This is a genomic window from Undibacterium sp. GW821-FHT11B02 (assembly GCF_058808955.1).
On the sequence record NZ_JBXASD010000005.1, the window covers coordinates 57,672 to 115,342 of the forward strand.

Annotated in this window: 54 protein-coding genes (2 of these 54 cut by a window edge); 20 read left to right on the forward strand and 34 right to left on the reverse strand. The window is 50.1% G+C overall.

Translation table 11 applies throughout. The features are described 5' to 3' along the window. From AC1RVX_RS11440 to AC1RVX_RS11450, 3 genes are all read right to left on the reverse strand, one after another. A protein-coding gene (locus tag AC1RVX_RS11440; RefSeq protein ID WP_493216724.1) for an MFS transporter crosses the window boundary here: on the reverse strand, positions 1 to 1,068 show its 5' portion. It extends 78 nt beyond the left edge of the window; only the first 1,068 of its 1,146 coding nucleotides appear in the window; it begins with the start codon at positions 1,066 to 1,068; the stop codon falls past the left edge of the window. 150 nt (positions 1,069 to 1,218) lie between these two features. Then, positions 1,219 to 2,034, reverse strand: coding sequence for a DUF1868 domain-containing protein (locus tag AC1RVX_RS11445; RefSeq protein WP_493216725.1), 816 nt, complete (start codon positions 2,032 to 2,034; stop codon positions 1,219 to 1,221). Between the two features lie 41 nt (positions 2,035 to 2,075). Then, positions 2,076 to 4,763, reverse strand: a complete 2,688-nt coding sequence (locus tag AC1RVX_RS11450; RefSeq protein WP_493216726.1) for a TonB-dependent receptor — start codon at positions 4,761 to 4,763, stop codon at positions 2,076 to 2,078. 327 nt (positions 4,764 to 5,090) lie between these two features. Between AC1RVX_RS11450 and AC1RVX_RS11455 the strand changes: the two genes are divergently transcribed. The 3 genes from AC1RVX_RS11455 to AC1RVX_RS11465 all read left to right on the forward strand — a co-directional run bounded on the left by AC1RVX_RS11455 (position 5,091) and on the right by AC1RVX_RS11465 (position 7,559). After that, positions 5,091 to 6,158, forward strand: a complete 1,068-nt coding sequence (locus AC1RVX_RS11455; protein ID WP_493216727.1) for a LacI family DNA-binding transcriptional regulator — start codon at positions 5,091 to 5,093, stop codon at positions 6,156 to 6,158. Between the two features lie 227 nt (positions 6,159 to 6,385). Next, a complete protein-coding gene (locus AC1RVX_RS11460; protein ID WP_493216728.1) occupies positions 6,386 to 6,553 on the forward strand; it encodes a hypothetical protein in 168 nt (55 codons plus the stop codon). 349 nt (positions 6,554 to 6,902) lie between these two features. Continuing rightward, positions 6,903 to 7,559, forward strand: a complete 657-nt coding sequence (locus tag AC1RVX_RS11465; protein ID WP_493216729.1) for a hypothetical protein — start codon at positions 6,903 to 6,905, stop codon at positions 7,557 to 7,559. A gap of 28 nt (positions 7,560 to 7,587) precedes the next feature. On the opposite strand, the gene AC1RVX_RS11470 is transcribed toward AC1RVX_RS11465, so the two are convergent. Next, positions 7,588 to 8,181, reverse strand: coding sequence for an SMI1/KNR4 family protein (locus AC1RVX_RS11470; protein ID WP_493216730.1), 594 nt, complete (start codon positions 8,179 to 8,181; stop codon positions 7,588 to 7,590). Between the two features lie 114 nt (positions 8,182 to 8,295). Beyond that, positions 8,296 to 8,847 (reverse strand): cob(I)yrinic acid a,c-diamide adenosyltransferase, encoded by a 552-nt coding sequence (locus AC1RVX_RS11475; protein ID WP_493216731.1) that lies wholly within the window; start codon positions 8,845 to 8,847, stop codon positions 8,296 to 8,298. Positions 8,848 to 8,942: 95 nt separating this feature from the next. On the opposite strand from AC1RVX_RS11475, the gene AC1RVX_RS11480 reads away from it, so the two are divergent. Next, the gene (locus AC1RVX_RS11480) at positions 8,943 to 10,358 is read left to right on the forward strand and encodes an FAD-binding oxidoreductase (protein ID WP_493216732.1); all 1,416 of its coding nucleotides are present in this window, start codon (positions 8,943 to 8,945) and stop codon (positions 10,356 to 10,358) included. Between the two features lie 235 nt (positions 10,359 to 10,593). Continuing rightward, complete coding sequence (locus tag AC1RVX_RS11485; protein WP_493216733.1) at positions 10,594 to 11,481, forward strand: LysR substrate-binding domain-containing protein; 888 nt, start codon at positions 10,594 to 10,596, stop codon at positions 11,479 to 11,481. On the opposite strand, the gene AC1RVX_RS11490 is transcribed toward AC1RVX_RS11485, so the two are convergent. The 3 genes from AC1RVX_RS11490 to AC1RVX_RS11500 all read right to left on the reverse strand — a co-directional run bounded on the left by AC1RVX_RS11490 (position 11,444) and on the right by AC1RVX_RS11500 (position 15,752). Continuing rightward, on the reverse strand, positions 11,444 to 13,867 hold the full coding sequence (locus tag AC1RVX_RS11490) for a putative bifunctional diguanylate cyclase/phosphodiesterase (protein WP_493216734.1): 2,424 nt from the start codon (positions 13,865 to 13,867) through the stop codon (positions 11,444 to 11,446). The genes AC1RVX_RS11485 and AC1RVX_RS11490 overlap by 38 nt on opposite strands. A 269-nt stretch (positions 13,868 to 14,136) precedes the next feature. Continuing rightward, positions 14,137 to 15,069, reverse strand: a complete 933-nt coding sequence (locus AC1RVX_RS11495; protein WP_493216735.1) for an aldo/keto reductase — start codon at positions 15,067 to 15,069, stop codon at positions 14,137 to 14,139. 32 nt (positions 15,070 to 15,101) lie between these two features. Continuing rightward, positions 15,102 to 15,752 (reverse strand): DsbA family protein, encoded by a 651-nt coding sequence (locus tag AC1RVX_RS11500; RefSeq protein WP_493216736.1) that lies wholly within the window; start codon positions 15,750 to 15,752, stop codon positions 15,102 to 15,104. Positions 15,753 to 16,088: 336 nt separating this feature from the next. On the opposite strand from AC1RVX_RS11500, the gene AC1RVX_RS11505 reads away from it, so the two are divergent. Genes AC1RVX_RS11505 through AC1RVX_RS11515 form a run of 3 tightly spaced genes read left to right on the forward strand, consistent with a single transcriptional unit; the run spans position 16,089 to position 19,073 of the window. Continuing rightward, a complete protein-coding gene (locus tag AC1RVX_RS11505) occupies positions 16,089 to 17,189 on the forward strand; it encodes an aromatic ring-hydroxylating oxygenase subunit alpha (protein WP_493216737.1) in 1,101 nt (366 codons plus the stop codon). 53 nt (positions 17,190 to 17,242) lie between these two features. Next, positions 17,243 to 18,172: a DMT family transporter gene (locus AC1RVX_RS11510; protein WP_493216738.1), complete on the forward strand. Its 930-nt coding sequence runs from the start codon at positions 17,243 to 17,245 to the stop codon at positions 18,170 to 18,172. Between the two features lie 55 nt (positions 18,173 to 18,227). Continuing rightward, on the forward strand, positions 18,228 to 19,073 hold the full coding sequence (locus tag AC1RVX_RS11515; RefSeq protein WP_493216739.1) for a sulfurtransferase: 846 nt from the start codon (positions 18,228 to 18,230) through the stop codon (positions 19,071 to 19,073). A 175-nt stretch (positions 19,074 to 19,248) separates the two neighbouring features. Here the strand turns inward: AC1RVX_RS11515 and AC1RVX_RS11520 are convergent, their stop codons facing one another. From AC1RVX_RS11520 to AC1RVX_RS11540, 5 genes are all read right to left on the reverse strand, one after another. Continuing rightward, positions 19,249 to 19,998 (reverse strand): ZIP family metal transporter, encoded by a 750-nt coding sequence (locus AC1RVX_RS11520; RefSeq protein WP_493217106.1) that lies wholly within the window; start codon positions 19,996 to 19,998, stop codon positions 19,249 to 19,251. 108 nt (positions 19,999 to 20,106) lie between these two features. Next, positions 20,107 to 21,459, reverse strand: a complete 1,353-nt coding sequence (gene gorA / locus AC1RVX_RS11525; protein ID WP_493216740.1) for a glutathione-disulfide reductase — start codon at positions 21,457 to 21,459, stop codon at positions 20,107 to 20,109. A gap of 94 nt (positions 21,460 to 21,553) precedes the next feature. Continuing rightward, on the reverse strand, positions 21,554 to 22,435 hold the full coding sequence (locus AC1RVX_RS11530; RefSeq protein WP_493216741.1) for a dienelactone hydrolase family protein: 882 nt from the start codon (positions 22,433 to 22,435) through the stop codon (positions 21,554 to 21,556). Between the two features lie 141 nt (positions 22,436 to 22,576). Continuing rightward, a complete protein-coding gene (locus AC1RVX_RS11535) occupies positions 22,577 to 22,984 on the reverse strand; it encodes a lysozyme inhibitor LprI family protein (RefSeq protein WP_493216742.1) in 408 nt (135 codons plus the stop codon). A 106-nt stretch (positions 22,985 to 23,090) separates the two neighbouring features. After that, positions 23,091 to 23,984: a DMT family transporter gene (locus AC1RVX_RS11540; protein ID WP_493216743.1), complete on the reverse strand. Its 894-nt coding sequence runs from the start codon at positions 23,982 to 23,984 to the stop codon at positions 23,091 to 23,093. 171 nt (positions 23,985 to 24,155) lie between these two features. On the opposite strand from AC1RVX_RS11540, the gene gcvA reads away from it, so the two are divergent. Next, the gene (gcvA, locus tag AC1RVX_RS11545) at positions 24,156 to 25,040 is read left to right on the forward strand and encodes a transcriptional regulator GcvA (RefSeq protein ID WP_493216744.1); all 885 of its coding nucleotides are present in this window, start codon (positions 24,156 to 24,158) and stop codon (positions 25,038 to 25,040) included. Between the two features lie 15 nt (positions 25,041 to 25,055). Here the strand turns inward: gcvA and AC1RVX_RS11550 are convergent, their stop codons facing one another. After that, on the reverse strand, positions 25,056 to 25,220 hold the full coding sequence (locus AC1RVX_RS11550; RefSeq protein ID WP_493216745.1) for a hypothetical protein: 165 nt from the start codon (positions 25,218 to 25,220) through the stop codon (positions 25,056 to 25,058). 84 nt (positions 25,221 to 25,304) lie between these two features. On the opposite strand from AC1RVX_RS11550, the gene AC1RVX_RS11555 reads away from it, so the two are divergent. From AC1RVX_RS11555 to AC1RVX_RS11575, 5 genes are all read left to right on the forward strand, one after another. Then, positions 25,305 to 26,555, forward strand: coding sequence for a putative Na+/H+ antiporter (locus AC1RVX_RS11555; protein WP_493216746.1), 1,251 nt, complete (start codon positions 25,305 to 25,307; stop codon positions 26,553 to 26,555). An 803-nt stretch (positions 26,556 to 27,358) separates the two neighbouring features. Then, positions 27,359 to 28,426 carry a gamma-glutamyl-gamma-aminobutyrate hydrolase family protein gene (locus tag AC1RVX_RS11560; protein WP_493216747.1) on the forward strand — a complete coding sequence of 356 codons (1,068 nt, stop codon included), beginning with the start codon at positions 27,359 to 27,361 and terminating at the stop codon, positions 28,424 to 28,426. A 108-nt stretch (positions 28,427 to 28,534) separates the two neighbouring features. Continuing rightward, entirely contained in the window at positions 28,535 to 29,731 is a 1,197-nt protein-coding gene (locus AC1RVX_RS11565; protein ID WP_493216748.1) for a cation:proton antiporter, read from the forward strand. Between the two features lies 1 nt (position 29,732). After that, complete coding sequence (locus AC1RVX_RS11570; RefSeq protein WP_493216749.1) at positions 29,733 to 30,878, forward strand: YbdK family carboxylate-amine ligase; 1,146 nt, start codon at positions 29,733 to 29,735, stop codon at positions 30,876 to 30,878. A 49-nt stretch (positions 30,879 to 30,927) separates the two neighbouring features. After that, on the forward strand, positions 30,928 to 31,527 hold the full coding sequence (locus tag AC1RVX_RS11575; protein WP_493216750.1) for an HD domain-containing protein: 600 nt from the start codon (positions 30,928 to 30,930) through the stop codon (positions 31,525 to 31,527). A gap of 63 nt (positions 31,528 to 31,590) precedes the next feature. On the opposite strand, the gene creD is transcribed toward AC1RVX_RS11575, so the two are convergent. From creD to AC1RVX_RS11595, 4 genes are all read right to left on the reverse strand, one after another. After that, positions 31,591 to 33,021, reverse strand: a complete 1,431-nt coding sequence (gene creD / locus AC1RVX_RS11580) for a cell envelope integrity protein CreD (protein ID WP_493216751.1) — start codon at positions 33,019 to 33,021, stop codon at positions 31,591 to 31,593. 91 nt (positions 33,022 to 33,112) lie between these two features. Then, positions 33,113 to 34,543 (reverse strand): two-component system sensor histidine kinase CreC, encoded by a 1,431-nt coding sequence (gene creC, locus AC1RVX_RS11585; RefSeq protein ID WP_493216752.1) that lies wholly within the window; start codon positions 34,541 to 34,543, stop codon positions 33,113 to 33,115. Then, entirely contained in the window at positions 34,540 to 35,277 is a 738-nt protein-coding gene (gene creB, locus AC1RVX_RS11590) for a two-component system response regulator CreB (RefSeq protein ID WP_493216753.1), read from the reverse strand. The genes creC and creB overlap by 4 nt, the downstream gene beginning before the upstream one ends. A gap of 87 nt (positions 35,278 to 35,364) precedes the next feature. Continuing rightward, entirely contained in the window at positions 35,365 to 35,766 is a 402-nt protein-coding gene (locus AC1RVX_RS11595; protein ID WP_493216754.1) for a cytidine deaminase, read from the reverse strand. A gap of 216 nt (positions 35,767 to 35,982) precedes the next feature. Between AC1RVX_RS11595 and AC1RVX_RS11600 the strand changes: the two genes are divergently transcribed. Continuing rightward, positions 35,983 to 36,648 (forward strand): hypothetical protein, encoded by a 666-nt coding sequence (locus AC1RVX_RS11600; protein WP_493216755.1) that lies wholly within the window; start codon positions 35,983 to 35,985, stop codon positions 36,646 to 36,648. Between the two features lie 490 nt (positions 36,649 to 37,138). Here the strand turns inward: AC1RVX_RS11600 and AC1RVX_RS11605 are convergent, their stop codons facing one another. From AC1RVX_RS11605 to rbsK, 7 genes are all read right to left on the reverse strand, one after another. Continuing rightward, on the reverse strand, positions 37,139 to 37,981 hold the full coding sequence (locus AC1RVX_RS11605; protein ID WP_493216756.1) for an isopenicillin N synthase family dioxygenase: 843 nt from the start codon (positions 37,979 to 37,981) through the stop codon (positions 37,139 to 37,141). Positions 37,982 to 37,993: 12 nt separating this feature from the next. Further along, complete coding sequence (locus AC1RVX_RS11610; protein ID WP_493216757.1) at positions 37,994 to 38,986, reverse strand: nucleoside hydrolase; 993 nt, start codon at positions 38,984 to 38,986, stop codon at positions 37,994 to 37,996. Between the two features lie 362 nt (positions 38,987 to 39,348). Next, on the reverse strand, positions 39,349 to 40,320 hold the full coding sequence (locus AC1RVX_RS11615; protein ID WP_493216758.1) for an ABC transporter permease: 972 nt from the start codon (positions 40,318 to 40,320) through the stop codon (positions 39,349 to 39,351). Continuing rightward, on the reverse strand, positions 40,317 to 41,399 hold the full coding sequence (locus tag AC1RVX_RS11620) for an ABC transporter permease (RefSeq protein ID WP_493216759.1): 1,083 nt from the start codon (positions 41,397 to 41,399) through the stop codon (positions 40,317 to 40,319). Before AC1RVX_RS11620 ends, AC1RVX_RS11615 begins: the two co-directional genes overlap by 4 nt. A 113-nt stretch (positions 41,400 to 41,512) precedes the next feature. Continuing rightward, on the reverse strand, positions 41,513 to 43,042 hold the full coding sequence (locus tag AC1RVX_RS11625; RefSeq protein ID WP_493216760.1) for an ABC transporter ATP-binding protein: 1,530 nt from the start codon (positions 43,040 to 43,042) through the stop codon (positions 41,513 to 41,515). A 121-nt stretch (positions 43,043 to 43,163) separates the two neighbouring features. Then, positions 43,164 to 44,168 carry a BMP family lipoprotein gene (locus tag AC1RVX_RS11630; RefSeq protein WP_493216761.1) on the reverse strand — a complete coding sequence of 335 codons (1,005 nt, stop codon included), beginning with the start codon at positions 44,166 to 44,168 and terminating at the stop codon, positions 43,164 to 43,166. A 337-nt stretch (positions 44,169 to 44,505) separates the two neighbouring features. Then, a complete protein-coding gene (gene rbsK / locus AC1RVX_RS11635) occupies positions 44,506 to 45,435 on the reverse strand; it encodes a ribokinase (RefSeq protein ID WP_493216762.1) in 930 nt (309 codons plus the stop codon). Between the two features lie 477 nt (positions 45,436 to 45,912). On the opposite strand from rbsK, the gene AC1RVX_RS11640 reads away from it, so the two are divergent. After that, entirely contained in the window at positions 45,913 to 46,128 is a 216-nt protein-coding gene (locus tag AC1RVX_RS11640; RefSeq protein ID WP_493217124.1) for an SRPBCC family protein, read from the forward strand. Then, positions 46,074 to 46,346: an SRPBCC domain-containing protein gene (locus AC1RVX_RS11645; protein WP_493216763.1), complete on the forward strand. Its 273-nt coding sequence runs from the start codon at positions 46,074 to 46,076 to the stop codon at positions 46,344 to 46,346. Before AC1RVX_RS11640 ends, AC1RVX_RS11645 begins: the two co-directional genes overlap by 55 nt. 118 nt (positions 46,347 to 46,464) lie before the next feature. Here the strand turns inward: AC1RVX_RS11645 and AC1RVX_RS11650 are convergent, their stop codons facing one another. Next, positions 46,465 to 46,656 carry a Thivi_2564 family membrane protein gene (locus AC1RVX_RS11650; protein ID WP_493216764.1) on the reverse strand — a complete coding sequence of 64 codons (192 nt, stop codon included), beginning with the start codon at positions 46,654 to 46,656 and terminating at the stop codon, positions 46,465 to 46,467. Between the two features lie 68 nt (positions 46,657 to 46,724). Beyond that, entirely contained in the window at positions 46,725 to 47,051 is a 327-nt protein-coding gene (locus AC1RVX_RS11655) for a collagen-like protein (RefSeq protein WP_493216765.1), read from the reverse strand. Positions 47,052 to 47,463: 412 nt separating this feature from the next. Between AC1RVX_RS11655 and AC1RVX_RS11660 the strand changes: the two genes are divergently transcribed. Beyond that, positions 47,464 to 48,567, forward strand: coding sequence for a carbohydrate kinase (locus AC1RVX_RS11660; protein WP_493216766.1), 1,104 nt, complete (start codon positions 47,464 to 47,466; stop codon positions 48,565 to 48,567). After that, on the forward strand, positions 48,564 to 49,496 hold the full coding sequence (locus AC1RVX_RS11665; RefSeq protein ID WP_493216767.1) for a pseudouridine-5'-phosphate glycosidase: 933 nt from the start codon (positions 48,564 to 48,566) through the stop codon (positions 49,494 to 49,496). The genes AC1RVX_RS11660 and AC1RVX_RS11665 overlap by 4 nt, the downstream gene beginning before the upstream one ends. A gap of 55 nt (positions 49,497 to 49,551) precedes the next feature. On the opposite strand, the gene AC1RVX_RS11670 is transcribed toward AC1RVX_RS11665, so the two are convergent. The 7 genes from AC1RVX_RS11670 to AC1RVX_RS11700 all read right to left on the reverse strand — a co-directional run bounded on the left by AC1RVX_RS11670 (position 49,552) and on the right by AC1RVX_RS11700 (position 56,205). Beyond that, complete coding sequence (locus tag AC1RVX_RS11670; protein ID WP_493216768.1) at positions 49,552 to 51,240, reverse strand: DUF3426 domain-containing protein; 1,689 nt, start codon at positions 51,238 to 51,240, stop codon at positions 49,552 to 49,554. Positions 51,241 to 51,245: 5 nt separating this feature from the next. Then, complete coding sequence (prmA, locus tag AC1RVX_RS11675; RefSeq protein ID WP_493216769.1) at positions 51,246 to 52,157, reverse strand: 50S ribosomal protein L11 methyltransferase; 912 nt, start codon at positions 52,155 to 52,157, stop codon at positions 51,246 to 51,248. A gap of 220 nt (positions 52,158 to 52,377) precedes the next feature. After that, complete coding sequence (gene accC, locus AC1RVX_RS11680) at positions 52,378 to 53,745, reverse strand: acetyl-CoA carboxylase biotin carboxylase subunit (RefSeq protein WP_493216770.1); 1,368 nt, start codon at positions 53,743 to 53,745, stop codon at positions 52,378 to 52,380. Between the two features lie 110 nt (positions 53,746 to 53,855). Further along, positions 53,856 to 54,311, reverse strand: a complete 456-nt coding sequence (gene accB / locus AC1RVX_RS11685; protein WP_186946906.1) for an acetyl-CoA carboxylase biotin carboxyl carrier protein — start codon at positions 54,309 to 54,311, stop codon at positions 53,856 to 53,858. Between the two features lie 145 nt (positions 54,312 to 54,456). Continuing rightward, positions 54,457 to 54,894, reverse strand: coding sequence for a type II 3-dehydroquinate dehydratase (gene aroQ, locus AC1RVX_RS11690; protein ID WP_493216771.1), 438 nt, complete (start codon positions 54,892 to 54,894; stop codon positions 54,457 to 54,459). Positions 54,895 to 54,972: 78 nt separating this feature from the next. Then, on the reverse strand, positions 54,973 to 55,509 hold the full coding sequence (locus AC1RVX_RS11695; protein ID WP_493216772.1) for a TlpA family protein disulfide reductase: 537 nt from the start codon (positions 55,507 to 55,509) through the stop codon (positions 54,973 to 54,975). An 84-nt stretch (positions 55,510 to 55,593) separates the two neighbouring features. Next, positions 55,594 to 56,205 (reverse strand): hypothetical protein, encoded by a 612-nt coding sequence (locus tag AC1RVX_RS11700; RefSeq protein WP_493216773.1) that lies wholly within the window; start codon positions 56,203 to 56,205, stop codon positions 55,594 to 55,596. Between the two features lie 309 nt (positions 56,206 to 56,514). Between AC1RVX_RS11700 and mpl the strand changes: the two genes are divergently transcribed. Continuing rightward, a protein-coding gene (mpl, locus tag AC1RVX_RS11705; RefSeq protein ID WP_493216774.1) for a UDP-N-acetylmuramate:L-alanyl-gamma-D-glutamyl-meso-diaminopimelate ligase crosses the window boundary here: on the forward strand, positions 56,515 to 57,671 show its 5' portion. It continues 247 nt past the right edge of the window; only the first 1,157 of its 1,404 coding nucleotides appear in the window; its start codon is at positions 56,515 to 56,517; its stop codon lies beyond the right edge, outside the window.

Below are 57,671 nucleotides of genomic sequence, written 5' to 3' on the forward strand. Positions count from 1 at the left end.
TCCTCCCTGTAGTTGCCACACATACCCTGCCAAGGCACTACCAAAAACACCTCCCAATCCAAATGATACGACGGTATAAATGGCTTGCCCTTTTGCGGTAGCATTCTTTGGAAACAACTTGGAAATAAGATGGACAGCGCTTGCATGATACATCCCGAAAGTAGCCCCATGCATTAATTGCGCACAGATCAGGACCAACAGAGATGATGCGCAGTATCCGATAAGCATATACCTCAATATCGCGACACCAAAGCTAAATAGTAGCATCTGCTTCAAGGTGAAATACTTTATCAACCTCGACATGTAGAAAAGAACTGCAATTTCAGTAATAACCGCTGTCGCAAATAAAAAACCTATCATTTGACTTCGGTAACCGAAATCATGAAGATACAGTGAATAGTATGCCCCGTAAGTACTGTGTGCCGCTGCCATCAGAAAAGTAGCGCCAAGAACCAGAATAATATCTGGCTTTCTCCAAAGTTCTTTCCACAGGAAGATTTTTTGAGAGTCAGGGTGAAGTTGCGCAAGCGAATAACCTGGAGCATTTTCAATGCGATAGAAGCTAACCAGTCCAATCACCTGCGTCACTATCCAGACATACACCAGGTTGCCGGCGTTATATGTTTCCAGCAAAGTACCTGCGATTGTCACTGCAAACAAGTAACCGATCGATCCCCACAATCTGACACGCCCATAAAATGATGTTTGGTTTTCCAGTTGCTGGATGGTCAAGGCATCCAAAAGCGGGGTTACGCCACTCCAGAAAAAACTCATCAAAAATAAGATCAGACTAACACCCGCCAGGTCAAATTGACCACCAATAAAAATCAGGCAACCCAAGCTCCCGAGGTAGGTGAAAAAAATGAGCCTGGCCGTGCATCGGTATTTGTCAGCCAGCCAGCCCCAAAAAAGAGGTGCAATCACTCTCGGGCCAACAAATGAAGAGATCGCCACACCGATCTGCCACGGTGTAAAGCCCCTGGCTTGCAAAAATAGAGCAAGAAACGGTAAAAAAACACCTATGAATAAGGAGGAAAAAAAGTATGGCAAGGCAAGCCTGGTATTCACATCTATTTTTCCTCACATTGTTTACCGGCACAAAACCTGGATACTGCACTTACCTTGATGCTCCTGGTTCGATTATATTTCCATCATCGACAAGTGCATATGCAATCTCATTGTAAAAAAGCACAGTTTTTGCCAGCCCGTTCACTTACTTTACAGCCTGTGCAACACTTCAAACGCGTACATATCATTGAATCGGCAAAATTCTACCGTGGGTATTTGAATCTTACGTTTCAACCCGGCTATTTTTTGCATGCACTCTTTGGTCAGCTGCTGTAACTGCTCTGCTTCGGTGGCCGATAAATAATGATGAATATAGCCTAAGGTCATATGGTATTGATAACGATCGTGGTCCTTGTCACGAATACCAGTTATTTCTGATAGCTCATCCCTTATCGTTCGCAAACGCAGCTCAGTTGCTTTGTCCGCCGGCTTGAATGGAATGTGTAATGTCCCTTCTTTTTTTAGTGAAGGAACTTCATCAACGACAAATTCGAATGGAGCATACTGCTTCTTCGTCAATCCTTGCAACACCTTTGTCATTTCGTCTGTGATTTTATCAATGGGGGTGGCTCTATCCAGGTCATGATGCCATCTGGCCGTGGTCCGGTCTTCATCATTGACACCGACAAATACGGTGATGTGATAGCTGGAAGGCGGTAATAAAGCTATTTTGTCTTTGAAAGAGTATTTGGGAAAATTCCGGTATGCAGTCAACAAGGTATCGAATCCCTCGAATCCTTTTCCCTGTTGTTCAATATGTCCAATAAAAGTATTACCCGCGAAGTGCTCGACCGTGCCGTCTTCGTGAAATTTTCTATTTACATCTTTTGGCATCTGGCCAGATGAATCCCTTGCAGCATTATCTGCGTTGTATGCAAGACTGGATGTAGCCTGCAAAGCAAGTGCGATAGATCCGGTAGCACCAAGAAACTGCCTGCGTGTCACTATATTCATATTTTCTTTCATTATTCTTTTCCAGGAATTAGCTGTTGGAGTGGATGTCGGTGCTACATTTTGTAGTTCAATCCAAACAGAACAGTTGGTGAATATTTGATGGCGGATTGCACATATTCCTGCGAATTCCCGTAATTATCCTGGATACCATTACCTGTGATATTGAGTACATTCAGTGATATAGACAGCTTCTTGCTAATGTCATAGCTGGTTTGTAAATCTACGTTATTTGTTGATTGCTGATAGCGATTGGCGTAAAAACCGGCTGGCGTGAAATTGGAAAATCTGTCGTCCCAGAGTTTGCCGAGGTGATTCCAGGCCAGTTTTGCATGCACGGAACCTTTTTCATAAAAAATAGCAATATTCCAAATCTCTTTTGGTTGCTCAGGTAAAACACCTAGTGTTCGTGTAGAGCCATCACTCAAGGTCACAGGAAAGCTTGCACGGCTGAATGTCGCATTGGCGCTAATGCCAAAACCACTGAGTAAGGGGGAGATAAAGTCGAGATCCTTGGATAAACCTATTTCCACACCAGCCAAATTCGCCATGCCTGATGCATTTCGTGCTTTCGTCACCAGTACAGAAGTTGGCACGCCATTGATAGATACCGTTTCAGTTTGGCCATAGGTAAATATTTCGTCGCGAATTTGTTTATAAAAAGCAGCTACGGAAAAAATGCCCCGCTCGCCATCCAGATACCATTCATGCCCAATATCAAAATTATTCGACTGTCGCGGTTTCAAATCAGGATTGCCCTGAGATAAAGTAAAGCTGGAACCATTGCTGACCAACGCACCGCCATGGGTAGCCATTTGGTCGAAGCGCGGGCGACCTATAGTTTGAGAAAGCCCCAATCTGAACTTGCTCGTGGCAGATGTTTCATAAGTGGCAGCAAGTGAAGGCAACACGTTGCGATAAGACTGCTCTGAACTGGTAGGGGAAAATACACCACCTGCCGATTGATATCCGGTTGAACTAAAGTTAGTTTGCTCTATGCGGACACCGCCTGCCACCATCAATTGATCGGTTTTATATTGACTTTGCATATATGCCGCTTTGACATCTTCACGGATGCCGTAAGTGCCACCATACTGTCCAGTCGTATCTACCGTCGCAGTCGCTACCCCACGGTTTTGATTGAAGGTATCTCCTGCTTTGTTTTGATCAATCATGATCAGTGGGGAATTACAATTCAACCCACAATTATTTGCGCTGCTGACTACATTGGATAAGTTGTAAGGCATCCCTGCATAAGTGGTGCGCGTGAGTACGGTATCCGAATCAGTAGAAACCAATCGTACCCCAGCAGAGAACCCCCAGCCCCGGCTGGACTCCCCCATGTTGAAGCGCAGATTGGATTGCACATCGCGTACATTTTCTGCATAGTCAGACATGTTCTCGTCGCGATGATAGACAAGCGCGTATTTCGAGATGTTACTGGCGTTAGCGGAATTGACCGGAGTGAAAGTGACCAGAGGAGAACTCCAATCATAGTTATATCCAAGATTTGTTTGTTGAAAACGATCCCAGGTTTGTGGATTATTCACTGTTGAGCGAGAAGCACTACCCCGCACATCTGCGATCATTTGCGGGGATATGTCGTACTTGAGTTCACCATTTATGCCAAACAATGCTCTATCGAAGCGCAATTGACCGAGCTCTACGATCTGATTGACAGAGTTGAGCGTACCACTGGTTGATGTTTGATTTGAGTCCGTCGAACTACTGTTCACGGACGCAAGTTGCATGTTGCGATTGGAGATTTCACGCTGCTTAAAATAATAAGTACTCGCGTGTCCACTCAAAGGCCCTTCAGGTTCCCAGTCTATGCGTGCTGTCAAACCTGCGCGATTGCGGCTGTTATCGTAGTTGTACCAACGCCGCTCAGTAGGAACTGCAATTCCGGTCCCTGAGTATGGGGTAGAGACAAGTGTACCTGCACTGTTGTACCAGTTTAAGGCACCGCCGTGTTCAATCTGGGGAACATTCATATCCCGACTCCAGTAACTTCCCGTCAAGATAAAACCCAGATCATTTGATGACCCTATTCGTTTGGCCCATACAGCCTGTGCTTCACCTACAGGCGTCTTACCTCCATGTGCTGAATCCATCAGATTGGCACCCAGCTTCCCGGAAACATTAAATGTGTTATCCGGCAAATTTAAGCCACTCGCTGTCACCATATTCACAACACCACCAACGGCTGCACCGTCGACTTGCGGAATGAAGCTTTTGATTACGTCAATTCTGTTAACAAAGTTGGAAGGAAAAAGTTCCATCAGCATTTGGCGGCCGCCGACATCTGCACTGGCCAGACTGTAGCCATCTATTTGCGTCGCGTTATAGTTCGCATTGAGGCCACGGACAATAACAAAGCGTGGCTCCCCCTGGTACAGCAAAGTATTAACACCCGTGACCCGTTTTAAGGCGTCACCTACATTGAAATCTGGTAGTTTGCCTATGTCGTCGGATGCGGTTGTGTCCATTGTCAGCGTAGAGTCACGTTTCGCCGCGATATTTCTTTTGATTGAGGAACGTATTCCGGTAAGACTCACAGTACTGATAGCGGGCGCTGAGGCGACTTCAGTGCGGCTGTCAGAATTATTGCCCTGACCCGTATCTACCTTGTCTTCCGCACGTGCCGCCATGTTGGCCAGCAGCAGTATTGCCAGCGCAATTGGTTTGAGTCGATAGTTTATTGCGAAAGCCTGTTGTGCTGGAGAAGGAAAACCCATCATCATGGTCCTTAGATAGAAAGAAATAAAAAATACTTTTAGCGAGCGGCGCTGAAGAGGCCAGTAAAATTTTTCGAAAAATAGGGAAATCTGAGTAATTAGAATATATTTTTATGAAAAACCAATATAAATTAGAACGTTCTAATTTAGTGAACTCTATAATTAGAACGTTCTAATTTCAAGCACTTTACAGTCGAATTGTGACTAAAATATGACAGCAAGTGAATTTCCGGGGTGGTTTAAGAAGCTTTGAAAGTTTGAATTCATCAAGTATCTATAGACAACATGCCCCTTTATAAAACAAAATCCACCAACTAATTATATTCAACGGATATGGTAAAAAGAACCGATCGCCTGACCATCAAAGATGTTGCGCAACTGGCAGGTGTCAGCTTTCAAACAGTTTCGCTCGTTATCAACCATCCGGAAAAAGTTGCTGAAAAAACATTGAAACGGGTGCAGGCCGTCATCCAGTCCGTCAATTTTTCCCCAAGCATGGCTGCCCGTTCGATGCGGCAAATCCGGACTAAAACCTTGGGCTGTATGTTTTTTGGCGAGCGAGCCTCTTACGATGACCGGATTTTTCAGGTTCAGGATACGTATTGGAATAGTGTGGTCCAAATGCTTGGCAGAGTTGCCGATTCAAAGGGCTATACTTTGCTGCAACGCCATCAATCAGGTGATGACGCATCCATGCTGGCTGAAATTCGGGAGATGTTCAATTCAGGGCGAATAGACGCAATGATCGCGATTGTGGAAAACACTTCACATCCTGTCTTACTGCAACTGCAGCAAGATGGGATGCCGTTTGTTGTTTTTGGGACCCGCGATCCATCTTTTCCCAATGTGACCCAGTCGAATTACGATGTCACAGGAAAAATTGTGGATCATCTGTATGCAGGTGGGTGCCGACGGATTGCCTTTATTTCTGGTGCACGCAATGGCAAAACGAATCAAGACGTCAATGAACGTATTGCAGGGTACAGCGATGCGATGAAAAAAAATGGCTTACGGCTTGAACGCAAATGGATGCAGACTGGTGACTGGTCATTTGCCAGTGGGTATAGCATTGCTCAGCAATTGTGTTCAAAGAAAAGTCGGCCCGACGCATTAATTTTTGCCAGTGATCGCATGGCCTTGGGCGCACTGAAAGGACTTCATGATCTGGGTATCAACATTCCTGACGAAGTGAGCGTGGTTGGCTTTGACAATATGCAGTACGACGACTATTGCATTCCCCCACTAACCAGTGTGCACTCTCCGGTGTTAGATATGTCGTTGTCTGCCATGGACATTTTGCTTAGCCATGTAGAGGATTCTGCTCCGCTGAAAACAGAGCAGTTTGTTTTTGAGGCAGACATTGTCGTCCGTGAAAGCACTCGCCCGATTAAATCAAAATAGGCGACAGTGACACCTCAGGTCGGGCAATGCGTGCAATCACAAATGGCACAAGGCAAATTGCGACATCGGAGTAAAAAATTTCCTTCAATCAAAGTGAAAAGTCCGCTATTTTGATAGACTGGCAATCCAGTTCAATCAACAACTAATTTAGTGAGACAGGCATGCGGCTTATCCTTATCATTATTGTCGTCATCGTTGTCTTGGGGAAGTTGCTTGCTTAGTCAGTGATGAAAACGGTCAAAGACGAAAAGAAAGAACGTAGTATTGCTGCTGCAGTGGAAAAGACCAAAGGCGAACTACCTATAATAGTTGGTGGTCGCGTCCAGTTCGACAAGATCGAATATGCAAACAATGTAGTAAAAGTGTATGGCAAACAGTGGCCAGGAAAGAGCTGACAGATGAAGAAAAAGAATTGTTGAAAAACATGACCAGACAAAGCTATTGCCACGGCAAAATGCAAGGCTGCTCAGATTCGAAGGTCACCGTAGAATACAACCTTGTGACGCAACCTCACACGTTGGAATATTTGCACACTGAAACCTGGACAATGGCCTTCAAACCTGAAAACTGCGTTTAACGCGACGAAATGAAGTGCCAGTCTTCGCGTGCTGTAGAAATGTCCGCATTGACTGCCTGACACTCAATAGGGTGACACCTGAACGATACAATATGATTGTCATGATCTTGCAGAAAGAGGCAATATCTTTTGAACTGCTGCCATGATTTCAAAGAAATAATTTGTGAATGGCTTATGCAGAAATGGATCGAACGATCTGGAAAGGAAGCTGCTTCATGCAAGAAATATCTTTTACCGGTGGCGCTCGTATTGGCTGGGTCAATGCTTCGTGGCCGTTTGCCAAGCTGAGTATTTCGCGACAAAAAATTGTGCTGACGACTATCGGGAAATATGAATTCAGCCCCGATCAAGTCGTTTCATTTGAACCCTATGGTGTAATCCCTGTCATCTACAGTGGCATACGCATCAACCATAATCGCCTTGATTATCCCGGTACGATCATTTTCTGGTATCCCGGGCGGCGCGGTAACGTACTGAATAGCTTTGCAGAATGTGGTTTTCAAGCCAGTGGTAAAGCTTGTGCAAGACCGCGTGGTTTGCCCGTGCGCTGGAGCGTGCTTATCGCCATCATACTCATATGGAATGTGCTGTTCTTTCTTGATGCACCATCTCTTAATCATCGCGCTGAACTTGGTATTTTCCAGTTAATCGCACTGGTATCTGCATTTGTATTTACTACAGCTGCAAAATTATCAACCCGGCTTCAAAATATAATCATGCGGGAAGGTCGATACTTTAGTGAAGTCATACAATTTTTCGGGATGGTGCAATTGCTGACGGGTATGCTGACGTTGGTGTTTGGATTGAAGTATTTTCTGAGATAAAGCACGAAGTTCGGATTCAACAACAAAACTATGATTTGTCGCTGAATATATCTGGATTATACCGTTTCCAGATTTCCATCTCCTCTTTAATTGGTAACCCACTCAAGGGTTGCCAGTTTGGCGAAGAAACCCATTCTATGCATGTTTCAAGCATCGATGTTATCGAATGAAAATACATATCGATGCCTTGAAATACGCGGATGACGGGATGTTCCATCGATGCGCCGAAAAGATGCGCGCCGCAAGCGACGACATCCCATGATCCTTGGAACGCAGAAATGGGCAAACAAGCCTTGAGATCTACGTGGTCTTGTTCCAGTGAAGAATAGATGCCGTAACTTTCCTGGATACTTTTGTATTCTTCTACCGCTTCTTCCAAAGAGATAAAGTCATTGTCGCGAAAACTAAAGTTCCGATGAAGATCGGGATCAAATTCGTTGATATGCCCGTTTCTCCACTGATAAAGCTCAATGACATCATCCGGCACAATGATGTTCAAGGGAGCCACAATTTCCAGAATTTCTGTCGTGGTAAGACCGGGTCGCAGGTTTTCTCGTACAGCGATCCCTTTTGCTTCATAAGCGTCTGCCAGCTGATTACATAGTTCGGTGATGGTTGGCATGTAGTAAGTCAGGCGATGGCGGTTGGGTTAATAAGCGTAGCTGTACGACATTTCGCTTAAACAACAGGCCCGAAATCGCGCCACGCTTAGCTTACTCAGGACTCCTTTTACCGCTTATCGCTCCCTTTCCTTCTCCCACAACACATCACTCCCCCCCGCATAACGGTTCAACACCCGCGACAACACAAACAGTAAATCCGACAGCCTGTTCATATACTGCCTTGGGGCTTCATTAATTGTTTCGGCAGCACCGACGCTGACGATGGCGCGTTCTGCGCGGCGGCAGACTGTGCGGCAGACGTTGGCGATGGCTGCAGCGCGTGAGCCGCCGGGCAGGATGAAATCTTTGAGTGGTGGCAGGTCGGCATTGTATTTTTCCAGCAGGGCGTCCAGTCTCGTCACCTGGGCTTCGGTGATCATGGTGTAGCCGGGGATGCATAGTTCGCCGCCCATGTCGAACAGGTCATGCTGGATGGAAACCAGTTCATGTTTCATCTGGTCGGGCATGTCTTCGCACAGCAAGACGCCGATCTGTGAGTTGAGTTCGTCTACGTCACCCATGGCGTGCACGCGCAGGGCGTCTTTGGCGATGCGGCTGCCATCACCCAGGCCGGTGGTGCCGGCATCGCCGGTCCGTGTTGCAATTTTTGAGAGTCGATTACCCATGGCACATGAAATAAGATGAGAAGTTGGAAAGGATACGGCAAATTCTGGCCGGACACAGCATAATAGAGTGCATTACGACTAGTCTGGACTGCATTATGAACCATCCCGCCCCTATCGCAAGTGTCAGAACACCTTTGCCCGCGAGCTTGCTGCAAGCCTTGCAAAATCTGCTGGAAGACCGGTTCAGCATCGCCCAGGCAGTGCGTTTGCATCATGGTCGTGACGAGTCTTCATATGACCCTATGCCGCCAGAAGGGGTGGCATTTGCCCAGACTACGGAAGAGGTGGCGGCTATCGTCAAGCTTTGTCATGCGCAAGGCGTGCCGGTGATACCGTACGGTGCGGGGTCGTCGCTGGAAGGCCACATTCTGGCATTGCATGGCGGCATCACTATTGATTTGTCGCAAATGAACAAGATGGTGGCCGTACATGCTGAAGACTTGACTGCTACAGTACAGGCAGGTGTCACGCGCAAGCAGTTGAATGTTGAGATTCGCGATACCGGTCTGTTTTTCCCTATCGATCCCGGTGCTGACGCCAGTCTGGGTGGCATGGCGGCAACCCGGGCTTCGGGGACGAATGCCGTGCGTTATGGCACCATGCGTGAAAATGTATTGGCACTGACGGTGGTGACGGCAGACGGGCGTATTATCCGTACCGGTTCACGTGCCAAGAAGTCGTCTGCTGGTTATGATCTGACGCGCATCTTTGTCGGTAGTGAAGGCACGCTGGGTATTATTACCGAAGTAACGGTCAGGCTGTATCCCTTGCCAGAGGCAATTTCGGCGGCGGTATGCAGTTTTCCGGATAATGCCGACGCGGTGAATACAGTCATCCAGACCATACAGATGGGGGTGCCGATTGCGCGGGTAGAATTTTTGGATGCGAATGGTGTGCGAGCCATCAATGCGCACGATAAGCTGAACTTGCCTGTGAAGCCTTTGCTGCTGTTTGAATTTCATGGCAGCGAGCATGGCGTCAAGGAACAGGCTGAGCTGGTGCAGGAAATCGCCGCTGCCAATGGCGCCGGCGATTTTGAATGGGCGACCAAACCGGAAGAGCGTTCGCGTTTATGGGCAGCCAGGCATAACGCCTATTTTGCCCTGTTACAATTGCGACCAGGTTCACGGGCGATTTCTACTGATTGTTGTGTGCCGATTTCACGTCTGGCCGAATGTATCAGTGAAACCCAGATCGATTGCGAAAATCATGGCATTTTGTATTCGATCATTGGTCATGTCGGTGATGGTAACTTCCATGTATTGATGCTGGTTGATCCGGCCAACAGTGAAGAAATTGCCACTGCTGAAGCGATTAACCAGCGCATGGTCAGCCGTGCGATTGCCATGGATGGTACTTGTACTGGTGAGCATGGGGTGGGCATACACAAGATGGCTTTCCTGATTGAAGAGCATGGGGCAGATGCCATTCATATGATGCGTATGCTGAAGCAGGCTTTTGACCCCAGGAATATATTAAACCCGGGAAAGGTTGTTGCCTGGAATGCATAATTTGCTGGATGACATGTTTATCTGAGCAACTTCAGTAGTACTACAGATGCCGAATTTTCTGCTTTATTTTATGATGCAGAATGCAGGGATTTATGTGCAATGAAGTTGCTTGCGTTGTATCAGGGCATTTATTTTATTGCAGTCTATTGAGGAATTTTGTGGGGCAGGGCTGGTCCATATAGGATCGCCGGCCCGGTTTGATCTGCTTTAAACCAATTACTTATTTGGAACACGAATGGCAACACGTCTCCCGCCAGTACATGCACTTTCGGCTTTTGAGGCCGCTGCCCGTTACAGTTCGTTTGCTGTAGCGGCTGAAGAACTTTGTATTACACCATCTGCCTTGTCCCACCGCATTCGTTTGCTGGAAGAGCATTTGTGTGAGCGTGTGTTTGTCAGGGAAGGGCGCAGCGTCACCTTGACTGAGTTTGGTCGCCGCTACCTGGATGTGGTGCGGGGTGCCTTGCGTACGCTGTCTGATTTCCCTTTGCCAAACAAGGTTGCACAAAATCAGTTGCGGGTGAAGGTGACGGTACCACCTACGTTTGCCCGTTACATGTTCATGCCCAGGCTGGCCAGTTTTACCAGGCAGTATCCGGAAATTGAAATTGAAGTGTTTTTGTTTGTGCCACTATATGATCTCAGCCTGTCTGAAAGTGATGTGGAAGTGCGGTTTGGTGCAGGTGAATACCCCAACCTGGTGACCCGCAAATTATTTGTAGAACCCAGCTTTGCGGTGGCCAGCCCGGCGTATCTGAAAACTTTGCCAGCCATGCAGACACCGGCTGATTTGCGACATGCCAAATTATTGCGTTCAGCATTGGAACCCTGGCAGCCCTGGTTTGAAGTAGCCGGGCTGGATTGGCCAGAACCTACAACGGGCCTGCGCGTGGATGACCTGGGCTTGTTGCTGGAAGCGGTCAAGCACGGCCATGGCATAGGCTTGACACGCCAGCATTTCGCGCAAGAGATGATACGTCGTGGCGACGTGGTCAGGGTTTTTGAAACACAACTGGCCACGCCACCGCATTCATATTATCTGGTGCATGAGGCGCAGGCCAATATACGTCCTGAAGTGCAGTTGTTTATTGACTGGATGCAAGCGACGTATCAGCAGGCATAATATCGGGCTCAATACCGGGTTTAAGGTCGGACCTGACATCGGGCAAAGGCTGACTGGTTTGTTTTTGCAGGCTTATCCATTGATCCAGCGGCATGGGGCGGGCAAACAAATAGCCTTGCATGGAAACGCAACCATTGGCGATCAGGAAATCGGCCTGTTCCCTGGTCTCTACACCTTCTGCTACTACGCGTAAGCCCAGGTGTGATGCCATCGATAATATCGATTGCACGATGGCAGTATCATTGGCATCACCGGGGGTATCCTGAACAAAACTCTTGTCAATTTTCAGTTCATACAGTGGCAATTTTTTGAGGTAAGCCAGACTGGAATAGCCAGTACCAAAATCATCAATTGAAAATCGTATGCCCAGCTTGGTTAACTCCACCATGCGGGCGATGGTGTCATGCAGGTTTTCTATCAACAGTCCTTCGGTGACTTCGAGAATCAGTCTGGATGGAGGTGCACCAGTGTTTTTCAATATCAGCTTTACCTTGTCAACAAAATCGATCTGCCGGAATTGTTTGGGACTTACGTTGACGGATAATGGCATGTCCAGGCCGGCTTCTTTCAGTTGCAGCAACGCCAGGCAACCCTGTTCCATTGCCCAGTCTCCAAGACGCAATATCACGCCGGACTCTTCTGCTACCGGAATAAAGATCGCCGGTGAGATGGGGCCGCGTTCAGGATGCGTCCAGCGCATCAGCATTTCGCCACCGACGGGTTTGCCAAAATGATCAACCTGGGGCTGTATGTGCATTTGCAGTTGTCCACCGGAGATGGCTTCGCTGAGTTCACGCTCTACTGTCAGCCTTTGTTCCACTTCCGACTGCATGCCGGTTTCATAGAAGGCAATCTGATTCCTGCCGCAGGATTTAGCGCGGAACATGGCAGTATCAGCTTCACGTAACAAGTCATGCGAGCTCTGGTTTTCACGCGGTAGCAGGGTAATGCCTATACTGCAAGTGGTGTTGTATTGCATGCCGTTGATGTCAAAGAATTGTGAGATCGCATGGCGGATTTTTTCCGCCACTGCCTGTGCAGCATGGGCACCTACCGTTACATCATTCGATACATGACAGAGCAATACGACAAATTCGTCACCACCTATGTGGGCCACGGTATCGACTTCACGCAGGGACTGGCTCAGCCTTTGCGCTACCTGTATCAGCAGGGCGTCACCGACCGCATGGCCACGTGCATCATTGATGTACTTGAAGTGATCGAGGTCTATGAACAGTACAGCGCTGAACATATTGCTTCGTCTTGCAGTCGCCAGCAAGATACTCATCCTGTCCAGCAACAGGCGGCGGTTGGGCAAGCCAGTCAGCACGTCAAAATAGGCTAGCCTGTGTATGTGTTCCTGTGCTTTCTTGCGTTCGCTGATATCGCGCCCGGTCGCTACCCAGTGAGCATACTGACCGGCATCGTTGGCCAGCGGTACGAGATCTGCCTCCATCCAGAATTCATTGCCATCACGGGTATAGCAGATTAGTTCTACATGGACTGATTCGCAGATGGCGAGTGCATGGCTCAAACGATCAATTTCTTCTGGCTGGGTACGCGGCCCCTGCAAAAATACCGGGGACCTGTCGATAACATCTATGCTGCCAAAACCAGTCTGGCGTACAAAGGCATCATTCACAAAGACGATTTTCAGGCGGCGTTTGCCTACAGCATCGGCATCCACATGGATGATCATGACCATGTCGTTAAGCCTGGCTACGGCTGCTACGATAAGCCGCAGTTCTTCGTTTGCCATGCGCAGGGATGATTGTCCCAGTTGCAGTGATGCAGCAATCACGCGTTGTTGTTCCAGGCTGCTATCGAGTCTTTGCAGTAGTACCCCACAAGAGATGGCCATGACTGCGGCAATGAAAGTGAAATTGATGGTGACGATCACCAGCCGTAAAAAAGGGTGGGAATCAAAACCGTATACACTCAGGTTGGGATCTGCCAGGTAACCGACTACCAACAGGCTGAGTGCGGACAGAAACAGGGCCTGCATGGCATGTCGCAGGTTTAACAGCAGAGATGTCAGGACCGGAAAGGCCATCAGGTATATCAGGCCGGTCAGTCCTACCTTGATCAAAAACCAGACGCCAAGCAGGTATAGGAACAGCAGAAAATTCCAGGCGCGCTGCTGGTAATTCAAAAAGGGCAGGCGCCATATGGTAGTCACCCAGATCAGGGCAAAGATATCAACTACCACTACCGACCACAAGTTTTCGCTGATAGCCAGGACTATGCTGGGAATGGCTGTGGCAGTGCCGAGAGCAAGTACAAAGAACAGAATGGCTGACAATACCTGTTCACGCCACTGATGAGTCTCATCCAGTGCCGATGGAGGGGGCAAATAATTATTACGGATGAATTGAAAAACAGACATTGATGCTGTCCTTCTGAAATCAGTCCCAGAGCAAGCCAGGCTCAGTTTACAGGCCGAATAATAATACTATACCAACTTTTCGCGTCAATCAGGAAATATATGCGCTGCACAATTTTTATGTGGGACTAGTCAACAGACCCTGATACATTGAAAACATACTAACACTGTCTCAAAAATAAGCCTGTGATTGAATGGTTACGGCTAACTCAAGCCCTAGCTTGAGGGCTTGGTTTTTGCCTGCTGTTAAATGACGCTATTATGTATTTTTTTCAATCAACATTTTTGCCGGCGGATGCACACCATAGCGCAAACCATTGTTCACGACTGAGTTGTACGCTGGTAGCCTGCACGGCTTCTGCAATGGCGGCGATTCTGCCAGAACCGGTCAAAACCATGGGGGAAGCCGGATGTTTCAGTATCCATGCCAATGCCACTACGCTGGGAGAGACATCCAGTTCCTGACCAATGCCTTGCAACACCTGGCTGACGCGTTGGCCCTGTTCGGTTTGTTCATTAGCCGGCAGCATCAATTGTCCGCCACCCAGGGCTGACCAGATCATGGGTGCAATGCGCAGGCGCTGGCACTGATCCAGGCTGCCATCCGTCAGGGGCTGCATATGCAGCAGGGACAACTCAATCTGATTGGTCGCCAGCGGGAAGCGTGAGTTCAGCAAATCAAATTGTGCTGGAGTGAAATTCGATACGCCAAAATGCTTCACCTTGCCACTATCTTGCAGTTGGCGAAATGCTTCAGCCATTTCATCTGCATTCATCAGCGGGTCTGGGCGATGGATCAGCAGCAGATCTAGCTGTTCTATCTGCATGGCGCGCAAAGATTGCTCGGCAGATGCAATGATGTGGCTGGCACCGGTATCGTAATGCTGGATGCCGTGGCTGGGACGTTGCTCCGACACCAGCTTGATGCCGCATTTGCTGACAAACTGCAATTGGCGACGGAGGTGCGGTGCAATTGCCAGCGCTTCACCCAGCAAGGTTTCGCTTTGGTAGTTGCCATAGATGTCGGCCTGGTCTATCGTAGTGATACCCAGCGCCAGTGCCTGCTCAAGAAAGTCCACTCTCTGTTCCGCTGTCATTTGCCAGTGGCCCAGGCGCCACAGACCAAGCACGATACGGGAAAATTCAGGGCCAGCCGGCGCAACTTGCTGGCGTGGGCTGTCGATCTTTGTATGGGTGGTCGTCATGGATGGCCGGTTTTTATGATGGAAATGCAGGTTTATGTCTGTTGTACTTGTTTGAGTGTCGCTATCAGGTCATCACGTGTCGTGTATCCAGATGCGATCATATGCAGCGCATCCTGATGTACCAGTAACAAGGCCGGGAAGCCACGTATGCCCCAGCGCTGGCTTTGTTCAAAGTCTTGCCTCGCGTCAGACATGGTCATGGGGGATAACATGGTTTCGTGAAAGCTGGTGGTGTCATAGCTGTCAGCACCTTCCGCGGCATTCAGGGCTGTAACGGCAATCCCGGACAACACGCCAATATCAGTCACGTCTTTGCCTTCGGCATAAAAGCCGTGCTGTATGGCATGAAACACTTTAAGGACGGTATCGCTGGATGCTTCATCTACCAGGGTGCGGGCGGCAACCACTGCACGGCAAGCAGGTTCAGTGTCATAGATGAAGCCTGGATGTGACATGGCCTTGTTGCTGAAGGGCAGGCCGCTTCTTTCTTCCACATGTTTCCAATGGCTAAGAATGGTCGTTCGGGTGGTGTCATCCAACACCTGCTTGTTATAGGCCCGCAAGCCGCCCAGTACCAGGTCAAGCTGGCTACCGGGTAAGGTATCGAGCAGGGCTTGCAATTCCGGGCCAAAGCCATAGCACCATGAACACATGGGGTCGGCGACATAAATCAGGTGTGTCATCACTTGCTCTCATTGGTGGGCGTCAGGCGCTCATTGTATAGAAAGTTGCCCAGTCTGGCAGGCTGCAGGATTTTTGCTGTTTTTCAAATTTTTTGCTGATTTATAGGACGAGAAAACATGTGTATGGGATTGCCATCTGATCATGTTTTCATGATGGCATGACAAGTAATTGGCATAAAATATTTTAATTCGGGTATAATTCCCGGTTCTGTCCAAAATTTCCTCTTCAAGTCGTTTGATCGTTTGAATTTTCGTCGGGATTGAAAGTCCTGCCGAAACAGGTTTTTGTGGATTCTTTCTCTCTTAGGTTGGTGCAAATTAATTTGGGGGGTGGGGATGTCCGATCTGGCTTCTTTGTCTATACTCGCGCGTTCTGACGCGCAACTTCCGGTTTACGTGTATTTTGATGAAACGCTTTTGCAGCGCGAAATCAAGGAATTATTCCAGTCTGGTCCGCGTTATGTCGGTCATGAACTGATGGTGCCTAATGTTGGCGACTTTGCTACGCTGGCATCTGAAAATGAAGGCCGCATGCTGGTACGCAGCGCTCAGGGCATAGAACTGATGTCGAATGTCTGTCGTCACCGACAGGCATTGATGTTCAATGGCCGTGGCAATACCAATAATATTGTTTGTCCGCTGCATCGCTGGACCTATGACCTGAAAGGTGAGCTGATTGGCGCGCCACATTTTGCCGACACGCCTTGCCTGAATTTGCAACGCACGCCCTTGCAAAACTGGAATGGCCTGCTATTCGAGCAAAACGGCTATAACGTCATGGAACGCATGGCTAATCTCACCGTCACCAAAGACCTGGATTTTAGCGATTACATGCTCGACCATGTCGAAGTACATGAATGTGATTACAACTGGAAGACTTTTATTGAAGTCTATCTGGAGGATTATCACGTCGAACCTTTCCATCCCGGCTTGGGCAGCTTTGTCACTTGCGATGATTTGCGGTGGGAATTTGGTGAGGATTACAGCGTGCAGACTGTGGGCGTCAACAAGGGTTTGCTGAAGTCCGGCTCAGCCACTTATCAGCGCTGGCAAGAGCAGGTGCTGAAGTTCCGCAATGGTGAAACGCCTAAATATGGCGCGATCTGGTTGACCCTGTATCCCAATATCATGGTTGAATGGTATCCGCATGTGTTGGTGGTCTCGACCTTATGGCCAACAGCTACCGGCAAGACGCGTAATGTGGTCGAGTTTTATTATCCTGAAGAAATCGTCCTGTTTGAACGCGAGTTCATAGAGGCTGAACGCGCAGCCTATATGGAAACTTGTGTTGAGGATGATGAAATCGGTTTGCGCATGGATGCTGGTCGCAAGATTTTGCTCGATCGTGGCGTCAGTGAAGTCGGGCCTTATCAATCCCCCATGGAAGACGGCATGCAGCACTTCCATGAATGGTATCGAAGAAAAATCGCAATTTGATGTAACTCAATAGGGGAGGCGCGTGCCTCCCTTATCTTTTGGAGCAAGGATTTATGCAGTCTTTATGGATGCTGGTTGCCAGCTTTCTGTTTTCCATCATGGGTGTGTGCGTCAAGCTGGCGTCGGTTGATTATTCAACCTCTGAAATTGTGGTGTATCGCGGCGTCATCGGGATGCTGATGATAGCCACACTGGTGCGCTGGCAGGGGGGAACCTTGCGCACGCGTATGCCTTACCACCATTTGGGGCGCGGTCTGATTGGCGTCATCGCACTGTGGATGTGGTTTTATGCCATAGGCAAATTGCCGCTGGCAATGGCTGTGACGCTGAACTACATGTCGCCAATATGGATCGCGGCTATTTTGCTGGGTGCGGCATGGTGGAGAAAACAGCATGGCCTGACCTGGCAACCGGTAGCCGCCATCCTCATGGGTTTTGTTGGCGTTGTTTTGTTGTTGCGCCCCAGTATCCATGCGGACCAGATCATCGGCGGTGTCATCGCCCTGATATCCGGTATGTTGGCTGCCTGGGCTTATATGCAGGTCAGGCAGATGGGTTTGATGGGCGAGCCCGAATATCGTGTGGTGTTTTATTTTTCCATGACCTGTGCTGTGGCCGGTCTGGCTGGCACCGTGCTCAGTAAATCCATCGATGCCATGAGCAACAATACACAAAACATCGTCTGGCATCACCTCGATACCAGAGGTATCCTGTTGTTGCTGGCCATAGGTTTAACAGCGGCGATGGCACAGATGGCCATGACGCGAGCCTATCGCCTGGGGAATACGCTGGTCACGGCTAATCTGCAATATGTGGGTATTGTGTTTTCCAGTCTGTGGGATGTGCTGATCTGGGAGGAAAGCCTGGCCTGGTTAAGTTGGCTTGGCATTGCCGTAATTTTATGCAGTGGCCTGATCGCCACCTTTTATAATGCCAGAACAACTACCGTCTCTATTCCCAGTGATGCCATCAGTTCGGAATAAAATGGCTGTGATTTCTTTGCGATAGTTTGCAAGACTTATTTTTCAGGAGATAAAGATGTACACGACTTTGATCAGTGCAACAGATCTGGCCCCCCATATTGAACGCAGTAACTGGGTCGTGCTGGATTGCCGCCATGATTTGATGGATACCAATGCAGGGCAAGCTGCCTACGACCTTGGCCATATTCCTGGTGCACAGTTTGTCCATCTTGACCAGCGACTGTCGGCTGCCAAAGTCGGGCCGGATGGCGTTTTTCGTGGACGCCACCCTTTGCCGGAAAAAGGCGATTTTATTTCCAGTCTGCGCAATCTGGGTGTGAATGATGACAGTCAGGTGGTTGTATATGACGCCCACGGTGGTATGTTTGCGGCGCGTTTGTGGTGGATGTTACGCTGGGTAGGGCATACAGCCGTCGCCGTGCTGGATGGCGGTTTACCAGCATGGCAGGCCGCAGGCTTGCCGGTAAGCACTGCCGTGCCTGCCATAGGTTGCGGCAATATTAGTGACAAACCAGCTTTGGTTGGTTCTGTAGAAGTCAGTCAGGTTTTGGCAAATATCAGCAAGCCAACCAGGACAGTCGTGGATGCCCGTGCTGCTGACCGTTTCCGTGGCGAGAACGAAACCATGGACCCGGTAGGTGGTCACATCCCCGGTGCCAAAAACCGCTTCTTCAAAGATAATCTGCAAGCTGATGGCCGTTTCAAACCTGCTGATCAATTGCGACAAGAATGGTCCGCCATTGTCAGCGATGCCAGCCAGGCCATCATGCAATGTGGATCGGGCGTGACGGCTTGCCATAATCTGCTGGCGCTGGAAGTGGCAGGCATGCACGGTGCGGCTTTGTATCCGGGATCGTGGAGCGAGTGGTGTGCAGATGCGTCGCGACCAGTGGAGCGTTGAGTTCTAGGTAGATGATATTCCGTAGGTTGGGCCGGGCCTCGCTAGGCTGCGGTTTACCAGCCCAACACTGGGCCTCAACAAACGTATACGTTATTTAAACGTTGAGTGTTGGGCTGATACCCCGTAGCCTAGCGAGGCCCGGCCCAACCTACGGAAAGGTGTGAATTTTCAATGCCTACCTGTGACTGGTCACAAACAACACCAGCACCACCCCCAATGACACCAGAATAATCTGTGGTATGGTTTCTTTCAGTGTCGCTCGCCGCTGCATTTGCGGCATCAAGTCGCTGACTGCGATATAGATAAAGCCAGAAGATGCAAACACCAGCACGTAGGGGATCATGCCACTGGCGTTTTCCAATGTGAAATAACCTATCACGCCACCAACCACACCCATCATACTGCAGATCAGGTTATACATATAAGCACGCGCACGGCTGAACCCTGCATTTAGCAAGACGATAAAGTCACCTATCTCCTGCGGTATTTCATGTGCAATAATCGCCAGGCCAGTGACCAGCCCAAGCTTGGGATTAGCCAGGAAAGCCGCTGCAATTAAAATACCGTCGGTGAAATTATGCATTCCGTCACCGACCAGTATCATCCAGCCAGCACGACCTGCTTCATGGGCATCGTGTCCGTGTTCATGATGGTGACCATCACCTTCATGGTGATGAGAATGACGCAGTATCGCAAATTTTTCCAGCAAGAAGAAAGCCAGCAAGCCTCCCAGCAAGCACGCAAACAGGGTGTGGGTGTCAGCACCGGATTCAAACGCCTCTGGCAGTGCATGCAGCAAAGACGTGGACAACATGATGCCCACCGACAGGCTGACCATGCGCTCTACCACTTTGGACAAGAGAGAAAACGAGAAAATGGCAGCAGCCGTGATGCTTAAAACACCGGCAACGGTGGTGGCAAACAGAATGGATAACAGCGTGGAATGAATTTTAAGCCTCAGGAATTTGCAACCAGGTTGCAAATTAAAGCATATTGCGGGGTTTTCTGCAAATCAAGATTGGAGCAATGAGCTCTACGTCACTGCCGTCCGCATGGTCACAAATTCTTCCGCCACTGTAGGATGCACGCCTATCGTGGCATCCATTTGTGCTTTGGTGACGCCACATTGCATCGCCACGGCAAAGCCCTGGATGATTTCACCAGCATCTGCACCCACCATGTGCATACCCAGTACGCGGTCGGTATCCCCATCGACGACCATCTTCATCAGGCAGCGTTCGGTTGAACCTGACATCGTATGCTTGAGTGCCTTGAACTCACTCTTGAAGATTATGACGTGGGTATGTTTTTCCCGTGCCCTGGTTTCACTCAGGCCCAGGGTTGCCACATTGGGGTGGCTGAATACCGCCGTCGGAATATTTTCATAGGACATCAGCTTGTGTCCATGCTGGAACAGGTTGGCGGCAACGATCATGCCTTCGGCCAGTGCGACCGGTGTCAGGGCTACGCGGTCGATGACATCACCTATCGCATAGATATTGTCCACGTTGGTGGCGAAGTGTTCGTTGACGATGATGGAGTTGTTCTCGCGTACCTGCACACCAGCATTTTCCAGCCCCAGGTCTTTGACATTGGGTTGGCGGCCGGTGGCAAACAGCACGCAATCACTATCGAGCGTGCGGCCATCGCTGAGTTCAACGCGCTTGCTGTCGCCGTTAGCAGTGATGGACAGGATTTTGGTATCCAGTGCTATCTCTACCCCTTTCTTGGTCATTTCATTGATCAGGAAATGACCAAGATCATGATCCATGGAGCGCAAGATCTGCATGCCACGCTGTACCATTGTGACCTTGCAACCCAGGCCATTTAATATGGATGCCAGTTCCACCGCGATATAGCCGCCACCTTGTACGATGGCATGACGTGGCAGGGCCGGCAAGTGAAAGAATTCATCTGAGGTGATGCCCAGTTCGCTGCCTGGTAATTCTGGTCGTACAGGGTGACCGCCAGTGGCAATCAGGATATGGTGGGCGCGATAGCTTTGCCCATTGACGACGACAGTGTGCGCATCCAGTATCTGCGCATGGCCGGCAATGACATCAACATTGGCCGTTGTCAGTATCTGGCTATAGATGGCGTTGAGCCTGGCAATTTCTTTGTCCTTGTTGGCTATCAGGGTGGGCCAGTCGAAGCGCTGTTCCCCCAGGCTCCAGCCAAAGCCCACAGCCTCTTCAAAATCGGCGTGGTAATGCGACGCATAGGACATCAATTTTTTAGGGATGCAACCGGCGTTCACGCAAGTACCGCCCAGTGGGCCTGCCTCTGCCAACGCCACCCGCGCACCAAATTGCGCTGCAAAGCGGCTGGCACGTACACCACCAGAACCGCCGCCTATTGTGAATAAATCATAGTCGTACGTATGCATGATGGTCCTTGAGATACCGTGATAAGGGTGTCAGGCAGATTCGCATCAACGAAATCTGCCCGATCCTATGCTGCAGGAAAGTCAGACTACGCGTTCAAACTACACCATTGGCCTTGAACCAGGCCAGGCAACGGTTCCAGCCATCTTTGGCATCTGCTTCATTGTAGCTGGGGCGATAGTCGGCATTAAAGGCATGACCAGAATTTTCATATATCTTGAATTCTGATTTGCTATTACCTTTTTTGAGTTCGGCTTCCATCTTGATGACCGACTCAACTGGAATACCCTGATCTTTTGCGCCATACAAGCCCAACACTGGCGTTTTCAGACCGGCAGCGATATCGATAGGGTGTTTTGGTGTCAATGCTGTTGCCTCGCCCTGCAGGCGGCCATACCAGGCCACACCAGCTTTGACATTGGGGTTGTGGGCAGAATACAGCCAGGTAATGCGTCCTCCCCAGCAAAAACCAGTGATGCCCAGGCGCTTGGTGTCGCCACCGTTGCTGCTGGCCCAGGCGACTGCTGCATCCAGGTCACCCATGACTTGTGCATCCGGCACTTTGGAAATGATTTCTTTCATCAGTTCAGCCATGCTGGGCGCATTCTTGGCATCGCCTTGACGCACGAATAATTCAGGTGCTAGGGCCAGGTAACCCTGCTTGGCAAAACGGCGGGCTACATCGGCGATATGTTCATGTACACCAAAAATTTCGGAAATCACCAGTATCACCGGCAAATTACTCTTACCTTCTGGCTTGGCAAAATACATGGGCACATCCGCACCGGCCACGTTTAACTTGGTCACGCCATCCGTCAAACCGGCACGGTCAGTCTTGATCATGGTTTGCGCGCAAACCGGTGCTACTGCTGCGGCAAAGCCCACACCAACCGCTGTTTGCATGAAACTGCGACGGTTGACTGTGGTGTTATCTTCTTTGCCGCCAACCAGGCTATTAAAATCTTCGCGATACTGCATGGTGTTCTCCTATCTGTATTTGTTGATGCGCGTTGGTACGCGTTGGTACAATCAGGTACATGAAACCCCGGGCAAAACAGCAATGAATTGTACAACCGATTCTTGGAACTGACTTGTAACGGAAGTTATCGCAGATATGGCTTACGGCTCTGGCAGAACCGGTGGCGTGCTGTCAGCGTAAGTCAGGTAGGCTTTCCAGATATCATGCATACGGCTTTGTATGAGATCAAGCTGGCATTGTGCCGACTGGCGGTAACGTATGCTGCCCTGTTCCCAATAGGTATAGACATTGCCGCAATGAGTAGTGCGATATTGTGTCCAAGCGTTATGAGCGAAATCCAGATTCAGCTTGCTGTCTCCGTCTTTTTGGAGACGGAGTTTGGCAGCTTGCAGATAGGTTTCCAGTTTTTTGTCTGCCCTGGCCACCTCGCCGGCCATGCATAGCCTGTCTTCCTGTGTATTTTTCTCGGAGGCACACAATGCCTCTGCATGGCTGTTATGTGCGATGGTGCAGAACATGCTGAGTATGAGCAGTTGAGCAGATTTCATACTATTCCTTGAGGTTTCAAGTATGGCCATTCATTGGAATGACTACGCGTAAATGATAGCACAAGGAAATTATTTAAAAGCTAATAGTCTGTGGCGGTACTTGATTTCAGACTGAGCGCATTTTCTCAGGTCGCAAGACCAGCCAGACCGCGACACCGATCAATGCGCCACCCAACAGATGCGCCAAGGTAATGCGCTCATTCAGAAACAAGGCTCCCCACAAGACGCCAAATGGAGGAATTAAAAAAGTGACCGTCAGCGACTTGACCGGGCCGATATCGGCGATCAATCTGAAATACAGAATGTAAGCCAGTGCGGTGCAAATCAAGCCCAGGGCTGCCAGTGTCAGCCAGAGTGTGCTGTCACCCCAGGATGTCGGGGCTTGCGTCATGGCACTGTAGCCAAAGAATGGCAATAACAGTGTGATCGCGCCCAGTTGGCTGCCAAAAGCCACGAGACGGCTATCCAGTCCACCTTTGGCAGATATCCATTTCTTGGTGAGAAAGCTGGCCAAACCGTAACAGGTGGTGGCTACCATGCATTCAGCGGCGGCAATAATCAGGTCCGTGTTGAACTGTAAGGGGCCGGTAGAGGTCAGCACCGCCACGCCGGCAATACCTATGACTACACCCGCCACCTTGTAAAGGCCTGGTCGTTCAGAGAAAAACAGGGCACCAATGACGACACCCATCAGCGGCGTAGTGGCATTCAAAATGGCAGAATAACCGGCAGGCAGTACTTTTGCCGCCAGACTGAACATGACAAATGGAATACCCGAATTGATGATTCCCAGTACCATGGCAGTACCCAGCTTGTTTTTAAAATCCCAACGCACGCGCATGATCAGCAGGATGATCACCAGCCCTGCCGTACCAAACAGTACACGAAAAAAAGCAGTGGGCATTGCACCCAGCGTAGATACGATAATCCGCATGAATAAAAAACTGGCACCCCAGATGGCGGCAAGGCTGATAAGCCGGATGATATCTTTGGTTTTCAAGATTATTTCCTTTATTGATATTCGCTGGCATAGATCTGGCGCGAGATGCCGATTACATTTTAAGTTAAGATATTCTTGTACTTTATTGCGTCACTTACAGAATTAAACCATTCCATGCGTTTGAGTGGCAATTCATCTTTTATGCATTTAATTTAGAAAAACTAAACTGTCATGACACGCTTGCCATCACTGAAAGCTTTGCAATATTTTGAATCAGTAAGCCGTCACCTGAGTGTCAAGCATGCAGCGGCAGAATTGCATGTGACGCCGGCAGCAGTCAGTCAGCAACTCAGCAAGTTGGCAGATACATTGCAGATTGCCCTGTTCAGGAAAGACCAGCGTGGTATCGCATTGACTGCAGATGGCGAGCGCTATTTCTTGGGAATACGTACGGCGTTCCGGCAAATGGAAGAAGCAACAAGACGCCTGCAAGAGCAGCGTGCGCTACCTAAGATTACGGTAAGTTGTACACCCGGGTTTGCCATGCAATGGCTGTTGCCGCAGTTGCCAGCGTTTCAGGCGATTCATCCGTCTATTGATGTGCGGATCAGCACCACCAATCGACTGGCAGATTTTACCCGCGATGAAGTGGATATTGCGGTCAGGCATGGTCTTGGCCGTTATGCCGGGCTGGAGTCTGAAATGTTGGTGGATGACCCCTTGCAGCCGGTATGCAGTCCCCGTGTGTTGAAGAACAAAAAACAGCTCACGTCGCCAGATGAATTGAAAGCCTTTACCCTGTTACATGATGAGCAACAACAAGACTGGCGTCTGTGGCTTGAGGCGACATCAGCAAAAGGAGTTGAGTGGGATAGCGGAACTGTATTTGCCGATTCGAATGGTGCTATCGAAGCTGCGAAAAGAGGCTATGGCATCGCACTGACAAGAAAAGCCCTGGTCAGGCAGGAGTTGAAAAATCGCGAATTGATCATGCCCTTCAAGACCGCCATCAGGACAGGTATTGCTTACTATCTGGTCTACCCATCCGGGACATTGCTCAGAGATGAGGCGCGCTATTTCAGGGACTGGCTTGTGCATGCGGTGAAGAGTAATTGATGGAATGAATTCCAGTTATTTTTTTAAAGAAATATAAAGCTGTCGCTGTTTTTCTATTTCGCGCTCCAGATATTTATCTTTTGCTTCATCAATATTCTCACGCTTCCATATTGTAGTGCGTTTGAATTTGGGGCCTTCCGTTTTGCGGATGAGTGTATTACGCTGATGATGAGAATGCATCGACCTGTCTTATCCCGGTTTATCTCGAAAACCAGGGTAAGCTCGTGTAATATATGTATCCAAATTTGCGGAAAGAAAACAGTGATGACTTTAATGGAAAGCCTTGGTGCTGCAATCTTTGGTTTGGCCTTGTTACATACTTTCAGCGCCAAATACTTTGAAATGCTGGCACGTAAAAATGGCAAACATGCGGGCTTGCTGCATCTGCTGGGCGAAGTTGAAGTTGTATTTGGTTTTTGGGCGTTTGTGCTCATTATGGTCATGGCAATGGTATCCGGCGGCGAAGCCGCCATTACGTATGCAGAGTCACGTCAATATACCGAACCCTTGTTTGTATTTGTTGTCATGGTAGTGGCAGCTTCTCGACCTGTACTGGAGATAGTCGGACGTATGCTCAATGGTATAGCACATGTGACGCCATTCCGGAATGCACTGGTCATGGTCTGGTTTGGCCTTGCAGCGGTACCCTTGCTTGGTTCTTTGATCACTGAACCGGCGGCGATGACATTGGCTGCCCTCATGCTAGCTCCATTAGTGTTCCGCCATGGCATGCCGGAATGGAAAAAATATGCTGCACTGGGTGTGCTGTTTGTGAATATTTCTATTGGTGGTACGCTGACATCGTATGCAGCCCCACCTGTGTTGATGGTGGCATCTGCCTGGCAATGGGATGGTGCCTTCATGCTGGCAAATTTTGGTTGGAAAGCGGCTTTGGTGGTCTTGTTCAATGCCAGTGTAGTCACTTTTCTCATACGTAAGCACGTTGCAGACACTGGTGGCAGTGATGCAACCTCGCCGGATGTACCCGTGCCGATGATCGTTAGCCTGATCCATTTGATTTTCCTGGCTGGTGTGGTGCTGCTGGCGCATCACGCTGTGCTTTTCCTTGGTTTGTTCTTGTTTTTCCTGGGCTTCACTCAGGCCTACGAGCGCCACCAGAGCCCTTTGATTTTAAAAGAAGGTTTGCTGGTTGGTTTCTTCCTCGCTGGTCTGGTAGTGTTGGGGGGAATGCAGCAATGGTGGTTGCAACCCATTGTGTCCAGTCTGAAACCGCACACGCTGTTTTTTGCCGCGCTTGGTTTGACGGCGATAACTGATAATGCTGCATTGACGTATCTTGGTTCGTTGATAGCGGGTCTGAGTGAACAGGCCAAATATCTGCTTGTAGCCGGCGCAGTCGCTGGTGGCGGCCTGACTGTCATTGCGAATGCACCCAATCCCGCAGGGGTGGCCTTATTGAAGCGCGGCTTCAATGACGAATCCATCGGTGCCTTGGGTTTGCTGCTGGGCGCGTTACCACCGACGGTAGTGGCGGCAGTGATATTTTTTCTGTGAATTTTATTTGACATCTTTCGCCAGTCAGTTGACTTTTAATGTGGTTCAAATTCAGACCAGCAAGATGTAAGCATTTGCAAATACGGCCGAAAAGGTGACGGACAAGTTTAAAAAGACGCGTTTTGAACTATACTAGAAATGTGGAATGCACAGGTATAGTCCTGACGTAGGCATTGTCTGACAGACGCAATCCCGCGAAAGTGTTCTAATAGCGCTGCGATGCAGAACGTGGAAATACGCAACACCAGTGCGACACACAACTGGCGCATCATGCATCTGCGTGATTTGTGCAAGACGGCAAGAAAATCAGTGTCTCCATTGCAGGATACGATTCGGCCCGTGAAGTGATAACCGTCTTTTTGACAGAAACCGGCCAGCGTCATTTTCCTGGCAACAATAATAAAATCAGAGGGTAAGTGGCATAGATGTGTCGGGTATAGCATTGTTTTTATAGGACTTACGCAAAACCGCCCCAGCTGCGTTGCAGCTCCTCTCCTAGGAGCCGCGTACTATTCGTACTGTCTTCGTCGCTACGGTGTAGTCGGGGTTTCAGACAGCATGCTGTCTGCCGACGGAACGAACCTCCCCTTTAAGGGAGGTTTCTTAAAAGCGATAGGTGTAGTCGGGGTTTCAGACAGCATGCTGTCTGCCGACGGAACGAACCTCCCTTTAAGGGAGGTTTCTTAAAAGCGATAGCCTTGCTGGGACAATTTTGGGTAAGCCCAATTTTAAAAAAATCGGAAGCTGTTTCTCAGTTTGCTGATGAAGAAGAGTGCTCATGATTTTCGCTTTATCAGAAATGGATGAATATCATGCCAGATGAAAAAGACAAGCAAGAATCAGCCAGTGCAGATACCGGGCCAACTGCTGTGCAAGTGAATGTAGTTGAAGGTGCCGCAATGGCAAATCAGTTGCTGGTGTCACCTGTCGGCGACGCTGTGCCGCAAGCACAAAATCCTGCTGCAGACAAGCAAGATCACCAGACTGCTTATCAGGCTGCTTATCAGATTGGTGAATCCCCGTGGCGCACCCTTGTACGCGTTGTTTCTGCCCGTTTGCGCGCAACTTCTCTACGCACTGCCAAAGGTATAACCCAACGTACTTTGAAAATAGGTGTATCTGCCAGAATATTCCATCCCCAGGCTGGTGCCAAAGGTTTATCCAGTAAGACCTTGCAGTATCTGGAAGAGTCGATTGCACAATGGGTAATGGCCCGCGATGTCATGGTGTTCATGATCCCTTCAGTCAATACCAATGGTCTGATCCGCCCCAGCAATATACGTCTGCGTGACTATGCGAGGCATCTCGATGGCCTGGTATTGCAGGGCGGCGCCGATGTCGCACCACAAAGCTATTCTCAACAATCAACACGTCCAGAATGGAATGGTGACCGTACTCGTGACATGTATGAACTGGAACTTTTGCATGAGTTTATCGAAGCGGATAAACCTTTGCTGGGTATCTGTCGTGGCTGTCAGTTATTGAATGTGGCTTTTGGTGGCAGCCTGTATCAGGACATCGCTACCGAAGTGCCGAATGCCATCGCTCATGTGAATGATTTGTATGACCAGCATGGGCATGAATTGCAGTTCACAGCACAATCCACACTAGCGCAATTGTTTTCACCATCGGTCACTGCCAAGGTCAATTCCATACATCATCAATCCATCAAAAATCTGGGCAAGGATATCACGATAGAGGCCATCTCACCTGCAGACAACATCGTTGAAGCTATACGCTATCAAAAAGCGAAATTTGTCGTTGGCTTGCAATGGCATCCAGAATTTCATCTGACAGGGCAAAGCGATTTGCTGGATTGCACACCTATACTCGACAGTTTTCTGCGCGCAGCCAGAGAAACACGATTTTGAAAATTGGCCGGGTTCGCTGCCTATCATCAAAAGGAAATGCAGCATCACAAGTGACAGTATTTTTCATCTCTTCAGTTTCAAGCCGTGGCACTCATGACAGGAGACAGCATGACAGAGTTTTCCATTGATATCAGTGAAATGGCCTGGCCCTGCATCATTGCACTGGCCTGGTTGTTGGGAGACATGGGGCATCGCTGGTTACATCTGCCGCGTATCAGTATCTATGCCCTGACGGGCTTCGCGCTGGTTAACTTGTTCCCGGCTTATCTTTCGCCGCTGGATAACCATAGTCTTATCCTTGTGGCCAATATCGCTTTCGGCCTCATTCTTTTTGAATTTGCTTATCGCATCAATTTGCGCTGGCTTAGCCTCAACCCTTGGGTTGCCATAACAGGTTTGGTGGAAGCGGGGGCCACTTTTGCGGCGGTGTATTTTGTGGCGCTATGGCATAGCAGCTCGCAATTAATGTCTCTGCTGCTGGCAGCACTGGCGATGTCATCTTCACCTACTGCGGTATTACGTATCATCAACGAGCAACGTAGTTCTGGTCAAGTCAGTGAACGCATCCTGCACCTGACGGCTATTAATTCTGTGCTGGCGGTATTTGCATTCAAGATCATCCTGATGTATTGGGTAATGCAGACGTCGGGCGACCTGTTGCAGGCATCTGCACAAAGCCTGCATGTCATGATGGCAGCGTTGGCGTCACTGATAGCAGGGATCGTATTTGGTATATTGCTGCCCATCGTATTGCGCTGGCGTGGTCGCCAGGCAGAAGATGCAACACTTGGGTTTGCCTTCGCAGTCATTATATTGGTGTCGCTTAGCTATGCCAGTGGTTTGTCGCCGGTATTGGCTACCCTCGCTTTTGGTCTGGTAGCAAGACACCGACGTATCAGCCTCGGTCGCACGCAGAGAAATTTTGGTGTATTGGGTGAACTGTTGACGGTTGTATTATTCGTATTCGCGGCGTCTACACTGGCATGGCAACAGGTTTGGGCGGGTGCGCTTCTTGGTGCAGTATTGCTGGTCATGCGCTTGGGTAGCAAAATCTTGGTTACGACGGCCCTGGCACCATTCAGCGGCATATCTTTGCGCAAGGGTTTGCTCAGTGGTGTTGGCCTCGCACCAGTTTCGGTCTTCTTGTTGCTAAGTCTGGAGCAGCCACGCAACTTTGGCATGGTCGTGACTGCCGAATGGTTTGCCCTGGTTGCGATGACGCTGATGCTGGAAGTGCTAGGCCCTATCCTGACACAGCTGGCTTTGTACGCTGCCAAAGAAACACCCGAAGAAAGGGAGCAATAATATGCCGCTCGAAGATTTCAAAAATTCAGATGCACTTTCGGTCGGTGTGGAACTGGAACTGCAACTCGTCAGCCTGTCAGATTTTGATCTCGCCGCGGCTAGCCCGGACCTTTTACATTTACTGGCAAAGCGCCCTTTTCCTGGCAATGTGACGCCGGAAATTACCCAGAGCATGATAGAGATTTGCACTGATGTGCAAACCAGGTATCAGGGTGTGCTGGGACAATTGCAGGAGATTCGCGATACCCTGGTACATGGGGCCGATATTTTAAATATTGGTATTTGTGGTGGCGGGACCCATCCTTTTCAAAAATGGACAGACCGCAAAATATTTTCCAAGCCGCGCTTCAAGGAAGTGTCTGCCCTGTACGGTTATCTGGCAAAGCAGTTCACGATCTTTGGTCAACATGTGCACATAGGTTGTACATCTGGCGATGATGCCATGTTTCTGTTGCATTCCCTTAGCCGCTATGTACCGCATTTTATTGCACTGTCTGCTTCTTCACCCTATGTGCAAGGTGGTGATACCTTGTTCAATTCCGCCCGTCTCAATTCTGTATTTGCTTTTCCGTTGTCGGGGCGTGCACCATTTTTGTTGAACTGGGATGAATTTGCCAATGGCTACTTCAGTAAAATGGAAAAAACCGGTGTTGTCAAAAGCATGAAGGATTTTTACTGGGACATTCGTCCCAAGCCAGAATACGGCACCATAGAATTGCGCGTTTGTGACACGCCGCTGACGGTGGAAAAGGCAGCTGCACTGGCGGCCTATCTGCAAGTCTTGTGCGCCTATCTGCTGGAACGGCGTGAACCGCCGCCATCTGAAGATGATTACCTCGTATATAACTATAATCGTTTCCAGGCGTGTCGCTTTGGTCTGGATGGCGTTACCGTTCATCCTCAAACCTATGAAAGCACGGCATTGCGTGACGACATATTAGCCAGCTTTGACAGGCTAAAACCTTATGCCGAAAACCTGGATGCCTTGCCAGCATTCAACCATCTGCGTGAAGCTGCCCGGACCGGCAATGATGCGCAATATCTGCGCCAGCAATACCAGGAATCCGGCAGCCCGGAAGGAATGGTGAATGCTGCCTTGCATACTTTCCGCGACAGAAGGCGCAGCGCCAGAGGGACTGCGACGTAGGTATCGCGAAATCTTTGCCGGATAAGTGAATTTAATTAAGGATGAACAAATGAATAAATGGACACCTGATAATTATGAAAAGGCCTGGTATTTTTCATCCCGTCAGCACAGTGGGCAGACCTATGGTGGCAAGGTGGAGGGGGAGCGAGTTGAGTACATCAACCATGTCGCCAGCGTTGCCATGGAAGTGATATGGGCGCTACAGTCTAATGATGATGCTGATGGCGCACTGGCGGTACAGTGTGCCTTGCTGCATGACACGATAGAGGACACCAGCACCACCTATGAACTGTTGCTGAGTGAATTTGGCAAGCCTGTTGCTGATGGTGTTGATGCATTATCAAAGAACACTGCGCTTCCTGACAAGGCCGCACAAATGCGTGATAGTCTGGACCGTATCCGACAGCAGCCCAGAGAGATCTGGATGGTCAAGATGGCTGACCGCATCACTAATTTATATCACCCACCGCATTATTGGGGTAATGAAAAAATACTGGCTTATCGTGATGAAGCGCAATTGATTCATGATGAATTGCATACTGCATACTGCCGACGCCAAGCTCGCACAGCGCCTGCAAGCCAAAATACTGGCTTATCCTCAATTTTTGCGGAAGTAATACCGGCTGCTATTGTCGGGCACGATTTGTAGATAAAAGCAGGGTGGATTTGAGTATTTTTCAAATCCACCTCCGCTTCAGACAGGCAGATTGTTTCAGTTTGCGATAACGGGTGCCGTCGGCGCAGCTTTACCCAATTGATACCAGTCGACCTTGCGTGTGATGACCATGATGGCGGACAGCACGGCAAACAGCAGCAAGCTTCCCATGACCAGTGCATTACTTTCTGATTGCAGCAGGCCAAACAAGATACCATATAACACAGTCAGGGCGCAGCCAAAACCGAAGCCACGTTTCCAGTCGCGTAAAACGTAGGACAGATAAAAACCTATCAGCAGAATACAGGCAACACTGGCCAGCATATATGCCAGAATGAAACTGATTTTTTCCGACAGGCTGACCAGTAGCAGGAAAAACAAGGCCAATGCGAGACCAACCAACGTGTATTGAATAGGATGGATAGGCAATTGTTTCAGCACTTCAAACAAAAAGAAAGCTGCGAACGTCAGAGCAACAAACATCAGACCATATTTGACTGCACGATCAGCCTGGGAATAAATATTGACCGGCTCGATAAACGACACGCTGAAAACATCAATTGGTGCTGATGCAGCGGTGCTTTCTTCCGGTGCTCGCGGTGCCAGCGCCGCATTGACCGGATTGACAGCATTACTCGCGCTTTCCAGATTACTCAGCTGTTGTTGTGCATTGCTCGATAGAGCGGAAATATTCCAATTGGCACTAAAGCCGTTGTCGTTGTGTATTCTTCCTTTGGGTGACGGCAGGAAGCGGCCGCCATATTGTGGATGCGGCCAGTTTGACGACAGGGTGATCTGGTTATTTTTGGCAACAGGGGCAAAGCTCAGGCGTTCAACACCATCCAGTATCAAATCCATTTTGAATTTGACCTGACCTGCCTTAGCCGTTTGCATGCCGTCGAGCCTGGCGTGAATACCACGCTGAAAGGTCGTCAGCTTACTACCCTGCCTGAATTCAAAACTTTGATCACCCCACTGCAGTTTAGGAAAATTTTGCAGACCACGGGTATCACTCAGACCTATCGATACATAGGGGGCTTCGGTTTGGGTGATGCTGGTATTGGTTTTGTCTTTGGACGCCAGGCTGGCAATATCGGGCAACATGAAATCACCAGAGATTTGATGGTTGCCGGTATATACCAGCACCTTATGAATACCGCGATAACGCTGGTCGGTATCGATCGTGCCTTTTACTGTCAAATCATTCGGATACACATAGTACTTGTGGTTATTCGAGACCAGGTGCTTGGTGGTTTTTTGGGTTGTGGCATCAACCGTTTGTTCTTCCCAGGTTTCTGTATAAGGTATCACAAGGACCGGCCCTATGACCACCTGCTCACTGACCGAATCGGCGGTAATGCTGCGCACGGCTTCATCCCGGTAACGCATGCGTTCCCAAATGGTGGATTGAATCATCATCAGGGGAACGTAGATAACTATCGCCAGCAGGCCGATGATGATGGTTTTGAACAGCAAACTCTTTTGCATGACAGACTCCGTAGATAAGGAGTCATCAATGTAAATAACTTGTATGCGTTGTTGATGTGTTTTGTGTGAAGTGATTCAGCACCATGTTGAATCACAAAGGCAGAATCAGGCAGGCACAGGTGCCCCCTTGATGCAGGTTGCTGACACTGATGCTACCCTGATGTAGCAGAGCGACTTCGCGCACGAAGGGCAAGCCCAGTCCCGTACTTTTAGCGGCAGCCGGCCGGGGCAGAGAATAAAAACGGTCGAAGATTTTATCTTGCGCGTAATCGGGTATGCCCGGCCCCTGATCCAGTATGCTGATCTGCAGTTGCTGTTCTGATTCTTTTGCTTGAACGTATATTTTGCTGCCAGTGGGGGCAAAGTCTATGGCATTGTCCAGCAAATTGCCTATGGCCTGGCGCAAGAGCAGGGCGTCGCCCATGATGGATGTGGCGGCACCGATCCCTGTGGAGTCAATCTCCAGATCCAGGTTTTTAGCCAGCAAACTGGCCTGTACGTCTTGCACACATTGCTGTAGCAGCGTCACTACCTGGATGGTTTCGGGATGCTCCAGGCTTTGCTGCTTTTCCAGTTTCACCAAGGCCAGCAGTTTGTCGATCAATTGTCTTTGGCGCTGGTTTTGTTCCAATATGTTTTGCAGGAAACGTTGCCTGTCCGCTGCGGGCATGTCTTCACGCATCAACTCGGCAGAACCCTGTATGGATGCTATCGGGCTCTTCAGTTCATGTGCCAGGGTGTGCATCAGTTGTTCCACATATTGCTTGCCTTCCAGCCGGTTACGCATGGATTCCAGAGCCCGGCCCAGCAGGCCAATTTCATTATTACCCAAGTTTGGCAGCTTTGCTTTTTCACCTTTTTCCACACTGCTGGCGTAGCGCTGTAACTTGCGCAGGGCCTGGTTCAACCACCATGAAAATGCAATACCTATCAATAAAGAAGCCAATAACATCCAGCCACTACGCTGCAGTATCTTGCGCTGGCTGCGCACGACAAAGGGGGTGATGGTGGAAATGGCCTTGGCGACTGTCAATGAGCCTATGATACGACCATGGTCCATAATCGGGGCCGCCACATGCATGATACTGCTGGCATCATCACCAGGGTCTGCGCGGGTACTGCGAGCGCCATATTGACCTTGCAACGTGAGGTAGACATCATTCCAGCGTGAGTAATCCTTGCCGACATCCTTGCCATCGCTATCGAAGACGACCACGCCCTTGTTGTTCGTGATGTAGACGCGGTAGTCCAGGCTGTTTTTTCGTATGCCGCTGATGTTGACATCGACACTGCGTTGCGCATAATTTTGCAGGCGTTTCATCAAGGTGCTGTCAGACACATTGCCAGTTGCCACATCTTCCGCCACCAGTGTTGCCAGCATTTGCGCGGTATCGATCAGGGTATCTTCGAGCGTCGCCCGCACACCTGGTTTGATTTCTTCGACTACTACATTCAGCACCAGCCAGGCAGTCAGGCCCAGAATCAGAAAATATCCAAGCAGTATGCGCAGGCCTATTTTCATGTGAGGCTCAGGCTGTAACCCATGCCGCGATGGGTCTGTATGCCTTCATCGCTACTGTCTGCCGTTTGTGTATCTGGTATTTCTGCATGAGCGAAGCGTGTTTGCCGCAACTTCGCACGCAGAGATTTGACGTGAGCATCGACCGTACGTTCCAGTGTTTCAGGTGCATTGGTCCAGACTATTTCCATCAGTTGTGCCCGTGAGAACAAATGCCCCGGTCGTTCTACCAGGGTTTTGAGTAACAAATATTCATACCGCGTCAGGTTAAGTACCTGTCCGTAATGCAGAATGCGTGCTTCATCTTGGCGTAATTCAAAGCGTTTGACGGTATTGGTGGCATTGCCAGTATTGGCCTGATGATTGCCTTGCTGGCGTCGTAATATGGCGCGTATGCGGGCCACTACTTCGCGCGGAGAGAATGGCTTGCTTACATAATCATCTGCACCGATTTCCAGACCGACGATGCGATCAATTTCATCATTGCGCGCCGTCAGAAAAAGTACCGGCGTATCTGAAAATTGACGTAACTGCCGACAGACATCAAAGCCACTGATATCGGGCAGGCCGATATCCAGCACGATCAAGGCTGGGGTGATGCTGGCCTGCCGCAATATGTTCAGTGCCTCCAGACCAAGACTGACGTGTGTGGGCACGAAACCATCTGTGCGTAGCGCATACGCAAGGTTTTCTGCGATGCTGATTTCATCTTCGATAATCAGTATGGATTTGGACATGCAGATGGGTTTGCGCAAAAAATCAAAGTGAGAAGAATAAGTGATAGTGGTCAGAGCTGGCTAAGCCAGCTCTGACCCAGTACAGGTTTATTCAGGTTTGAGGTAAAACGCATCAGGCAATTGCGCACCTGCTGTGGTGGTTTTCACGTCACCTTTTAAATTGGTCAGCAGTACCGGCAAATCAGGGCCGCCGAGTTCAATGATGACTTGACGACAGGCACCACAAGGGGCGATTGGGCCTTCGGTATCACCGGTGACGGCAATCGCGGCGAAATCACCAGGGCGGTAACCGCTGGCAACCGCACTGAACAAGGCGGTACGCTCGGCACAATTGCATAAGCCATAAGATGCGTTTTCTACATTACAGCCATGGAAAACTTTACCATCTTTGGTCAGTACGGCAGCACCAACCTTGAATTTGGAATAGGGGGCATAGGCGAATTCGCGTGCAGTATTTGCAGCTTGCAATAATTGGTCTTGATTGAGCATGGTGTTCTTTCGTTGTGACAGATGACATTGTAGTAGTAAACCATGCCAGAAATGATACTTTCCGTAAAGAAAACGATTTGGCCCTGTTATTGTTGCTGGTCAAGAATCACATTCAATCTTCAGTGATGAGTTGCTTTTGTCATTGTAATTTCCCGATTTTTAGTCCATAACAAAAGAGGAATAATCCATTCCTGACCTTTGCCAGAGGGAAATAAAATGCGTATCGGCATTTCTGCACAGAACTTATACGTCCGGACCTATCAGACGGCACAAACCAACACACCAAAGACAGCTGACACCAGCGGCAATAATAGCAATACCGTAGTATTGACAAACGGTACTACGGATAGCACGACCGTTAACCTGCAAAGTGGCAACGACGATACTGCTGTGTATGCTGATCCTCGCCTGAACAAGGCAGCAGCGCCTGATTTGCAGGCGTTGCTAGAAGAATCTGATCGCAAGGCGCAGGAAATTATCAATCTGATCAAGCCGCTGGTTCAACAGCAGGGGCTGGATTTATCCAAGGTGGTCAGTGGCGAGCAGAAAATTTCGGCCAACCCAGAAGCCATCAAGGCAGCCCAGGCCGCAGTTGCCGATGGCGGCGAATTCAGCGTGCAAAAAACTGCCGAACGCATACTGAGTTTTGCCAAGGCGGCAATTGGCAATGACCCGGGCAAGCTGGACAAGATCAGTGCTGCAGTTGAGCAGGGCTTTAAAGAGGCGGCAGATATTCTGGGTGGCAGCTTGCCCGATATCAGCAAGCAAACTCTGGATACGATACGCACAGAATTTGCGCGCTGGAAATCTGAGGGGATACCTGCTGGGGATACGGTCAGTCTGGCCAAGCCCACGGCATCAGCGGCCCAAAAGGTAGCCTGATATTAGAACTCATTTCATAAATAGGGGTGAGATGCGTTTGCCTCATAACGTGGGCTGGCAAGGGTAAAGCAGGGGTTTCGTGCAGCATGCTGCACGCCTGCGTACGATGTGCGCTTACCAGCGCACATGCGCCCTGCAAGGGGACGAGGCAGTCAATAGCGGGTCTATTGATAACGAGTCCAACGCAGTCCAGCACGCGTTATGAGGCAAACCCTCCGGGAGCTGGCGATTCGGGCGCATTGCTACGTTGCGCCGCTTGCTAAGGCACCAGCCTTAGCTGCGCAGGGTAAACACCTTACGCCTTGCACTGCATCCCGAATCGCCTTGCTCGCACTCATCCCTATTTATGAAATGAGTTCTAGTATGGTGCGCCATGCGCACCGTTCTTATATTTCCGGCATGGGGAAATGGTGCGCGTGGCGCACCCAACAAAAAAGCGCGCATCAGGAAACTGATGCGCGCTTTTTATTTGCGAACCTGGTATAAAAACTTATTTCTTCACGCCCAGTTCACGCAAACGTTCTTGCAGATAACTGCCCGAAGTATGACGCTCGGACAATACCACGTCAGGACGTGGATGCAGGAACAGCGGCAGCGAGATACGTGATTTTTTCGCTTCTTCACCGGTAGGGTTCAGTACGCGATGGATAGTCGATGGATAGTAACCTTCAGAAGCTTCATCCAGCATATCGCCGATATTCACAATCAGCATGCCAAAGTCGCAGGGCACATCATGCCATGCATTATCCTTGCCTTGCACTTGTAAGCCAGCTTGTGTTGCGGCTGGCAACAGGGTCAACAGGTTGATGTCGCCGTGGGCGGCGGCACGCACTGCATCAGGTTCTTCATCGCCGCGCAGTGGCGGGTAATGCAAAACGCGCAGCAGGGTCAGATCGCTGTCGGTGATCATATCTGACAGGGGCATGGAATACTTGGCCTTGATGTCAGCAGGTGAGTGATCTTCTACCCATTGCAACAACTCTGCTGCCAATTTGGCACCATCGTCGTAATACTTGCGGGCTGCATCCGACACTTCAGATGGATAACGACCCGTTGGGTAGATATGATAAAACTCTTTCAGATCACGCTTGGTCTGGCCCTTGGCTGTTTCTGAAATTTTTGGCGAGAAATAGCCATCCATTTTCTCGGGATCAAAGTCATACTTGTTTTTTGCATCGGTCTGGAAAAAATCATACCACTCCTTGTAAATGGTTTCCAGCAAGCTTTGCGACAGAGGATGATTGGTCAATACACCAAAGCCGGTACGGTGCAGGCTTTCGGTGAATTTTATCGCTGCGTCGGGCGCGCGATAATCAACTGGTTCGATAAACATGATGTGCCCCCTTTATTTAGCCAATGGTGCCTGCAACCAACCTGACGACAGCGTTGCGTCGATCAATTGCTTACATGCTTCTGCATCCACTTTCATACAGACGCGTGTTTCCGGTTTGCTGGCTTCCCAACCTGCTTGTGGATAGGGAATAGGCAGTTTTGCCATCATGGTCTGTCCATTGCCTATGCCTTCTTTGGCAACGCGTACACGGCCAGAGTTGGTTTCGAAAATCTGTGGTGCCACCAGCCAGACAAAAGCCAGTACATCATGGCCGTAGCAGGCATGACCCAGATCAGGGCGTATGCTTTGGTAGAAGTTGGCATAGAAGTTCACCGCATGCGACAGGGTATCCATCGCCACGTGTTTATGCTGTTCTGCCAGGCGTGCAAAGAAAGTGGAAGGCAAGACCACGCGATGCGTGACATCCAGGCCTACCATGGTCAGGTCCCAACCTGCGGTGAATACCAGGTCAGCGGCATCTGGATCATTCCAGACATTCGCCTCTGCCACGGGCGAGACATTACCTGGTTCATCAACCGTACCCGCCATCAGCACAACCTGCTTCAACAGCTTGGGTAGTTGTGGTTCCATCTTCAATGCCAGGCCCAGGTTGCCCAATGGGCCAACCGCGACCAGAGTGATTTCGCCTGGATGCTGACGTGCCATCTTGACGATGAATTCAGCTGCACTTTCTACTTCTGCCTTGCCACCGACTTCAATACGGCTGTTCAGGTTACCCAAACCGTCAGCACCGTGGATGAAATCTGGCGGCGTGCCAGGCGCTTTGGCGAAAGGTACAGGTACACCCTGTGCTACCGGAATGGAACGACCAGCAATGCGCGTCAGGTACAGTGCATTAGTGGTTGCCTGTTCTACGTGAACGTTACCAAAGGTAGTGGTAATGCCGACCACGTCGATATCCGGATGGGCCAGTGCAAAGTACAAGGCCATTGCATCATCGACGCCTGGATCAGTATCAAATATGACTTTATGTTTTGTTGACATGTGGATGCTCTCCAAAATTACACCGGCTGGCCATTGGGCAGAACCCAGTCGCGATGTGAATTGTTGCAGTTGACCCGGTTCAAGGAGGTCGAAATATTGTTAGGCCGAAAAGCTTTACCACAGAGACACAGAGAGAGGCATGAGAAAAGCCGTGTAGGTTGCAATAGTGTAGGTTGGGCTACGGTTTATCAGCCCAACACTCGGCGTTTCAATAATGTATTCGTCAATTGTAGGCTGAGTGTTGGGCTGATAAACCGTAGCCCAACCTACGAATAAGCTAACACTTCGGCTCTTCACTCACTTTTCTCTGTGCCCCTCTGTGTCTCCGTGCCTCTGTGGTGAGAGGTCTTATGTTTTTTAAATTACCGTGACTTCACAAACGGCTGACCTATCGCTTTCGGGGCGACGGATTTTGCCATCAAGCCTGCCAATACGATTACGGTCACGACGTAAGGAATCATCTGTATCAGGGAGCCTGGTACCTTTCCTATTCCTGGAAAAACCACACCTTCTATCTGTACCTGCAACGCAGCGAAGAAGCCGAACATCAGGCAGCCCATGGCAGTGTATAGCGGACGCCAGTTACCAAATACCAATGCTGTCAAAGCCAGGTAACCATTACCGGCTGACATATCGCGCAAGAAGAAACCGCTTTGCACGATGGATAAATAGGCACCAGAAAATGAACACAATACACCGGCGCACAGCATGGCCATGAAGCGGGTGCGTTCTACATTAATACCTGCTGCATCAGCCGCATGTGGGTTTTCACCGACGGCACGCAGGCGCAGGCCAAAGCTGGTGTGGTACAAGATCCAGTGAACCAGAGGTATCAAGGCAAATGCCAGATACACGAGGGCACTATGGCCACCAATGAGCTTGGTATACAACCAGCCAAGGACGGGGATGCCGGCAACAGCGTCAGAGCCAGGAAAAACAATATCAAACAGGCGCGCATCACCCAGATCAGGGGTACGGCCACCTTGCTGGAACAGGTATTGTGCGATCACAAAAGTCAAACCACTTAAGGCGATATTGATGGCAATACCTGCGACTAGCTGATTACCCTTTTGCGTGATACTGACAAAGCCCTGTAGCAGAGCAATGGCGACGGAGATACCCAGGCCAGCCAAAATACCCAACCAGGGGCTCTTGGTCGCAAACGCCACTGCAGCAGATACAAAGGCGGCAGCCAGCATCTTGCCTTCGAGTGCCAGGTCAACCACACCACTGCGTTCTGCAAACAGGCCAGCCATGGCAGCAAACATCAGCACTGGCGCATTGCGTATGGTCGATACCAGGATGCTGGAAAATTGGAAATCATCAAACATCATTTTTCCTTACGCTTGAGCAGGGCAGACAGGGCAGGAGCATACAGGTTTTCCATTGCGCCACAGAACAGAATGATCAGACCCTGGATAAAGATAAACGTCTCTGGCGGGATATTGGCTTTTTCCAGCGACAAGTCGAAGCCACCCTGTATCAGCGCGCCAAACAAAATTGACGACAGCAAAATACCAAGCGGATGCTGACGTCCCATCAGGGCAATCGCGATACCGATAAAACCGGCACCGGCAGGGAAGTTCAGATTCAGGTAGTGAGTAGAACCCATGACGGAATTCACCGCTGCCAGGCCCGCCAGCGCGCCGGATATCATCATCGTGATGATAATGGTCTTGCTGATAGAGATACCGGCATAATGGGCCGCATGCTGGTTCAGGCCAGTGGCGCGTAATTGGTAACCCCAGGTTGTCCGCCAGACCACCATGCCATAAATCACCAGGGCTACTAGCGCCAATACAAAACTGATGTTCAAAGGCGTTTCACCCAGTATTGGCAAAATGCCGTTCAGCTTGGGCAACCAGGATGCATCGGCAAACATACGGCTGGCCGTATTTTGCTGACCTGCAGGGATGAGGAAACTGACAATCACATAGTTCATCAAACTGGCAGCGATGAAGTTGAACATGATGGTGGTCACCACCACATGGCTGCCGCGCTTTGCTTGAAGGTAGCCTGGCAAATAAGCCCATGCTGCACCAAAGGCTGCACTGCCCAGCATCGCCAGTGGTATCAATAACCAGCCTGGCAGGCTGGAATCGAGCCACAGCAAGACCAGGGTCAGACCCAGACCGCCGACATACATCTGACCTTCGCTACCGATATTGAATAAACCAGCTTGCATGGCAACCGATACTGACAAACCGGTAAAGATAAAGGTTGCTGCATAAAACAGGGTATAACCCAGACCTTCAGGGTTCAGTACCGCAGAATTGATCAGGATGCCCAGGCATTCTGTCGGGCTTTCACCGAGCAGATAAATCACACCGGCCGCGACCAATAAGGCAGAGAACAGGTTTAACAGCGGCAGGGCAAATGCAGTGGCCCAGCGTGGGAGGTCGGCTTGATTCATCTTTGTTTGGTCGCTTGTCTGTGTTCGCTTTGTTTCTTACATGTGCCTGCTAAGGCTCCATCGAGTTTGTCGCCTGCTTATAGTTTGCTATCTCGTTTGCTATCTCGTCTGCTTCAGTGAGTATGTATGCCACCCATGAGGCAGCCTATCTCGGTTGCATCAAATTCTTCGGCCTTTAATTCACCCGTGATGGCACCGCCAGAAATGACCAGAATGCGGTCCGCCAGGGCACGCACTTCTTCCAGTTCCACCGATACCAGCAAGATGGCAATGCCGGCATCACGCATCGCCAGCAGGCGGGTATGCAGGCTTTCTATCGTGCCTATATCAACGCCACGGGTAGGCTGGCCCACCAGCATCAATTTGGGGTTGGCGGCAATCTCACGTGCCATTACCACTTTTTGTTGATTACCGCCAGACAGCAGGGCGATACGCAAATGCGGATCAGCCGGACGCACATCAAATTTGGCCAGCAAGTCGGTGCAATTTTTTAAGATGCTTTTGTAATCCAGTAAGCCAAAAGACTTGCCCAGTTTTTTCTGGTAACCCAGAAAGCTGTTCATCATGACGGAAAAATTCTTGATGACGGCATCGCGTAAACGGTCTTCCGGCACGTGGCCTATACCCAGTCCGCGGAAAGTTGCCGGCAAGCCGTCAGCATCCTTACGGCCTGCAAACGGCAAATCTTTGCCTTGCATTTGCAGCTTGCCGCTGGTGGGCAGGCGCATGCCGCTCAAGATTTCCAGTAATTCACTCTGGCCATTGCCAGACACGCCTGCAATCGCCACGATTTCACCGGCGCGGATATTGAAACTGACGTTCTTCAACAGGCTGATCTTTTGTGAATTCACCAGGTTCAGATCCTTCACCTCCAGCACCGTCTCGCCTGGCGCATAGGCAGCACGCGGCAAATGGGTGACGATGGGACGACCCACCATCATCTCGGCCAACTGGGTGGTTGTGGTGTCAGCGGTAGCGACAGAACCGATGACGGTGCCTGCACGCATGACCGTGACCTGGTCAGTGATCTCTAAAATCTCTTGCAGTTTGTGGGTGATCAGGATGATGGTCTTGCCCTGTTCCTTGAACAGGCGCAGCACTTCAAACAGCGAAGCTGTTTCCTGTACTGTCAGCACGGCAGTCGGTTCATCGAGGATGAGGATATTCGCACTGCGGTAAATCTGTTTGAGGATTTCCACCCTTTGTTGTACGCCTACAGACAGATCCTGTATCGTCGCCAGCGGGTCTACATCAAGGGTGTAGCGTTTGCAAATTTCGCGCAGCTTCGCTTCGACTTCATGGCGTTGCGGTTTCAGGCGAAAGCCGCCTTCCATGCCCAGCATGACATTGTCGAGTACGGTCATGTTCTCAACCAGCATGAAATGCTGATGTACCATGCCTATGCCCAGGTTAATCGCTTCCTGACTGTTGCGGATGCTTTGTTCTGTGCCATTGATGAGCAGCTTGCCACTGTCCGCGTGGTAATAGCCATACAATATGCTCATCAGCGTGGACTTGCCTGCGCCGTTTTCACCGATTACGCCATGGATGGAGCCAGGCGCAATGGAAAAGCTCACATCACGATTGGCTTGTACCGCACCAAAGCGTTTGGAGATCTGTTGAAATTCGACTGCTGGCTGCATACTTTAGCGTTTCTTTAAAATACGATCTGCGACAGATGGGGTCTAAACATCAATCAGGGCGCAAAGCATCTTTAAAAAGATACTGCGCCCCTTATACTTGACTACTGGCTGCTACCCGGTATCAGACCGGGCACTTATTACCTTCACGGAAATCAACAACCTTGACCTTGCCGCTGATGATGTCCTGCTTGGCGGCGTTCACGCGTTTTTCCATATCGACGCTGACGACGCTGCGATTATCTTTGTCCAGCGCCCAATCAACTCCGCCTTCTTTCAAACCCTTGTACTGGATACCGTTTTTCCAGTTACCGTTTTTCAGTTGCATGAAGCTGTCATAGATGGCCTGATCCACGCGCTTGACCATGGAAGTCAGCATATTGCCAGGGTGCATATAGTTCTGGTTGGAGTCCACACCTATACCCAGCTTGCCTTTTTCTTTGACTGCCTGCAACGTGCCCAGGCCACTGCCACCGGCAGCGGCAAAGATCACGTCCACACCGCGTTCAAACTGGGCACGTGCCAGCTCTCCACCTTTGGCCGGATCATTCCAGGCTGCTGTGGTGGTGCCGACCATGTTTTGTACGACTTCGATCTTGGCTTCAGTTGCTTTCGCACCCTGCGTATAGCCACAGGCAAAATTGCGGATCAGCGGTATGTCCATACCACCGACAAAGCCAACTTTTTTGGTTTTGCTGGCGATTGCTGCGGCCACACCCACCAGGTAAGAACCTTCTTGTTCCTTGAACAGGACGGAGCTGACATTGTCACCAGTTGCAATACCGTCGATGACGACGAACTTGGTCTTAGGGAATTCTTTGGCAATGTTTTGTACGGCCTGTGCCTGACCAAAACCAATGGCGGCGATCAAATCCACGTTTTTACGGGCCAGATTACGCAAGACCTGTTCAGTCTGGGTGTCGCTGGCAACTTGTACTTCGAGGAAATTGAGTTTGGTTTCTTTCTTGAAACGCTCAGCACCTTCGGACGCCGACTGATTGAAGGATTTGTCAAACTTGCCGCCCGCATCATAGATGACTGCAAATTTAAGATCTGCAGCATAAGCGCTGGCTGCACCACCGAAAGCCATCAGGGTTGCCAGGGACAGGCAGATGTGCTTGAGTTTCATGAAATTTCCTTATTCAGATGTCATAGTGCCGATGCGCGTGAAGCCACGTAGTCATGTGCATGCGGTACCCCAATTAAAAACCATGTTTCGCTGCCGCTAAGCCGGTTATCCTTGCTATGGAGCCAGCCTGGAAAGCCTGTGCAAGCCTAACATGGTGCAGACATTTCGTTTCAGTCACGAGGGCAAAATTTTATCAAAAACTGTGTTCGGGCTGGCAGTGGTGCATCAATAGGGTACTGACTGGGATTTAATCAAGCCTCTAATCGAACCTTTAATCGAACCTTATTGACTGCCGGTGCCCACTTTTGGTGCCAAATCTTGTATCTACGTCAGGTATTCAAGCTGCTTTTCTGACCGCCATGAATTCCAGCACTTGCTGACGTAATGGGATCGAAGTTTGTGCCCCCAGCTTGGTGACCGTCAATGCAGCGGCGTATTGCGCTTCGCGACTGGCATCTATCAGGCTCAGACCATTCGCAATACCAACGGCGAAGGCACCGACAAACGTGTCGCCAGCGGCTGTGGTGTCCACCACATCCACTTTCACGGCCGGGATGAACTGGCTGCCTGTGCTCTCGGTAATCAAGGCACCATGTTCACCCATGGTCAGCAAGACGGTCGCTGTACCACGTTGCAAGATTTGTTCTGAGGCAGCTTTGGCGCTGGCCTGATCGATCACTGAGACACCACTCAGTTGCGATGCTTCTGTTTCATTCAAAATCAGATAATCAACCTGGGCCAGCAAGGCGTCGCTCAGGTCTTGTGCGGGGGCGGGGTTCAGGATGACTTTGACCCCTTTGGCGCGTGCAATTTCTATTGCGCGTGTGACGGTTACCAGCGGGGTTTCAAGTTGGCATACCAGCAGTTGTGCACCAGCGATGGCGGCGGTGGCGGCTTCCACCTGAGTGCTGGTCAGCGTGGCATTTGCACCTGCTGCCAGCACGATGCTGTTGTTGCCACAGTCATCGACCAGGATACCAGCAACGCCGGTTGCCACGCCTGCCACTTTGGCCAGGTGGCTCAATTCCATGCCTTCGGCTGCCAGACAATCATGAGAAAAACTGCCAAAGCCATCATCACCCACAGCACCGATGAAGCTGACCTGCGCTCCCTGACGGGCGGCGGCAACGGCCTGATTCGCCCCTTTACCACCAGGGATCTGCCTGAATTCGTGACCATGCAGGGTTTCACCTACGGCTGGCATACGTGGCGTGCGGAAAACCAAATCCATATTGACACTGCCGACTACAGTTATGCGTGGCTTCATGATGCTTTTTCTCGATAAAAAAGTGTCGCGCAATCGTTTGCGCAATCGATTTCGTATTTAACTATGGGTGCTGTTTAACGTCAAGCGCAATCTCGATTTTTGGTCAAAAAATGTGCAAAGACGCGGCTAGCTGACAACCCTGTAGTTGGCATTGTTTTCAGTCTTTGATGGCGGCAACTTCTGAATAGAATTTTGCTGCGTCGCACCAGTATGAATTCATTATAAAGTTATTACATTTGCAAACAAGAATGACTTTATGATTTCGACAAAGCGGCCTGATTGTGGGGCTGCTTCGGAAAGATGTCAAATTCGATATCCTGATCATATATATTTACGAATATTTGCTTAATTTATTATTTTAATGGTAATTATTCTGGGGTAATTGAACCTGACACCAATTGGAGCATACCTGTCTTGACTAGGTACTGAATCATACTAAATTCTTTGGAATTATGAATTAAAGAAGAGAGGACACCGATGGACACATTCAATACATCTCGTGAAATCCAGGCGAGCGTAGAGCAAGTCTTTGCAGCGATCAGTGATTCTGAACGTTTAGCTTTGTGGTGGGGCCATCTGGTTTCACCAATACTTTCCTTGCTTGTGAGTTCAGAAATGGTGGACGGTGGTCGTTTGTCATGCACGGACCAGATGGCAAAAGTTATCCAAACGAAAGTGTTTTTGCAGACATAGAATCGCCAGGGAAACTTGTTATTCAACACGTATCCGAGCCAAAGTTTCACCTGACCATAGAGCTGGCTCCGTCGGCGACGGGGACGGTTGTCTCCTGGTCTCAGGTCTTTGAGAACCCAGATGTTGCCAGCAGTATTGCGCACATCGTCGTTCCTGCCAACGAACAAAACCTTGATCGTCTGTCAACTGAGGTCTTGCGGCATTTGGACGGTGGTTAGGCCGGTGTTGCAGCCAACTCAGGCAAGAGGGCAGGCAGATTTTCTGGCAGAAAAAAACCGCTTCAAGCGGTTTTTTTCATATCTTTGTTTGTCACCAAACGGTAATTTTGGATCGGAGCTACCAGTGAATTACCGGTATGTGTATGCCAGGCATGATCCCCAGCGCTGACAAAATGATCGCAATGAGCAGGATAATGAAGAGCACCCGCACTATTTGACCAACTGGGGCAGGTAGGGGAAGCATGCCCACCAGCCACCAGATCAGCCCGAAGACGACAAGATAGATAATGAGATTGATGATCTGGTTCATATTTCCTCCTCAGGTAAGGTGCTGACAGGTCAATGCCTGCACTTTTGGGGTTGGATCAGGGCAGTAAATTATTTTTGGGGTAAAACAACGATGGTGTCACCAGGTTTGCCGGGTTCGCCGGTTTTGCCTTTGGCACCGTCATAGCCGGGTGAACCTGGAACACCTTTGTCACCGGTCGCGCCTTGCATGCCTTCAGCACCAGTTGCGCCTGTAGCGCCAGTGGCACCTACCGAGGCGGGTGCTCCAGTGGCACCTGTAGCGCCGGGTGCGCCGGGCGCACCAGCCGGGCCAGGTACTGCCACAGGAACTGGAACGACTACTTGGGCCGGTTGGCGATCACATGCTGTAGTCGCCAAAACGCCAAGAAGTGACAGTAAAAGAATGGATAATTTCATGGTAGGAACCTTGGTTGTATGCAAATAAAGGGAAAACAGAAGCAGAGCCGGCAAAGGGCGAGAAAGATTTCTCACGCTTGCTCATGTCACCTGCACTTTTCCAAGGATGCAGGTAAAAACAGTTATATTCCGTGCGCTGGCAAACATATTGGAAATTAGTTTTGCTTTATATTTACTGGACCGGTAATAAAAAGTGTTGCAAAGAGTGATGTAAATGAGGTTGCTGAGACAAGATTTGATAGGTGGTACAAACAACAAATCAGTATCGGCTTTCATGAATAGTGATCAAACCCGCTGCCGCAAGGTATGCGGGATTTTTTTTCCTGGAAACAATTTGATTGACATTGAAAAGACAAATGTTTATGTTGTTGAACAATTGTTTGTTTGCGATTTTTCCGATTAAAACTTTGCCATGAGCTCCGCTATTTCTAAAAAAGAACAGCTGTATCAGTTGATTGCTGCCCATCCTTTTATTTCTCAGCAGGATCTGGCGGACCAGCTTGGCTTGTCGCGTTCTGCCGTGGCGGGCCATGTCGCCGCACTGATACGTGAAAAACTCCTGTTGGGGCGAGCGTATGTCTTGCCGGATCAACGCCCCGTGGTATGTATAGGTGGCGCAAATATTGATCGCAAAATGCGTACACTCGGGCCTATGCAGATGGGCACGTCCAATCCTGTGAGTCAGCATGAAGCCTTTGGTGGTGTGGCACGCAATATTGCAGAAAATTTGGCGCGCCTGGGTTTGCCTGTCAATTTATTGTGTGCCGTAGGCGATGATGCTGCGGGGCAGAGCATCCTGGCGCAGGCACAGTCCGTTGGCGTGGATGCCAGGGCCAGCTTGCAAATTCCCGGTGCCCTTAGCGGTAGTTATACCGCCTTGCTGAATGATGATGGCGACATGGTGCTGGCACTGGCACATATGGAATGCTGTGAAGCCATGACGCCCGTATATCTGCGCAGCCGTAGCCCCCAGCGCAGTGCCGCTGCATTTACCATTGCAGACTTGAATTTACCCGCAGATAGCATAGGCTTGTTATTGGAGGACGCTTATTTGCAGGTTAGTCCACTGCTACTGGTTGCGGTGTCGCAGCCCAAGATGGCGCGCCTTCCTGAGCAATTGCGGGGTCTGCGCTGTCTGATATTGAACCGTGGCGAACTGGAAACTGTGGCAGGGCACAGTCTGCCGCAAGTACAGGACATGGCTGTGGCCTGCCGCCAATTACAACTGCGCGGTGCCCGGGATGTGATCATTACCCTTGGCAGCGATGGTGTTTTATATACCGACCCTGCTGGCAAGAATGGCATCAGTCATCTTGCCGCACCACGAGTCAGTGTGAAAGATGCGACCGGTGCCGGCGATGCTTTTTCTGCCGGTGTTGCCTGGTCTTTGTACCATAACGCAGATGATCTGGGATTGGCATGCCGGCGTGGTTTGAGGCTGGCTGCACTGACCATACAAAGCGAGGCGACGGTTGCACCATCGCTGGATCAACATATTTTTAGTGAGGAAACATGATGCAATCATCTTATCTGGTCTTGTCGGATGAAGTCCGTGCTGCCCGTTTGGCGGCCAAACCCGTGGTGGCGCTGGAATCCACTATTATTTCTCACGGCATGCCTTATCCGCAGAATGTACAGACTGCACGCGAGCTGGAACAGATCATCCGTGACCGCGGTGCCGTACCCGCTACCATCGCTATCATGAATGGCAAGATACACATAGGTTTGTCGGACTCGGAACTGGAAATGCTGGGCAAATCCCCCGATGCAATGAAGGTGAGCCGCCGTGACCTGGCCTATGCCCTGACGAACAATAAATTGGGTGCCACCACCGTGGCCGCCACCATGATCTGTGCCGCATTGGCTGGCATAGACGTGTTTGTTACCGGCGGTATAGGTGGTGTGCATCGTGGCGCCGAAACCAGTTTCGATATTTCTGCTGACTTGCAGGAGCTGGCAAGGACATCAGTCGCGGTGGTGTGTGCTGGTGCCAAATCCATACTTGATATCGGTCTGACGCTGGAATATCTGGAAACCCACGGCGTTCCCGTAGTCAGTGTAGGTCAGGCAGCTTTCCCGGCATTTTTTACCAGGGACAGCGCTTATCAGGCTGATTTTCAACTGGATACGGCAGAGCAGCAGGCTGACTTCATTCACGCCAAATGGACGCTGGGTCTGGCAGGTGGCGTGGTGATTGCGAATCCAGTACCGGAAGTGGCAGCCATGCCAAGGGAAGAAATTGAAAGTATTACACTGTCAGCTTTGCAGCAAGCAGACGAGCAGGGCATCAAGGGGAAGGCGATTACCCCTTTTCTGCTCAATCGTATCAAGCAATTGACGGGTGGACGCAGCCTCGACACTAATATTGCTCTGGTGAAGAATAATGCGGTAGTTGGTGCACGACTGGCACTGGCCCTGCATCATTTGCGCAAGCGTACGGCGTAAAAACTTGAAGCGGCGCGGCACAGTGTGCCGTCACCGCTTAGGAAATACCTTGCGGTCAGGGGTAGAAGACACTGACGTGATAACCCGCCGCTTTCAGCTTGGGTAATTCAAAATACAGTTTGATATTCTGATCACTGCCTGCGGTGAAGCCTTTTGCCAGTTTGTCTTTTTCGCTCAGGTATTCATCCGGGCCAAATACGCGTTGCAATACTGCCTTGTCTTTGGCATCGTTCAATACCAACTCTACCGTTGGCCATGCCTGCACGATGCTGCTGTGATTCTGTATTTGCATGACCAGCAAAAAGACATTCCTGTCTGGTGCCAGGGCTTGCAATTCATTCGACTCAACCGTGATCTGTTCAATTTGTGCCGGCAAATTGACCTGGCACTGCAAGAGCTTGCAGGCTTGCTGCAAATACGGCTTGCTCTCGGGCAGCCAGGCTGCCAGCTGACTACGGAAAACATATGCACTTTGTGCCAGCAGCGATGGGAAAAGCAGGAGTACCATCAGCGTCAGCGTGATGGTCGTGAGACGTTTACGCCGTTGCTGCTTTTCAGCCTGGATGACAAAATTGGGTCGATGTTCATCCTCATCCTCATCCGTATCACTGCTTGAATCTTCGCTGATGGCAGCCTGATTTGCCAGCGCAGCTTCTTCAGCACCGATATACGGTTTTCTGGAATTTTCATCTTCAGGCAGATCGATTGCAGCCTCAGTCTGTGAGGTTGAATCGGCTTCCATGCTGCCGGCATTTTCTTTGTGCCGCCAGACCTTGGTCGCCGTAATCGGTGCCACAGTATCGGTCGCTGCAGGTGTGTCTTCTGCACCTTCGTTCATGGACCAGTCTGCCGTCGGCGGGTCCATCAGTGCCGCACGGGTTTCCAGTTCAGCTCTTGTGACGTCGTTGTCACTGACTTCTTCAGTTGATGTGGGGAAGCTACCGTCCCCCAAGTCGAAATCAAGTGCAGATGAACTAATTTCAGGAGTGGCAGTTGGCGTTGCAGTAGTTGTGGCAATTGGTTTAACCGGTACTGGATTGGCATTTGCGGCATTTCCAGCTTTAGTCCCGGTTGCTGCGGCAATAGTGGATGCAGCAGAGGCAGCTTGAGCGGGGGTAACTGGTGTTATCTTGGAGTTGTCCAGATTTTCCGCTTCAAATTCTTTTTCTGCTTTGGAAATGGCGGCCAACACTTCTTCACCGGGTTTGCTGGCTTGGGACCTGGTCGTGTCCGGCGATGCCAAAGGTACAGTGCTCGCCGCAGGCATTGCAGATTTAGCAGGTACGTGTGGATCGACTGCGTGCTCTTTCTCGGTTGCCACATTAATTTTTGGTGCCGGGCTTGCTTCAACGGCAGGCACAGGTGTGGCTGCTACTGGCTTCGCCAATGGAGCGGCGCTGGAGGCAGATGCAGAAGTGGGCGGCGGAACAGCGGCAGCGGGCGCAACTGGCTCGGTAGCCACCGACTTTTTGTCTGCTGGTATAAGCGCTGCGGCAGTATTTGCAACTGGTGTCAGAGGTTGGGCTGGGGTGTTGGCTACTGCTGGAGTGCTTATTTTTGCCGCTTGGCCCGCAGCTGCAGGTGTAGCTGGTGTTTTCTGGCCATCGGTTGGAATCAGGTTTTCAACCGCATTAAAGGTTTGCTGACATGAGCCGCACCTGACCAGACCCGCATGCAATTTCAACTGGTCATTGGCTACCTTGAAGGCAGTTTGACAGTGGGGGCAGCGGGTCGCCAGTGCCATTTGCGTTAGCCGTCCAGTCTGCCTGACAGGGCAACCCAGCCTTCGTGTTCTGCCCAGACGCTGAGCTGAATGAACGGGGCATAAGCCGCTGCCACTTCTTCTGCCTGTCTTGCCAGTACACCAGACAGTATCAATGCACCACCTGGGGCGACACGGCCAGCCAGCATGGGGGCCATCAGTTTCAACGGGCTGGACAAGATGTTGGCGACCACGATATCAAATTTTTCTGATGCCGGATGAGCTGCGCCAAATGCTTCCGGCAGTGCGTATTCAATCTGGCACTGATTGCGTTCCGCATTGTAGTTGGCCGATTCTATCGCCTGCGGGTCTATATCAACACCGATGACCGTGGCAGCCCCCAGTTTGCTGGCCACCATTGCCAATATACCGGAACCGCAACCATAGTCGAGTACCGACAGGTTTTGTGGCGCATGCGCTTCCAGCCATTCCATACAGAGTCGTGTCGTAGGGTGGCTACCAGTGCCAAAAGCCAGGCCAGGGTCCAGTTCAAGGATCAGGCCATTGCTGTCAGGGGCATCATGCCAGCTCGGCACAACCCATATATTTTTACCAATATGGATGGGGGCAAACTGTGATTGTGTGAGGCGAACCCAGTCCTGCTCTTCAACCTTGCGTGTGATATAGACAGGTACAGTTGCCAGATTGATGGCGGCGGCAGCTGAGGCGACCAGCGTCGCGTGATCGCAATCGACATCGGCCAGGGCTACGACGCGGCTACGATCCCAGGCTGCTTCGTCCGGTTCCATACCGGGTTCACCAAACAATGGTTTTTCGGCATCTGTGCCTTCATCTGCGTCCTCGACTGAAACTGACAGTGCGCCCGCATCCATCAGGGCATCTGACAAAGCCTCTGCCTGTTCACGTGCCACTTCAATCACTATTTCTATCCAACCCATATTGCTACTTTCTTATACGACGTTATAACTTCAAGACCGAAAAGCTTACCACAGAGGCACCAGAACACAGGCAAAAGCACAGAGAAAAACTTGTGTTTTCTCTGTGCTTCTTTTCATCAATATCGCCTGAGCTACAATTTTTGCAAGCCACAGACTCCCGGACCCTTCTCAGTGTCCCTCTGTGTCTCTGCGCCTCTGTGTTGAGAGGTCTTTACTTCGATTACTTTGCTTTTTTTGACAACTCTGGCATATCCGCCAATTTGTGTTCCAGATAATGAATATTGGTACCACCTTCGATGAAGCGGGCATCAATCATCAACTCGCGGTGTAGTTGGATGTTGGTTTGTATACCTTCAACCACCATTTCCGACAAAGCGATCTGCATGCGACGGATAGCCTGTTCACGCGTTTCACCATAGGCGATGACCTTGCCTATCATGGAATCATAATTCGGCGGTACGAAATAACCGGCATACGCATGTGAATCCACTCGGATACCAGGGCCACCCGGAGTATGCCAGGAAGTGATGCGACCTGGCGACGGGATAAACTTGAATGGGTCTTCGGCATTGATACGGCACTCAATCGCATGGCCCTTGAGGGTGATATCGGTTTGCTTGAAGCGCAGTTTTTCATTGAAAGCGATACGTATCTGTTCTTGTACGATATCGACCCCAGTGATCATTTCCGTTACCGGATGTTCAACCTGGACGCGGGTATTCATTTCGATGAAATAGAATTCACCGTTTTCGTACAGGAATTCAAACGTACCGGCACCGCGATAATTAATCTTGCGGCAGGCAGCTGCACAGCGGTCACCGATTTTTTCGATGATCTTGCGTGGAATGCCAGGTGCTGGAGCTTCTTCAATGACTTTTTGGTGGCGGCGTTGCATGGAGCAATCACGCTCACCCAGCCAGATGGCACTACCATGCTGGTCGGCCAGAATCTGGATTTCCACGTGACGCGGGTTTTCCAGAAACTTTTCCATATACACTTCAGGATTACCAAAGGCAGCGCCAGCTTCCGTCTTGGTCATGGTGACCGCATTCAGCAAGGCAGCTTCAGTATGCACGACACGCATGCCGCGCCCACCACCACCACCAGCAGCCTTGATGATGACCGGGTAGCCGACCTTGCGGGCGATTTGCACGATGGCTTTCGGGTCGTCCGGCAATGCACCTTCAGAGCCGGGCACACACGGCACGCCAGCCTTGATCATGGCATGCTTGGCTGAGACCTTGTCGCCCATCAGGCGGATGGATTCTGCACGCGGACCAATGAAGACAAAGCCGGATTGCTCTACGCGTTCGGCAAAATCGGCGTTTTCAGATAAAAAACCATAACCAGGGTGAATCGCCTGGGCGTCAGTGACTTCAGCGGCACTGATGATGGCCGGCATGCTCAGGTAACTCAGATTGGAAGGAGCCGGGCCTATGCAAACAGATTCGTCGGCCAGCTTCACATATTTTGCTTCGCGGTCGGCTTCAGAGTGCACGACGACGGTTTTGATACCCATCTCGCGGCAGGCGCGCTGGATACGTAGCGCGATTTCACCACGATTGGCGATAAGAATTTTTTCAAACATGATTTAACTTTGCTGTGGCAATGGTTGCAATTGCATTAGCGGAAAATCCTGTTTCAGTGCTCGCTGGCTGATAGCCGCAGGCGCCGACATTTCCCTAATGCGCGCCTGGATTAGCCAATCACGAACAGGGGCTGGCCGTACTCAACAGGCTGACCATTTTCAACCAGAATCTGTTTGACCGTGCCTGAGAAATCACTTTCGATTTCGTTCAGCAGTTTCATCGCTTCGATAATGCAGAGGGTGTCGCCAACATTAACGCTCTTGCCGATATCGGCAAACGGGGCTGCGCCAGGGGCGGAAGAACGGTAGAACGTACCCACCATAGGGGATTTGACGATATGGCCATCCGGTACCACGGGTGCTGCGGTGACTGGTGCTGCAGCAACTGGCGCGGCAGCTGGCATCATTTGCTGATGCTGGGGTTGCTGCATCATGACGACTTGATTTTGTGGCATTGCAGATGATTTGACGATGCGGACTTTGCCTTCACCTTCAGTCACTTCCAATTCAGCGATATCTGATTCTGCTACGAGGTCGATCAGGGTCTTGAGTTTTCTTAAATCCATGTGGAATCCCCTTGAAAAAAGTGGTTCTGAATTAATTGAGGCGCGCAAATCTGAGCAGTAAAACAGCTCTGATGACGCCGCCGAAGCTTGGATTATATACGAAATAGGCTGGCATTATCGGCAAATTGCGCGAAGATGCGAGAATTTAAATATTTTTGAGGGAAAAGTCAATTGCCAGGCGGTAACCATCAGTACCAAGGCCGCAAATGACCCCTTTGGCAATTGCCGACAGGAAAGAGTGATGTCTGAAGGCTTCTCTCTGGTGCACATTGGAGATGTGCACTTCGATAAATGGTATGGCAACAGCAGCCAGCGCATCCCGTAAGGCAACACTGGTGTGTGTCAGCCCGCCCGGGTTGATGATGATAGCATCGACTTGCTCTTTTTGGGCAGCATGAATGCGATCAATTAATGCGCCTTCATGATTACTCTGGAAATAAGCCAGTTCTGCACCCGCAGCATGGGCTTGCGCCTGGGCTGCAGTTTCTATCTCTGTCAGGGTTGTGGCTCCGTAAGTGGCAGGCTCACGGCTACCTAGCAGGTTCAGATTGGGTCCATTCAGCAGCAGCAGTTTGCTTGCCATAGTCGCATTCAATTTGACGAAGATGGCCGCATTTTGCCGCTAATAGCGGTAGATTGGCAAGGAAAAATGTCGCAAATTCTATTTTTCAGGAGAAAATTTGGCGATGTCGGCACGCAATTCCGCCATTTTCAGGCGGCCAAGGTAGTTTTTGACAACTTTTCCATCTGGTGCAATCAAAATGGTAAATGGCAGGCCACCAGCCTGGTTTCCTAGCTGACGCGATAATTCGCTACCTTCCATGCCAGCGGCAAACAGTGGGTAGCTGATCTTGTATTTTTTTGCAAATTCAGCAATATTGCTGGGGCTATCGATACCCAGGCCCAGTATCTGCACTGTCTTCCCTTTCAGTTCTTCCTGCAAGGCGGACAGTTCTGGCATTTCTTGCACACAGGGTGCACACCAGGTAGCCCAGAAATTGACTAACAAATAGCGCCCCTGCCATTGCGTCATGGCCTGGGGTTTGCCTTCACTATCCTTGAATTGCTGCGCCATCAACTGCGCTACCGCTTTGTTCTCGGGTGCTTTAGGTGTGGTCTGGACGTTGCTGGCATAAATGCCCAGACCGGTCGATAGCAAACCAAGCACGATGGCCAGACCAATAAACTTCTTGTTCATACGGGAATTCTTTCACAGAGCTGCATCCAGATGATGATGGTAGCGCAGCTTGTTGATTTGTGCTGAGAACCAACTGCTGATGATCTACGCATCTTGATCTTGCGTGCCATCTTCAGCCAACAGGGCACGTAAGGCACTTGCACTGACTCTTTCAGTGCTCTTGCCATGGCCGCTACGAATGGCATCCTGATCATGCAAGATCAAGTGCACGCCCTCGTTTTTATGCATGAAGCTCAGGGTTTCTATTCTTTCATTGCGATTGTTGAAACTTTCCGATACTTCAAATTGTATATCTTTGTTCAGCAAATAAATTGCCACCTCTTTGGTATTGTCGGCATACAAGTGCAAATGGATATCTGAATGATTGCCAGCGGTGCCATTCAGTACCGCACCTATCAGGTAGGGATGGAAACGTTCGAGTTCGTCCATCAATTCCAATGCCAGTTGGCGCAAATGCAAGAGTCGCTGAGGCTGGGTATCGCCAAAGAACAATTCATTGTATTCGCGCACTTCCTGCTCAATTTGTGCATTGTCGGGCAGTACATCGCCCTTGATTTTTTGGTGGCCCAGCAGTTGTTTGGCTGCCTTACGTTTGGCTGACGCATAGTCAGTACCATCTTCGGCGATCATGCGTGCTGCCAGAGCAGCAATTTCAGCCCGCAGGCTTTCGGCTTCGTTTGGTGTATGGATCATCATGTGGTCATCATAACTGAATACCAAAAACCCCTCAACACAGAGTCACGGAGACACAAAGGCACAGAGATGGTGCAGAGAAGTTTTATTATTAATAATATAATAAAAGTAATTCTTCTTTTAATGTTTTCCCTTGCTTTTCTCTTTGGTGAAGCAGGGGTTTCGAACGGCGCGCCGTTCGCCTGCCTAACGAAGGTGGCATGCAAGCGGCCTTTCCTTTCTCTGTGCCTCTGTGGTGAGTGGTTTTAAGAACAGTGCTTACCTAGGCACGGTCTCAGGTAGAATTGCGGGATTCTGGAATTTGGTTCAATTATGCATATTCACATATTAGGTATCTGCGGCACTTTCATGGGCGGTCTGGCGGTGTTGGCGAAAGAGGCCGGTCATACGGTGACTGGCTGTGATGCCAATGTCTATCCCCCTATGAGCACCCAGCTTGAATCGCAGGGCATCACCCTGACACAGGGTTATGGTGCCGAGCAAATAGCATTGGAGCCTGATTTATATGTCATAGGCAATGTGGTATCGCGTGGCAATCCTTTGATGGAAGAAATCCTCAACCGGGGTTTGCCCTATGTATCTGGCCCGCAATGGATGGGAGACCATATATTGCATGATAAGTGGGTACTCGCTGTCGCTGGTACCCACGGTAAGACAACCACCTCAGCCATGCTGGCCTGGATACTTGAATATGCCGGTTATGCGCCGGGCTTCCTGATCGGTGGTGTACCGCTGAATTTTGGTATTTCTGCCCGCTTATGGGGCAGCCATGCATCGGATTTCTTTGTGATCGAAGCGGATGAATACGATACGGCGTTTTTCGACAAACGCAGCAAATTCGTGCATTACCATGCCAAGACGGCAGTATTGAATAATCTTGAATATGATCATGCTGACATCTTCCCTGATGTAGCGGCGATAGAAAACCAGTTTCACCATCTGGTGCGTACCGTACCTGGCGTTGGCCGTCTCATCGTCAACGGTGACAATGCTTCGCTGGAACGTGTGTTGAAGCGCGGTTGCTGGAGTGAAAAAGAATTCTTTGGTGCTAACCATGCCTGGCGTCTGATCATGCAGGATGGTGAAAATTTTGATGTTGTCTTCAATGACGAAGTGCAAGGCACAGTCCACTGGAACCTGAATGGCGAACATAATCGTCAGAATGCGCTGGCTGCGATTGCAGCCGCACGCCATGTCGGTGTGACGCCAGACATCGCCATTGAAGCTCTGGGTCAGTTTGTCAGCGTCAAGCGTCGTATGGAAGTGCGCGGTATTGCCGATGGCGTCACCGTCATTGACGACTTTGCCCATCATCCTACTGCGGTTGGTGCTACGGTTGCCGGCTTGCGACATAAGGTCGGGGCCGCACGTATCCTGGCTGTACTGGAACCGCGTTCCAACACCATGAAGCTGGGTACCATGAAGCAGGCTTTACCTGGTAGCCTGGAACAGGCTGATCTGGTATTTGG

Coding starts and splice junctions, on each gene's coding strand:
- prmA (WP_493216769.1), bottom strand. CDS start 52,157: ATGGGTTGGATAGAAATAGTGATTGAAGTGGCACGTGAACAGGCAGAG.
- AC1RVX_RS11550 (WP_493216745.1), bottom strand. CDS start 25,220: ATGCATTCTCATCATCAGCGTAATACACTCATCCGCAAAACGGAAGGC.
- AC1RVX_RS11555 (WP_493216746.1), top strand. CDS start 25,305: ATGACTTTAATGGAAAGCCTTGGTGCTGCAATCTTTGGTTTGGCCTTG.
- AC1RVX_RS11485 (WP_493216733.1), top strand. CDS start 10,594: ATGGCAACACGTCTCCCGCCAGTACATGCACTTTCGGCTTTTGAGGCC.
- AC1RVX_RS11640 (WP_493217124.1), top strand. CDS start 45,913: ATGGACACATTCAATACATCTCGTGAAATCCAGGCGAGCGTAGAGCAA.
- AC1RVX_RS11605 (WP_493216756.1), bottom strand. CDS start 37,981: ATGTTTATCGAACCAGTTGATTATCGCGCGCCCGACGCAGCGATAAAA.
- accC (WP_493216770.1), bottom strand. CDS start 53,745: ATGTTTGAAAAAATTCTTATCGCCAATCGTGGTGAAATCGCGCTACGT.
- AC1RVX_RS11530 (WP_493216741.1), bottom strand. CDS start 22,435: ATGCAGTATCGCGAAGATTTTAATAGCCTGGTTGGCGGCAAAGAAGAT.
- AC1RVX_RS11465 (WP_493216729.1), top strand. CDS start 6,903: ATGGCTTATGCAGAAATGGATCGAACGATCTGGAAAGGAAGCTGCTTC.
- AC1RVX_RS11570 (WP_493216749.1), top strand. CDS start 29,733: ATGCCGCTCGAAGATTTCAAAAATTCAGATGCACTTTCGGTCGGTGTG.
- AC1RVX_RS11565 (WP_493216748.1), top strand. CDS start 28,535: ATGACAGAGTTTTCCATTGATATCAGTGAAATGGCCTGGCCCTGCATC.
- AC1RVX_RS11535 (WP_493216742.1), bottom strand. CDS start 22,984: ATGAAATCTGCTCAACTGCTCATACTCAGCATGTTCTGCACCATCGCA.
- AC1RVX_RS11630 (WP_493216761.1), bottom strand. CDS start 44,168: ATGAAACTCAAGCACATCTGCCTGTCCCTGGCAACCCTGATGGCTTTC.
- creD (WP_493216751.1), bottom strand. CDS start 33,021: ATGCAAAAGAGTTTGCTGTTCAAAACCATCATCATCGGCCTGCTGGCG.
- rbsK (WP_493216762.1), bottom strand. CDS start 45,435: ATGAAGCCACGCATAACTGTAGTCGGCAGTGTCAATATGGATTTGGTT.
- AC1RVX_RS11700 (WP_493216773.1), bottom strand. CDS start 56,205: ATGATGATCCATACACCAAACGAAGCCGAAAGCCTGCGGGCTGAAATT.
- AC1RVX_RS11595 (WP_493216754.1), bottom strand. CDS start 35,766: ATGCTCAATCAAGACCAATTATTGCAAGCTGCAAATACTGCACGCGAA.
- AC1RVX_RS11505 (WP_493216737.1), top strand. CDS start 16,089: ATGTCCGATCTGGCTTCTTTGTCTATACTCGCGCGTTCTGACGCGCAA.
- creB (WP_493216753.1), bottom strand. CDS start 35,277: ATGTCCAAATCCATACTGATTATCGAAGATGAAATCAGCATCGCAGAA.
- accB (WP_186946906.1), bottom strand. CDS start 54,311: ATGGATTTAAGAAAACTCAAGACCCTGATCGACCTCGTAGCAGAATCA.
- AC1RVX_RS11475 (WP_493216731.1), bottom strand. CDS start 8,847: ATGGGTAATCGACTCTCAAAAATTGCAACACGGACCGGCGATGCCGGC.
- AC1RVX_RS11625 (WP_493216760.1), bottom strand. CDS start 43,042: ATGCAGCCAGCAGTCGAATTTCAACAGATCTCCAAACGCTTTGGTGCG.
- AC1RVX_RS11645 (WP_493216763.1), top strand. CDS start 46,074: ATGCACGGACCAGATGGCAAAAGTTATCCAAACGAAAGTGTTTTTGCA.
- AC1RVX_RS11665 (WP_493216767.1), top strand. CDS start 48,564: ATGATGCAATCATCTTATCTGGTCTTGTCGGATGAAGTCCGTGCTGCC.
- AC1RVX_RS11460 (WP_493216728.1), top strand. CDS start 6,386: ATGAAAACGGTCAAAGACGAAAAGAAAGAACGTAGTATTGCTGCTGCA.
- AC1RVX_RS11455 (WP_493216727.1), top strand. CDS start 5,091: ATGGTAAAAAGAACCGATCGCCTGACCATCAAAGATGTTGCGCAACTG.
- AC1RVX_RS11480 (WP_493216732.1), top strand. CDS start 8,943: ATGAACCATCCCGCCCCTATCGCAAGTGTCAGAACACCTTTGCCCGCG.
- AC1RVX_RS11560 (WP_493216747.1), top strand. CDS start 27,359: ATGAATATCATGCCAGATGAAAAAGACAAGCAAGAATCAGCCAGTGCA.
- creC (WP_493216752.1), bottom strand. CDS start 34,543: ATGAAAATAGGCCTGCGCATACTGCTTGGATATTTTCTGATTCTGGGC.
- AC1RVX_RS11670 (WP_493216768.1), bottom strand. CDS start 51,240: ATGGCACTGGCGACCCGCTGCCCCCACTGTCAAACTGCCTTCAAGGTA.
- AC1RVX_RS11600 (WP_493216755.1), top strand. CDS start 35,983: ATGCGTATCGGCATTTCTGCACAGAACTTATACGTCCGGACCTATCAG.
- AC1RVX_RS11500 (WP_493216736.1), bottom strand. CDS start 15,752: ATGACACACCTGATTTATGTCGCCGACCCCATGTGTTCATGGTGCTAT.
- AC1RVX_RS11650 (WP_493216764.1), bottom strand. CDS start 46,656: ATGAACCAGATCATCAATCTCATTATCTATCTTGTCGTCTTCGGGCTG.
- gorA (WP_493216740.1), bottom strand. CDS start 21,459: ATGCATACGTACGACTATGATTTATTCACAATAGGCGGCGGTTCTGGT.
- AC1RVX_RS11695 (WP_493216772.1), bottom strand. CDS start 55,509: ATGAACAAGAAGTTTATTGGTCTGGCCATCGTGCTTGGTTTGCTATCG.
- AC1RVX_RS11490 (WP_493216734.1), bottom strand. CDS start 13,867: ATGTCTGTTTTTCAATTCATCCGTAATAATTATTTGCCCCCTCCATCG.
- AC1RVX_RS11445 (WP_493216725.1), bottom strand. CDS start 2,034: ATGAAAGAAAATATGAATATAGTGACACGCAGGCAGTTTCTTGGTGCT.
- AC1RVX_RS11495 (WP_493216735.1), bottom strand. CDS start 15,069: ATGACGACCACCCATACAAAGATCGACAGCCCACGCCAGCAAGTTGCG.
- aroQ (WP_493216771.1), bottom strand. CDS start 54,894: ATGGCAAGCAAACTGCTGCTGCTGAATGGACCCAATCTGAACCTGCTA.
- AC1RVX_RS11615 (WP_493216758.1), bottom strand. CDS start 40,320: ATGATGTTTGATGATTTCCAATTTTCCAGCATCCTGGTATCGACCATA.
- AC1RVX_RS11450 (WP_493216726.1), bottom strand. CDS start 4,763: ATGATGATGGGTTTTCCTTCTCCAGCACAACAGGCTTTCGCAATAAAC.
- AC1RVX_RS11660 (WP_493216766.1), top strand. CDS start 47,464: ATGAGCTCCGCTATTTCTAAAAAAGAACAGCTGTATCAGTTGATTGCT.
- AC1RVX_RS11655 (WP_493216765.1), bottom strand. CDS start 47,051: ATGAAATTATCCATTCTTTTACTGTCACTTCTTGGCGTTTTGGCGACT.
- AC1RVX_RS11515 (WP_493216739.1), top strand. CDS start 18,228: ATGTACACGACTTTGATCAGTGCAACAGATCTGGCCCCCCATATTGAA.
- AC1RVX_RS11575 (WP_493216750.1), top strand. CDS start 30,928: ATGAATAAATGGACACCTGATAATTATGAAAAGGCCTGGTATTTTTCA.
- AC1RVX_RS11470 (WP_493216730.1), bottom strand. CDS start 8,181: ATGCCAACCATCACCGAACTATGTAATCAGCTGGCAGACGCTTATGAA.
- gcvA (WP_493216744.1), top strand. CDS start 24,156: ATGACACGCTTGCCATCACTGAAAGCTTTGCAATATTTTGAATCAGTA.
- AC1RVX_RS11610 (WP_493216757.1), bottom strand. CDS start 38,986: ATGTCAACAAAACATAAAGTCATATTTGATACTGATCCAGGCGTCGAT.
- AC1RVX_RS11510 (WP_493216738.1), top strand. CDS start 17,243: ATGCAGTCTTTATGGATGCTGGTTGCCAGCTTTCTGTTTTCCATCATG.
- AC1RVX_RS11620 (WP_493216759.1), bottom strand. CDS start 41,399: ATGAATCAAGCCGACCTCCCACGCTGGGCCACTGCATTTGCCCTGCCG.